Raw genomic sequence first — 57,215 nt, forward strand, 5'->3', positions numbered from 1 at the left:
TGATCATCAACGGCTCCTCCGAGGGAACCACGTCGATCAGGGTCAATGTGGATCCGGGCAGCCCCGGCGCGCTGACATACAACGGCATCAAGGTCGTGCAGGTTGATCAGGACGCCCAATCGAACGCGGTGTTCACCTTGCAGGGTGACTATGAGTTCCAGGGCGATCCGGCTGTTGTCGGCGGTGCATTCGCTTACCGACTGTATAAAAACGGTATCACCGATCCCACCGATGGCGACTGGTACTTACGTTCGACCATCGAAAACCCACAGGTGCCGCCGGGCGGCGGGCCGCAGATACAGCCCTCACGGCCGCTTTATCAGCCAGGCACGCCGATATACGAAAACTATGGGAATGCCCTGCTCGGCCTGAATTCCATGCCAACCCTGCAACAGCGCGCGGGCAATCGTTACTGGAATCGCAACCAACCGCCCCAGACCATTTTCTGCAAGGATCCCGAGCAGAACTACCGCTGTGTGGTGAGCAGCGAGCAGGAAAGCTACTATCAGCAGGACAAGGTCATCGTCGGCGACAATGGTGTTTGGGGTCGTATCGAGGCTTCGCACGGCTCCTTTGATCCGGGCGGCTCAACCACCGGCTCGAGCTATTCGCTGGGACAGTGGAAGATGCAGGCAGGCGTAGATGGCGCTGTGGCGGAGACCGAGCATGGCCTACTGGTCGGCAGCCTTGGCGGCCACCTCGGCACCGGGCATGCTTCTGTCGACTCCTTCTTTGGTTCCGGCAAGATCGATACATTTGGCATTGGCCTTGACGCGAGCCTGACCTGGTATGGTGAAAACGGTTTCTATGCCGACGCCCAAGGAAGCTTGAATTTCTACGACACCAAACTCAGCTCCGATTTGGCGGGTGAGCTCGTCGGCGGTGCCGGTGCGTTCGGCTATGCCGCATCTCTCGAACTGGGCAAGCGGTTCACGCTGAACCCGCACTGGACCGTAATACCGCAGGCCCAGTTGCTCTATTCCTCGGTAAAGATTGACCGGTTTGAGGATCGTTTCGGTGCTGTGGTGACACCTGATGACGCCGACAGCCTGCGCGGGCGCATCGGGCTGGCTCTGGAGTACCAGACCGAGTGGACCACAGAGGACGGTCAGGAGCGACAGGCAGCAATCTACGGCATTGCCAATCTTCATCGTGAGTTCCTCGACACACAGGCAACCACTGATGTCGTGGGGACGAAGTTCAGCAACGGCACAGCTGATCTCTGGGGTGAAGTGGGCGTCGGTGCTTCCGTCAAGGTTTCCCAAACGATGGATGTGTTCGGCGAAGCCCGCTACGGCGCTTCTTTGCACGGTGAGGGCTCGGACCAGAGTTTCGGTGGCAATCTCGGGCTGCGTGTTACCTGGTGAACCCTTTCCTGCTGCATGGTCGGAACGGACCAGGGCCCCGCATGGAGGCCCTGGTTTCTTGGCGCGGGTTCCTTGCCTTGTTCTGTGTGGCGACGCTCACTGCCTGCAATTCAGCCCGCATCGAGACCACGGTCCCCACAGAGACGGCGTATGCGGGGGAGCAATTTCCCGTTCGGCTGGTTGATCGAAGCAAGTTCGACAAGTCCTATTGGCCAAAGGACGTGGTCAATGAGACGGGTCTTCCTGCCGGGACGATCCTGATCGATACCGAAAGCAATTTTCTTTATCTGGTGAAATCCGACGCGGTCGCACGCCGCTACAGGATCGCGGTGGGTGCCGCAGGCAAGGCCTGGAAGGGCGAGGCAGTGGTGGCACGCAAAAGCAAATGGCCGGCCTGGCATCCCACGGATGACATGCATGCCGAAGCCCCCGGGCTCCCGCAGCGCATAGAGCCCGGCCCGCACAACCCTCTGGGTGCCAGAGCGCTCTATCTATACCGCGATGGCCGCGACACGCTCTATCGGATCCACGGAACCTCAGAGCCGTGGACGATCGGCACCAAGGCGTCTTCTGGCTGCATTCGTCTCTTCAATGAAGATGTGATCGAACTGTTCGATCAGGTGCCTGAAGGCACCAGGGTCATCGTTCACTAGAGCATGAATCCACACCCGTTCTCCACGGGACCAGTGTCTTTCCCTTCTCCCTCTGCTTCACTCTGACCCGCTGATGCTGGCTGTGAAGGCCGTGTCAGTCCAGCACGTCCGGAGATGCTACGCTTGAATCATGCTGCTGGTTGTCTGCCCGATGCTTCGCTAGAGTTATGATAACTCGAGTGACAAGCAGGGCATGAGTAAAGACGTATGAGCGCACGCGGAAATCGACTGGATGACGCCGCACGGGCAGGATGGCTCTATTACGTGGCAGGGAACACGCAGGATCAGATTGCCGCGGCACTGGGCGTTTCACGGCAGTCGGCGCAACGTCTGGTTTCTCTTGCTGTGTCGGAGGGGCTTGTTCGGGTGCGGATCGACCATCCGATTGCTGCTTGTATGGAATTGGCGCGCAGGTTGAAGGAGCGCTTCGCTCTTCAGTTCGCCGAAGTGGTGCCCAGTGACCCTGAATCGAATTCGACCACTGTGGGCGTGGCGGAGGCGACAGCGGCCCAGATTGAGCGTCATCTGCTTTCGCCGGAGCCGATTATTATGGCAATCGGTACAGGGCGAACGCTCAAGGCTGCGATCGAACAGCTGCCGCCGATGGAATGTCCTCAACACCGCATCGTTTCGCTGACAGGAAACATCGCGCCCGATGGTTCGGCGGCCTATTACAACGTCATCTTCACCATGGCGGATACCGTAAAGGCACGCAGTTTTCCCATGCCCCTGCCGGTTATCGTTTCATCCTCCGAGGAGCGAAATCTCCTTCACGAGCAGCCGATGATTCGTCCCGCGCTCGAATTGGCGAGAAGGGCGGATGTCACGTTTGTGGGTATCGGCGACATGACTGACAAGGCACCGGTGTTTGAAGACGGCTTCGTTTCCAGGCCGGAGCTGGAAGCTCTCCAAAAGGCTGGTGCTGTGGGGGAGATCGTGGGGTGGTCTTTCGGCACAGACGGTACCTTCATCGAGGGCGGTCTGAACGAGCGTGTTGCAAGCGCGCCATTGCCGTCGTCGGAAACCTCGCTCGTCATTGCAGCCGCGATGGGCGCGCGGAAACTTCCCGCCATCAAGGCTGCCGTCAGTCGCCACATCGTCAATGGGCTGATCACCGATGAGCGCACAGCGACAGCTCTGCTGGAGGCTGGCTGAGCCGGATTTTCGGGCGCGCACTTCTGTTTAGCCAAGACAGAAGGGCTTGACTTTGTGGTGAAGTGAGTATTTGCTCACTAACATAGCATTTGCTCAAATCTTTGGGAGGAGACCATGAGGGCGAAGCTTCTGGCCATGATGACGTGCTCGGCAATAACCATTGCTGTCGCGGCGCAGGCGGAAACACTGACAATCGCGACCGTGAACAATGGCGATATGATCCGTATGCAGAAGCTTGCGGGTGCGTTCACGGAAAAGCATCCCGATATCGAACTGGAATGGGTGACGCTGGAGGAGAATGTCCTGCGTCAGCGCGTCACGACTGACATTGCCACCAAAGGCGGCCAGTACGACATCATGACCATCGGCACTTACGAAGTGCCGATCTGGGCGGCGCAGAAATGGCTTGTGCCACTCGATTTCGGCCCGGAATACGACGTCGATGACCTATTGCCCGCCATCCGGGCAGGGCTCTCGATGGATGGAACGCTTTATGCGGCGCCATTCTACGGTGAGAGTTCCTTCGTCATGTATCGCAAGGACCTGTTCGAGGAAGCAGGGCTTGAGATGCCCGAGGCCCCCAGTTGGGATTTTATCGGCGAAGCCGCGCGCAAGATCACGGACAAGGACAATGAGGTTTACGGCATTTGTCTTCGTGGCAAGGCTGGCTGGGGCGAGAACATGGCCTTCCTTACCGCCATGGCAAACTCGTTCGGTGCGCGCTGGTTCGACATGGAATGGAAGCCGCAGTTCGATCAGCCGGAATGGAAGGAAGCCCTGCAGTTCTACATCGATCTCATGAACGATGCCGGACCGCCCGGAGCCTCCTCCAACGGCTTCAACGAGAATCTGGCGCTTTTCCAGACTGGAAAATGCGGCATGTGGATCGACGCCACGGTAGCGGCATCCTTTGTCAGCAACCCGGATGAAAGCCAGGTGGCCGACAAGGTGGGGTTTGCACTTGCGCCCGACAAGGGGCTTGGCAAACGCGGAAACTGGCTCTGGGCGTGGTCTCTGGCCGTTCCCGCAGGTTCGCAGAAAACTGATGCCGCAAAGACCTTCATCGCCTGGGCGACCAGCAAGGAATACAGTGAACTCGTCGCGGAGAAGGAAGGCTGGGCCAATGTGCCGCCCGGCACGCGGACCTCGCTCTATGAAAACCCCGCCTACCAGGAAGCTGCGCCTTTTGCGGACCTGACCATTAAATCCATTCAGGCAGCCGATCCGACCAGCCCAACGGTCGAGGAGGTGCCATATGTGGGAGTGCAGTTCGTCGCGATCCCCGAATTTCAGGGTATCGGGACGGCAGTCGGCCAGCAATTCTCGGCAGCGCTTGCCGGGCAATCCAGCGTTGATCAGGCGCTCTCCAACGCGCAGGCTCTGACCCAGCGCGAAATGCAAAAGGCGGGATATCCCAAATAAGCCCGCCAACCCCCGGGGTCGCGGCCGGCCCTCTCTCTCGGCTGCGATCCCGGTCTCGCCTATCGGTCAACATTCGGTTTGAAGAGGCAGGCTCATGGCCACGCTACAGACCCGCGCCAGCGCCCGGCTGATGATGACGCCCGCAGTCGTTCTGCTCCTTTTGTGGATGGCTGTGCCGCTGGCCATGACGCTCTACTTCTCGATGCTGCGCTACAACCTCTTGATGCCGGGCATGGAGGAGTGGGCGGGTTTTCTCAACTACCGGTTTTTCCTCACGGATCCCGCCTTCATCACAGGCCTGCTGAATACGCTGCTTCTGGTGGGGGGTGTGCTTCTCATCAGTGTCGGTGGTGGCATTCTGATGGCGCTTTTGCTCGACCAGCCGTTCTTCGGGCAGGGCATAGTGCGCCTGATGGTCATCGCCCCGTTCTTCGTCATGCCAACCGTGTCGGCACTCGTCTGGAAGAACATGCTGATGCATCCGGTGAACGGGCTGTTTGCCTGGATCGCGCGCACATTTGGCCTTCAGCCTGTCGACTGGTTCGGCGAGGCACCGCTCTTTTCGATTGTCATGATCGTGTCCTGGCAGTGGCTACCCTTCGCAACGCTCATCCTGCTGACGGCTCTCCAGTCGCTCGATACGGAACAGAAGGAAGCTGCGGAAATGGATGGCGCAGGGGCGCTCTCCCGCTTCATTTACATCGTGCTGCCCCACATGGCGCGGGCGATCACCGTGGTGGTGCTCATCGAGACCATTTTCCTGCTCTCCGTTTTCGCGGAAATCCTCGTGACCACCAATGGCGGGCCGGGCGTGCAAACAACCACGGTGACCTATCTGGTCTATGTGCAGGCGCTGTTGCAGTTCGACGTGGGTGGCGCCTCCGCCGGCGGCATCGTTGCCGTGGTGCTGGCGAACATCGTTGCCATTTTCCTCGTCCGCCTCATTGGCAAGAACCTGGAATAGGAGAGACCCGATGGCCCGCGCCGTTTCCACCCGCACCCGTCTCACCTTCACAGTCATAGGCTGGCTCGTTGGCTTCGTGATCTTCTTTCCAATCCTCTGGACGGTGTTGACCAGCTTCAAGTCCGAGGGTGCTGCGATCGCAACGCCCCCACAATTCCTGTTCTTCGAGTGGACAGCGGAGAACTATGTCGAGGTCAACAGTCGGTCCGACTACCTGAAGCATTTCATGAACTCGGTGGTGATCTCGCTTGGTTCGACCCTGCTTGGCCTCCTCATCGCCATCCCGGCAGCCTGGGCCATGGCCTTCGCTCCGACAAAGCGGACCAAGGACGTGCTCTTGTGGATGCTGTCCACAAAGATGCTGCCGGCAGTCGGTGTTCTGGTGCCGATCTACCTTCTGTTTCGCGATGCGGGGCTGCTCGATACGCGCATCGGTCTGGTGCTCGTCCTTACCATGGCGAACCTGCCGATCATCGTTTGGATGCTCTACACCTATTTCCGTGAGATCCCCGGAGACATCCTGGAAGCTGCCCGTATGGACGGCGCCTCGCTCGCCAAGGAAATCATCTATGTGCTGACGCCGATGGCGGTCCCGGGCATCGCCTCCACCTTGCTTCTCAACATCATTCTCGCCTGGAACGAGGCCTTCTGGACGCTCAACCTCACCGCAGCCAAGGCAGCGCCGCTCACGGCCTTCATCGCTTCCTATTCCAGCCCGGAGGGGCTGTTCTGGGCAAAGCTCTCCGCCGCATCGACACTCGCCATCGCCCCGATCCTCATCATGGGCTGGTTCTCGCAACGTCAGCTCGTGCGTGGCCTCACTTTCGGCGCCGTCAAATAAGGAACGACAATCATGGGGGAAATCCGTCTCGAAAAGGTGCACAAGGCCTTTGGTTCGACCGTCGTCATTCCTGAGATCGATCTGGAAATTGCCGACAATGAATTTGTCGTGTTCGTTGGCCCCTCCGGCTGCGGCAAGTCCACGTTGCTGCGCCTGATTGCGGGCCTCGAAGACACGACAAGCGGCCGGATCCTGATTGACGGTGAAGACATGACCGCCCGCTCTCCGGCAAAGCGCGGCCTGTCCATGGTCTTCCAGTCTTATGCGCTCTATCCGCATATGAGCGTTTACAAGAACATCGCCTTCCCGCTGAAAATGGCAGGAGCGGACAAGGCGGTGATCGACGAGAAGGTGCGCAATGCCGCGCGCATTCTCAACCTGACGGATTATCTCGACCGTCGTCCCGGGCAACTTTCCGGCGGTCAGCGCCAGCGTGTGGCAATCGGCCGGGCGATCGTGCGTGAGCCAAAGGCATTTCTCTTCGATGAGCCGTTGTCGAACCTCGATGCAGCACTGCGCGGCTCCATGCGGCTCGAGATCAGCGAGCTTCATCATCAGCTCAACACCACAATGATCTATGTCACCCATGATCAGGTGGAGGCCATGACGATGGCCGACAAGATTGTGGTGCTGAACGCGGGACGCATTGAACAGGTCGGCTCACCTCTGGAGCTTTATCGCAGTCCGCGAAACCTTTTTGTTGCGGGTTTCATCGGCTCGCCGCGGATGAATTTCGTCAAGGGGGTCGAGGCGGAGAAGATGGGAGCGGCGACAATCGGTGTGCGCCCCGAGCACCTCAAGCTTTCCACCGAAAGCGGCCATTGGAAGGGCAAGGTCGGCGTGGCTGAGCATCTCGGCTCCGATACGTTTCTCCATGTCGACATCGACGGGATCGGCCAGGTCACAGCGCGCGCCGACGGTGAGTTTGCATTGCGTCACGGTGAGACTGTCTATCTCACCCCATCCTCAGAGCGCCTGCATCGTTTCGACGGCGCCGGCAACGCCCTGAATTGATGGACCGGCACACAGGGTAAGCAGAATGAAGAAGGTGTTTTGAGATGTATCTGGAAAAACTCAGGCTCGATGGACGCGTCGCGGTGGTCACTGGTGCGGGGCAGGGTATCGGTGCCGCATGCGCCCGTGCGCTCGGCGAAGCCGGCGCCCATGTGGTTGTAGCGGACCTGAAAGCCGATCTGGGGGAAGCGAGCGTCGAAGCCTTGAAAAAGCTGGGCCATTCGGCAGAGAGCATCGTGCTGGACGTGACCAAGTCGGACCAGGTCAATGCCGCCGCAAATGCGATTGCGGAACGTCATGGGCGGATCGACATTCTCGTCAACAATGCAGGCGTGGCGCAGAGCGATGTGCCGGCTGAAGAAACCAGCGACGAACACTGGCGCTTTCATATGGACGTCAATCTCGACGGGCTGTTCTGGTGCTGCCGAGCTTTCGGTCGCAAGATGCTGGAACGCGGCAGCGGCTCCGTCGTCAATATAGGCTCCATGTCCGGCGTGATCGTCAACAAGCCTCAACCCCAGGCATTCTACAACGCGTCCAAGGCTGCGGTGCATCAGTTGACCAGGTCTCTGGCCGCCGAATGGGGGCGGCGTGGGGTCCGCGTCAATGCGGTCGCCCCAACCTATATCGAGACACCGCTCACGGCTTTCGGTATTCAGGAAAATCCTGAAATGTATGCCACCTGGCTCGAGATGACCCCCATGGGGCGTGTCGGGCAACCCGACGAGATCGCCTCTGTGGTTCAGTTCCTTGCTTCCGATGCGTCCAGCCTCATGACCGGCTCGATCGTCATGGCGGATGGCGGTTATTCCTGCTGGTGAAGGATGTGAGCCAGGTGACAACGAAGCACGATATTGCGCTTGTGATCTTCGATTGCGACGGCGTGCTCGTGGACAGTGAGCCGCTTTCCATGCGGGTGCTGTTGGAGGCGGTTGCGGAATATGGTGTGCATATCGATCCGGAGACAGCTTATGAACTGTTTCTTGGGCGCTCATTGACCACGATTAGATCGCTGCTCAGCGCCGATTTCGGCGTGGACCTCGATGAGGCCGCCCTTTCACGCATGCGTGAGAACCTCTACACAACCTTCCGGAACGAGTTGCAGGCGGTCAGCGGGATCCAGGAGGCGCTCGACGGTCTCGGCCGGCCATATTGTGTTGCGTCTTCCAGCCAGCCGGAGCGTATCCGTGTGTCGCTCGGGGTGACGGGGCTTCTTGATCGTTTCGAACGGAATGTGTTCAGCGCGACGATGGTGCCGAACGGCAAGCCGGCTCCCGATCTTTTTCTCTTTGCCGCCCGCTCGATGGGCATCGAGCCCGCCCGCTGCGTCGTTGTGGAAGACAGCCCAGCGGGGATCGAAGCTGCGCATCGGGCCGGTATGCGGGTCCTGTGTTTTGCAGGTGCATCCCACGCTGGGTCAAAAGCACACCGTGCCATCCTGAAACGCTTGGAACCGGACCTGATTTTTGACAGGATGCAGCTGCTTCCGGACCTTCTGGTCCGGTTGGAGGACATCCAGAGAGAGAATTGATGCGCAATTGTGTGGTGGCGGTTGACGTGGGCACAGGCAGCGCCCGCGCCGGTGTGCTTGATCGTGAAGGCCAGCTTTTAGGACGAGCCGAGACGCCGATCCGGATGAACCGGCCTGCAGCGGATTTCGCAGAGCAGGATTCGGAAAACATCTGGCAGGCGGTGTGTGCCTCGGTACGGACAGCGGTTGAGCGGGCAGGGGTGGCGCCTCAGGACGTTGTCGGTATCAGCTTCGATGCCACCTGTTCCTTGGTTGTGCGGGATCGTGATGGTGGTCAGGTAAGCGTTTCACCGGATGGAGAGCCGGGTTGGGACACGATCGTCTGGCTCGACCATCGTGCGCTTGCCGAAGCCGATGAATGTACGCAAACCGGTCACCGCGTACTGGATTACATCGGCGGCGTCATGTCGCCGGAGATGCAGACGCCAAAGCTGATGTGGCTAAAGCGCAATCTGCCGCAATGTTGGAACGCTGCCGGTCATTTTTTCGATCTGGCCGATTTCCTGACCTGGAAAGCATCGGGTTCGCTCGCGCGTTCGCAATGTACACTGACCTGCAAGTGGACCTATCTCGCACATAAGAAGTCCGGCTGGCAGAGCGATTTTTTCGAGATGGTCGGTATCCCGGACATGCTTGAACGGGGGCAATTGCCGGGGGAGGCGAGCCCCATCGGTCTGGATCTAGGACCACTGACCCCAGACGCGGCGGATGCGCTTGGTCTCACGGAACAGTGCAGGGTTGGAGCCGGGCTGATCGACGCCCATGGCGGAGCTCTCGGCGTGCTTGGCGGGTTCGCCGGTGACGCCGGCAGCATCGATCGGCATATGGCTTTGATCGCGGGGACCTCGAGCTGCGTCATGGCCTTTTCGCGTGAGGCTCGTCCCGTACCTGGGGTGTGGGGTCCCTATCTTGGTGCCGCATTGCCAGGATGCTGGCTCGCTGAAGGCGGCCAGTCCGTTTCAGGCGCATTGCTTGATCACATCATCCGCTGGCATGCTGCGGGCGGAGAACCGGATGCGCAGATGCACAAGCGCATCTGCGACCGTGTCAATGAATTGCGGGCCGTAGAAGGATACGATCTCGCTGCCCGGCTGCACGTTCTGCCTGATTTTCACGGAAACCGCTCGCCGCTGGCCGATCCCCATGCTGTCGGGGTCATATCGGGACTGACCCTGGATGCCTCTTTCGACAGTCTCTGCCGGCTCTATTGGCGAACCGCGGTGGCCATTGCGTTCGGCATTCGACACATTCTCGATGCGCTGAATGACAAGGGCTATGCAATTGACACGCTTCATGTAACCGGCGGTCATACGAAAAATCCGTTGTTGATGGAGCTGTATGCGGACGCTGCCGGTTGCACGGTTGAAGAGCCGGGCGCCGAGGATGCCATGCTTCTGGGGACCGGGATGGTGGCGGCTACGGCTGCGGGGCTCCACGACAGTCTGACAGATGCCTGTGTAAGCATGGCGCAGAAGGGCAGGGCGCGGAGACCGGACTCCATTGCCCGGGAACGTTTCGATCGTGACTATCGCGTCTTTCTGGAAATGCACCGTCAGCGCAGAGCGCTGGACGCCATCGCCGCGGGACGAACCGGCACCTGAGGCGCAATCTCCTGTCCCGCTTCTCTAGGGAAACACAATTCGGGAGAGAGGTTTGGATCGCTGAGGGCTGCGCTGGCCATCACGACCGACTGGCTTGTGATGTGCTCGCCACGGATCGCCAACCCCACGTCAAAACGCCTTGTCATATCCCCTGCGGGGGGATAGCATTTATCAATGTCCACGGAACCCCATCTTCACGAAACACACCCTCAAATCGTCAAGCGGCTCAAACGCGCCGAGGGGCATTTGCGCGGGGTCATCGAAATGATCGAGTCCGGCAGACCCTGCCTCGACATTGCCCAGCAGCTCCATGCGGTCGAACGGGCCATTGCGCAGGCCAAGAAGACGTTGATCCAGGATCATCTTGATCATTGTCTTGAAGATGTGGTCGGGCCGCTCGCGCGTGAGCGGCGACAGGCGCTCGATGAATTCAGGGAAATAGCGAAGTATTTGTGATGCTGGCGATCCTGAAGAATCGAACCTATCGCCATCTGTTCGGCGCGCAGGTGATCGCGTTGATCGGAACCGGGCTTGCGACCGTGGCTCTGGGGCTGCTTGCTTTCGATTTGGCTGGCGACAATGCAGGCGCGGTGTTGGGAACGGCGCTCGCCATCAAGATGATCGCTTATGTCGGCGTTGCGCCGCTTGCCTCCGCCTTCGCAGAAAGAGTGCCGCGCCGCGCAATGCTGGTGACACTCGATCTGGTGCGCGCCGGTGTCGCAATATTCCTGCCCTTCGTCACGGAAGTCTGGCAGGTTTACGTCCTGATCTTCATGCTGCAATCCGCCTCAGCGGGCTTTACGCCCACTTTTCAGGCTACGATTCCCGATATCCTGCCGGATGAGAGAGACTATACGCGGGCGCTTTCCCTTTCGCGTCTGGCCTACGATCTTGAAAGTGTCGTGAGTCCGATGCTGGCGGCCGCCCTGCTTTCCTTTGTCTCTTTTCACAACCTGTTTGCCGGAACCGTGATCGGGTTTCTCGCCTCGGCGGCGCTCGTGATGTCGGTGGCCTTGCCCAGCCCGAAACCGGCGAAGCCACGCGGCATCTATGATCGAACCACGCGCGGCATTCGCATCTACCTTGCAACGCCACGACTGCGCGGGCTGTTGGCGCTCAACCTGGCCGTCGCTTCGGCGGGGGCTCTGGTGATCGTCAACACGGTTGTCTATGTGCAAGGTGTCTTTGCCCTCGACAATCAGGCGACTGCGCTGGCGCTCGCGGCATTCGGTGGCGGGTCGATGGTGGCCGCGCTCAGTTTGCCCAAATTGCTGGAAACCGCATCGGACCGCACGGTGATGCTGGCCGGGGCCTCTCTTCTGGTGGCCGGTACGCTGGCTGCGGCGGCGCTGCCCGGGTTTGGATGGTTGCTGGCTTTATGGTTCGTGCTTGGTGTTGGATATTCAACGGCGCAGACGCCGTCGGGCAGACTGCTCAGACGCTCGGCCAATCCGGAGGACCGCCCGGCACTCTTCGCCGCGCAGTTTGCCCTCTCTCATGCTTGTTGGCTGATCGCCTATCCGCTTGCCGGTTGGGCGGGCGCGGCTCTCGGCCTGCCCGCCACGTCGATCATCCTCTCAGCGCTGGCCGCGGTCGCCATAGGGGCCGTCCTCGCCATCTGGCCGGCCGACGATCCGGAGATTGTCGAACACAGCCATGACGACCTTCCGGAGGACCACCCTCATCTTGCTGAAGGTGGACATGGGCGCCGTCACGCCCATGTCTATGTCATTGACGACATCCATGTCGCATGGCCGCGTGAGCGTTGATCAGAAAGAGATGATGCTCACTCGGCTGCGTCGCGTTTGGGCAGTACCCAGCCCGGGCGGGGGAAATGACATGTATACCCGTTCGGGTACCGCTCCAGGTAATCCTGGTGCTCCGGTTCGGCTTCCCAGAAATCGCCTGCGGGTTCCACTTCGGTCACGACCTTGCCCGGCCAGAGACCTGAGGCGTTGACGTCGGCAATCGTGTCCTCGGCGATGCGTTTTTGTTCATCCGTCACATAGTAGATTGCCGAACGATACGACATGCCGACATCGTTGCCCTGCCGGTTCACCGTCGTCGGGTCGTGGATCTGGAAGAAAAACTCCAGCAGGCGCCGATAGCTCATCTTTTCCGGGTCGAAGATGATCTCGATGCCTTCTGCGTGGGTGCCGTGATTGCGATAGGTCGCATTCGGCACATCGCCCCCGGTGTAGCCCACACGCGTGCTGATCACGCCGGGCAGTTTGCGGATGAGATCCTGCATGCCCCAGAAGCAGCCTCCGGCCAGTACGGCACGTTCCGTCATTTCACGTCCTCCACCTGGTCGAGATAGGCACCATAACCTTCCGCTTCCATCGCGTCGCGATGGATGAAGCGAAGGGCGGCCGAGTTGATGCAATAGCGCAGGCCGCCGCGATCCACAGGCCCATCTTCGAAGACATGGCCGAGGTGGCTGTCGCCATGGGCCGAGCGTACCTCCGTGCGGATCATGCCATGGGTCGTGTCGCGCAACTCGTTGACATGAGCAGGCACGATCGGCTTTGTGAAACTGGGCCAGCCACAGCCGGATTCATATTTGTCGCTGCTTGCGAAAAGCGGTTCGCCGGAAACGATATCGACATAGATTCCGGGTTCCTTGTTGTGAAGATATTCGCCCGTGCCCGGACGTTCCGTTCCGCTTTGCTGCGTCACGTAGTACTGCTCGGGGGTGAGGCGGGCCAAGGCTTCTTCAGTCTTCTTGTAACTCATTCGCAGCTCCGGCTTCCTGATTGTTCGTCTCCATCAAGATCGGGCATTGGTGAAGTGCCCCATGCCCGCAGAGCCTGATGTAGGTATCGCGCCTGTGTAATCCCAATCATATTCGTGTGATCCTCAGGGGCAAACGACAATGTGGCTGAGGCTTTGCAGGAAACGTCGAAAAGGCTCGTGAATTTTCCTGCTTGACCTTCCATTGACTGGAAGGTTTAGAAGCGCAATCCTGAACAATAGTCATTCAGGGTGAAAACGATGAATACCCTTTCCGCCGGCGCCTCTCCGGTCACTGTAAAACGGTTCCGCATCGAGGGGCTGAGCTGTGCTTCCTGTGTCAGGCGCGCCGAAAACGCTATGGCAGAGGTCGATGGCGTGACGAGCGCCTCGGTCAATCTGGCCACCGAGACCGCCGAGGTTTCACTTCAGCCCGGGGTTGATTTTTCCAGCATCGTCAATGCGGTGGAGCGTGCCGGTTACGGCGTTCCGGCCAGCCATCTCGATATCGGCATTGAGGGCATGACCTGTGCATCCTGCGTGCGGCGCGTGGAGCAGGCCATTGCCGCTGTGCCCGGAGTGTCAAAAGTCGCGGTGAACCTTGCCACCGAAAGCGCGTCCATCGATCTCATGAGTGATGAAGCGCGCAGCGGGGTGGAAGAGGCGATCCGCAAATCCGGCTACTCGCCGGTTCTGCGCTCCGAGGGCGCTGCCGCGAGCGATGCGCATGAGAAGGCAAAGGCCACGGAGCTGCGCTCGCTCAAGCGCGATTTCACGCTGGCGGCAATCTTCACCCTGCCAATCTTCATTCTCGAGATGGGCAGCCATTTCATCCCGGGCATGCATGCCTGGCTCATGGGCATCGCCGACCGCAGCACGCTCTACATCGTTTACTTCGTTCTGGCGACCATCGTGCAGTTCGGGCCGGGCCTTCGCTTTTATCGCAAGGGATTTCCGGCGCTGATGCGCTTTGCGCCGGACATGAACTCGCTCGTCATGCTCGGTTCCACCGCAGCCTGGGCCTATTCGGTCGTGGCTACCTTTGCGCCCGGCGTTCTCCCGTCCGGCACGGTCAACGTCTATTTCGAGGCATCCGCCGTCATCGTTACGCTCATCCTGCTTGGGCGACTTCTGGAAGCGCGTGCCAAGGGCCGCACGGGCGAAGCCATCAAGCGGCTGATGGGCCTGCGCGCCAAAAGCGCCCGGGTTGAAAGGGATGGCAATTTTGTCGAGGTGCCGCTTGAAGAGGTGGTTGTCGGCGACCGGCTTCAGGTGCGTCCCGGCGACAAGGTGCCGGTCGACGGTCTGGTCGAAAGCGGTTCTTCCTATGTGGATGAAGCGATGATATCCGGCGAGCCCGTCCCGGTCTCCAAGTCCGAAGGTGACGACGTCATTGGCGGCACGATCAACAAGACCGGCAGCTTCGTCTACCGCGCCACCAAGGTCGGCTCCGACACGGTTCTGGCGCAGATCATCCGCATGGTCGAAAACGCGCAAGGCGCCAAACTGCCCATCCAGGCGGTCGTTGACCGGGTCACGGCCTGGTTCGTTCCCGCCGTCATGATCGTTGCAGCGCTCACATTCATCATCTGGCTCCTGTTTGGCCCCAATCCCGCATTGGCATTCGCACTGGTCAATGCGGTGGCGGTTCTCATCATCGCCTGCCCCTGCGCGATGGGGCTTGCAACGCCCACCTCCATCATGGTCGGCACCGGTCGTGCCGCACAGCTCGGTGTTCTCTTCCGCAATGGTGAGGCACTTCAGAGCCTGCGCAACACAAGCGTTGTCGCGTTCGACAAAACAGGCACGCTGACACTCGGTCGCCCCGCGCTCACCGATTTCATCGTGCAGGACGGTTTCGATCGTGCGGAGGTTCTCTCGCTTGTTGCTTCTGCGGAAGCCATGTCTGAACATCCGGTAGCAGACGCCGTTGTGGAGGCTGCGCAAACAGCCAATCTGGCCCTCAGGATGGTCGTCGAGTTTGATGCGGTTCCGGGCTTTGGCATCGCTGCCACTGTAGGTGGTCACAGGCTTCATGTCGGCGCCGATCGCTACATGCATAAGCAGGGCATCGAGATCGGCAAGGCTTCCACAGCGGCAGAAACGCTCGCCTCCGATGCCAAGACACCGCTTTACGCGGCGGTGGATGGTCGGCTCGCGGCTGTCATCGCGGTCGCCGACCCGATCAAGGAATCGACGCCGCGCGCCATTGCCGCTCTTCACGCGTTGGGGCTGGAAGTGGCCATGATTACCGGCGACAACCGGCACACGGCGCAGGCTATTGCCGCAAAGCTGGGCATCGACCGGGTCGAGGCGGAAGTGCTGCCAGAGGGTAAGGTCGAGGCGCTCAAGCGTCTGCGCAGGCAGGCAGGCCCGGTCTCTTTCGTTGGTGACGGCATCAACGATGCTCCCGCTCTTGCAGAAGCCGATGTCGGCATCGCCATCGGCACCGGCACGGATGTCGCCATTGAGAGCGCTGACGTGGTTCTCATGGCGGGCGATGTGACTGGCGTTGCCAATGCCATCGGGCTTTCACAGGCAACCATGAAGAACATCAGACAGAACCTGTTCTGGGCCTTCGCCTACAATGTCAGTCTCATTCCCGTTGCGGCGGGTGTTCTGTATCCGGCTACGGGCACGCTCCTTTCGCCCATGCTTGCCGCCGGCGCCATGGCTCTTTCCAGCGTCTTCGTGCTGGGCAATGCGCTGAGACTCAAGCGCTTTCAGGCTCCTCTTCCTGCCCGGATCACCGGGCAGGGGGCTGTGACGGCAGCCAATGCGAGGGCGGCAGAGGCTTCTGCCTGATCGCACTTTCTGGGGAAACCAAAAAACAGAGTCGACAGATTGGTTCGAGCAAGGCATATTGATTAAACGTTTAATCTGCTTCTGAACCGGGCTTTGATGGCTTCTCGCGCCAATCTGTCCGATATTGCCAAGGCGCTTGGCGTATCGGTTGCGACCGTTTCAAACGCGATGTCCGGAAAGGGCCGCGTGTCGCAGGAACTCGGCCGGACGATCCGCGAAAAGGCAAAGGAGCTGGGCTATGTGCCGAGCCTCGCAGGCCGGGCGCTCAGCACCGGACGCAGCCATGTGCTTGGCCTTGTTCTGGCCGACATTGCTCACCCGCTCTTTCCTCAATTCGCGCAGGCGATCGAGCACGCGGCGTCCGAGGCGGGCTACGGCGTTCTTATCGGCGACAGTCGGGGTGATGTCGAGGCTCAGTCCCGCGCCATCAACCGGCTGATTGAGCGGGGCGCCGACGGCATTGTTGTGGTTCCCCGCCATGGTACGCGCATTGGCGATATTGGCCGTCCGGTTGCGGTGATCGATTCCCCCACCACGCCGGGCAACACCGTTGCCGCCGATCACTGGAATGGCGGTCGGGAGATTGGCCGGCATTTGCTTGACCTTGGCCATCGATCGGTCGCGATCATAGGTCTCCATTCGGATTCCAATGTGCAAAACGACCGCATTGGCGGCATTCGCGAGGCTTTTGCCGGCAGGGGCGAGACACGTCTGATCTGGATAGGCGAAATGGAGCGTCGCCATGGGGCCGGTTGTTCGCTCGGTCTCGTGCGGCTGGTGGAGGAGGGTGTTACGGCTTTCGCCGCGGTGTCGGATCTTCACGCCCTTCGCGCCATCACCGAACTGCAGCAGGGCGGTATCTCCATCCCGGGCGATGTCAGCGTAACCGGTTTCGATGATCTTGTCTGGGCCGGCGTTATAGCGCCGAGCCTCACGACAATGCGAATGGATATGGAACGTATTGCCGAAATCGCCATTGCCGACCTCATTTCCCAGATCGAACAGGATGGTGCCGGGGCGGTTCCGCACGGACTGAAGGCATCTCAAGGACAGAACTGCATTCCAATGGAACTCATCATTCGTCAGTCGAGCGGGCCGAAGTTGGGGCTCCCCGCTTCTGACGAGAGGACGCCGGGCCTTCGCGGCTCGGCGTCACCCACCGTCGACCAAGTCTAGAAGAAGCACCACCAGAGAAGGAAACAATTAGATATGTTCAAGAAACTCCTGGCTTCAGGCGTCGCGCTGGCCGCACTCAGCGGTGCGGCGCAGGCGGCTGATAAAAAGCTCGTCATCTCCGTCTATGGCTTCGCCCAGGACGCTTTCAAAGAGATCGTCTATGATCCGTTCGAGGCCCAGTGCGGCTGCGAACTGGTGGTGGAGACCGGCAATTCCGTGGAGCGCCTCGCAAAGCTGGAAGCACGCAAGGACGATCCGGAAATCGACATGGCTGTTATGTCCACCCATGATGCGCTTTCAGCTGCGCGCAAGGGCATCACCCAGTCCATCGATGTCAGCCGCCTTTCGAACTATGACAAGCTCTACGACATCGCCAAGGATCCGGTGGGCGACAACATGGGTGTCGGCTACACCTTCTATGCCACGTCGATCGCCTACCGTGCCGACGAGGTGACGATCGAAAGCTGGGCCGATCTGTTCCAGGACAAGCTGAAGGGCCGCGTTGCATTTCCGAATGTGAGCACCAATCAGGGCCCGCCCGCGCTCTACATGGTCGGCAAGGCCATCGGCGATGATGCGGCAGACCTGAAGGCCGCCATCGCCGAAGTCGCCAAGAACAAGGACGACATCGTCACATTCTACGAGCGTTCCTCGCAGGTCGCACAGCTCATGCAGCAGGAAGAAATCCTGGCTGCACCCATTGGCCGGTTCGCCTGGGGCGCATACTCCAAGATGGGCTTCGACATGGCCTGGGCCACGCCGAAGGAAGGTCAGACCGGCGGCATGAATGTCATGATCCTGACCAAGGGCGCCAAGAACGAGGATCTCGCCTATGAGTTCATGGATTTCTGGCTTTCCACCGAGATCCAGACGAAGCTTGCCGAGGCGCTGGTGGACAGCCCCGCCAATTCCGAGGTGAAGGTCTCCGACGAGATCGCCGAAAACCTCACCTATGGCGCCGAGACCGTTGAGAGCCTCCAGCTTCTCGACCCGGCCGTCATCCTCGACAACCGCGAGACCTGGCTCTCGGAGTGGAATGCTCAGATCGGCCAGTAAGCCGTTAAGCTGATGCGCTGGTCCGGGGGCGGGCGGAGGGCCTGCCCCCGAACCCAACACAAGGTTCCAACACATGTTTCAGAATCGGATGGAAGGACTGGCGCTGGCGTTGCCCGCGGCGGTCTTCGCGGCGATCGTTTTTCTCGTTCCCGTGGGCATCCTGCTTTCCGAGGGCTTTCGCGCCGAGGGAAGCTGGACGCTGGCGTCCTATGCCGGCTTCTTTGAAAGCGAGCTCAACCGCACCGTCTTCTGGCGCACGCTGAAGCTCGGCGCGATCGTGACCGCCGTGTCGGCGGTCATCGGCTATGCCACGGCCTATTCCATCGTCACGCTGCCGCCCACCGCGCGCGGCCGCATGATCGGCCTCGTCGTCATGCCGCTGATGATTTCGCCCGTCGCCCGCACCTATGCCTGGATCGTCATTCTGGGCCGCACCGGCTTCGTCAACGAGACCATTGTCTGGCTCGGTCTTTCCGACACGCCCATCCGGTTCCTGTTCACCGAAACGGCCGTTTTCATCGGTCTTCTGCAGCTCTTCCTGCCGCTCATGATCCTGTCGCTGATCAGCGCGCTGGAAAACATGCCCAAGGATGCCGTGCCCGCCGCGCGCGTTCTGGGCGCAAACTGGTTGCAGGTCTTCGTCAAGGTCATCCTTCCGCTCACCAAGGAAGGGCTCGTCATCGGCGGCACGCTGGTCTTCACCGGATCGCTCACGGCCTACATCACCCCCGCCATTCTCGGCGGCTCCAAGGTCTTGATGCTGGAAACGCTGCTCTATCAGCGCGTCACCGTTGCCAACGATTTCGCCTCTGCAAGCATCATCGCCATGATCCTCATGGTCATGAGCTTCTCCGCCAACCTGCTTCTGAAACGCCTGGCCACCGCGAGGAACAAGCGATGACCTCCCGCCTTCTGTCCTACGTCACGCTGACGCTCGTCCTCATCTTCCTGCTTGGGCCGTTCGTCATCATCGTCGCGGCGGCCCTTTCGGGCGGCGAAACGCTCGCCTTCCCGCCGCAGGGCCTGTCGCTCAAATGGGTGATGAAAGTGTTCGAGGTGGAGAGCTTTAGGGCAAGCTTTGCGCTTTCCATGTTCCTCGCCATTTTCGGCACGCTCGCCGCTCTCGTGCTCGGCGTGCCGGTGGCCTATGCCGCCTCGCGCTATCGTCTGCCGTTCGGCGAGACCATCCGCACCATCGTCTCCGCCCCGATCATCGTGCCGGGCATCATCGTTGGTCTGGCGCTTCTGCGCTATCTGGTGATCCCGCTTGATGTGAGCGTCGGTCTGGCTCTGTTCATCGCCCACACGGCGCTGATCCTGCCCTATGCGGTGCGCGTGGTTTCGGCCTCGCTCGACAATCTGCGCAGCGACATCGAGGAGGCTGCGGTCATCCTCGGCTCTTCGCGGGTCGCCACCTTCTTCCGGATCGTGCTGCCCAACATTCAGAGCGGCATTCTGGCGGCCTTCATTCTGGGCTTCGTCACCAGCTTCAATCAGGTGCCGGTGTCGCTCTTCCTTTCAGGACCGGGCGTGCGCACGCTGCCCATCGACATGATCTGGTACATGGAAATCACCTATGATCCGTCGGTGGCCGCTCTCGCCGCGCTGCTCGCCTTCCTTTCCATTTCCATCGTTTTCCTCGCGGAACGTTTCCTGGGGTTCTCCCGCTATGTCTGATGAAACCTATCTCGATCTGAGCGATCTCACGCTCGCCTATGGCAAGACCGTCGCGGTCGAAAGCCTCAACCTCTCCATCCGCAAGGGCGAGCTGATTGCGCTGCTCGGCCCCTCCGGTTGCGGCAAGACCACCACCATGCGCGCCATCACCGGCCTTCTGCGTCCGGCGTCCGGCAAGATCACGCTGGATGGCGCGGACATCACCTATGTGCCGGCCAACAAACGTCATGTCGGTCTGGTGTTCCAGTCCTATGCGCTGTTCCCGCACCTGACCGTGTTCGAGAACGTCGCCTTCGGCCTGCGCCTGAAGAAGCTCCCCACGGTGGAGATCAACCAGCGGGTCGAGGCCGGCCTCGCCATGGTCGGGCTCGGAAAATTCCACAGCCGCAAGCCGGCGGAACTCTCCGGCGGTCAGCAGCAGCGCGTGGCGCTTGCCCGTTCGCTGGTCATGGAGCCCAAGGTTCTGCTGCTCGACGAGCCGCTGTCCAACCTCGATGCGCGCCTGCGTCTGGAAATGCGCACCGAGTTGCAGCGCGTCCAGCGCGAGAGCGGCGTCACCATGGTCTTCGTCACGCATGACCAGAACGAGGCGCTGGCGCTGGCCGACCGCATTGTCGTCATGAAGGAAGGCGCAATCGAACAGGTCGGTTCGCCCGAGGATGTCTACAACCGTCCTCGTTCGCGCTTCGTTGCCGATTTCGTCGGCTTTGAAAACATCTTTGCCGTCAAGGACGGGAAGATCGTCACGGACAATGGCGCAGTGGATCTCGCCGGTGCGTCTGCCGTCAATGCGCCGGGGCTTGCCTGGCGTCCGCATATGGTGACCCTCGGGGAGGGGCGTTTTGAAGGCGAGGTGCTCGGCGCTGCCTTTGCCGGCGGTTCGCGCGAATATCTCCTGAAGAGCCCGCTCGGCCCCATCAAGGCCGAGATGGATGCATCCGCCCCCGCTTTCGAGCCGGGCAGCACAGTTGCCTTCGACCTGCCGCCGGAGCGCGCCGCCGTTCTCGAACGCATGTAGAAAGGGAGCGTCCGCCTTGGTCTGGATCGACACGGATATGGGCTTCGACGACATTCTGGCGGTGATGATGGTCGCCGCCTCGTCGAAGCCGATCGCCGGCGTCTCGCTGGTGTTCGGCAATGCGCCGATGGACGCGGTGCGCGCCAATGCCGCCGGAGCCGTATCGCTGCTTGGCTGGCGCTTCCCGATCCACACCGGCGCGGAACGGGCGATCCTGGGCGGGGTGGAAACACCCGCCCATGTTCTCGGGCCCACCGGCATTCCCACCCGTGGGCGCAGCCTTCCTCAAGCCGAGGCGTTACCGCGCACCGATGCGCTTGCGGCCCTGACCGCGTGGCTTGAAGGGCTCGATGCGCCGGGCGAAATCCTGGCGCTTGGGCCGCTTACCAACATCGCGATCCTGTCGCTCGCCCGCCCGGATCTGCTTTCAAAGATCGACAGCGTGACCTGGATGGGCGGCGGCGCGACGCGCGGCAACCACACGGCGTCCGCCGAGTTCAACGCCTTCGCCGATCCGGAGGCCGTTGCCATCGTTTTCGCAAGCGGCATTTCGCTTCGTGTTGCCGATCTCGATCTCTGCCGTCAGGTGCTCGTCGGCCCTGAAGATGTGGATGTCGTGCGCGCCGTTGGCACGCAAAAGGCAGAAATTCTCGCCGATCTTCTTGGCGCCTATGTCGACATTGCGCTCAACAGCGGACGGAGCGCCATGGCCCTTTACGATCCCACCGCCGCCGCCGCCTTTGTCGCGCCCGACGCCTTCGTCTTCGAAGACGCGGAGGTGACGATGGAGCTTGCCGGCGCGCACACGCGTGGCCGCACCATTGTCGACCAGCGCCCGCATGTGAAACCCAACGCCCTGTGGGGCATGCGCGCCGATGCCGCCCGCGTTCGCGCGCTGGCGCTCGACGCCCTCGTGGAGGCAGCCCGCTTATGACCGCCGAACCCCGCGATCTGAACGATCCTACCCTGCGCGACCGCGCCGTTGCCGCAGCACGCGGCGATGCGCCGTTTGATCTTCTCATTCGCGGCGGCACGTTGCTCGATGCAGTGACGGGCGAACTGCGTCCCGCCGATATCGGCATTGTTGGCGCGCTCATCGCCAGCGTCCACGAGCGAGGCGCGCGCGACGACGCAGCCGAGATCATCGAAGCGGAAGGCCTCACCATCACGCCCGGCCTGATCGACATGCACATGCATGTGGAAAGCTCCATGATCACGCCTGCGGCCTATGCGCAAGCCGTGCTGCCGCGCGGCGTCACCACCGTTCAGTGGGACCCGCACGAATTCGCCAATGTGCATGGGCTCGATGGCGTCAGCTGGGCGCTGGAGGCGGCAGCCGATCTGCCGCTACGCATGATCGTGCTCGCGCCGTCCTGCGTTCCCGCAGCCCCCGGTCTCGAAATGTCCGGTGCGGATTTTGGCGGGGCCGAGCTAGCCGACATGCTGGCGCGTCCCGGCATTGGCGGCGTAGCCGAGGTCATGAACATGCGCGGCGTCATCGACCGCACCGCGCCCATGCGCGATGTGGTGCAGGCCGGCCTTGAAAGTGGCAAACCCGTCTTCGGCCATGCCCGCAGCCTTGCTGGCGCAGACCTCAACGCGTTCATGGCCGCCGGTGTTAGTTCCGATCACGAACTCGTCTCCGGCAACGATCTGATGGCCAAAATGCGCGCCGGCCTCGCCATAGAGATGCGCGGCTCGCACGACCACCTCCTGCCGGAATTTGTCGAGGCGCTGAACGCGCTCGGGCATCTGCCTTCCACGGTCACGCTCTGCACCGACGACGTTTTCCCGGATTCACTTCTCAACGAAGGCGGGCTTGACGATGTGGTGCGCCGTTTGGTGCGCTACGGCATGCAGGCCCCCTGGGCCATTCAGGCGGCAACGCTCAATGCCGCGCACCGGCTCGCGCGCCCCGATCTCGGCCTTGTCGCCGCCGGTCGCCGCGCCGACATCGCGCTGTTTGACGATCTGGAGAATTTCCGCGCCGCCGCCGTCATCGCCAATGGCGTTGTGGTCGCGCGCGATGGCGCTTTGACGGCCCCGGTGAAGGCGCATTCCACCGCGCCGCTCACAGGCTCCATCAAATGCCCCATTTTCACGCCCGATGATTTTCGCCTCCGGGCTGAGGGAGAGCGTGTGCGCGTCGCCACCATTCACCGCCCCCGCTTCACCGAGTGGGGCGAGGCGGAAGCGTCGGTGCGCGGCGGCTTCGTCGTGCCGCCCGAAGGCGCGACGCTCATCAGCGTCATTCACCGTCATGGCCGCGCGGCGGCCATTCCGCGCGTGGGCTATCTCACCGGCTGGGGTTCCTGGCGCGGCGCATTCTGCACCACGGTTTCCCACGACAGCCACAACGTCACGGTCTTCGGCGGCAATGAAGAGGATGTGGCGGCAGCGGCCAACTGGGTGATCGAGGCTGGCGGCGGCATGGCCGTTGCGCAGGGCGGTCGCATCGTCGCCTCTCTGGCGCTGCCCCTGTCGGGCCTCGTTTCCGATGAACCGCTGGCCGATGTGGCGGCGGGCTTCACGGCCCTGCGCTCCGCCATGGACGACATTGTCGCCTGGGAGCCGCCCTATCTGGTGTTCAAGGCCTGTTTCGGCGCGACGCTCGCCTGCAATGCCGGCCCGCACCAGACCGATCTCGGCATTGCCGACAATGCCCGCCCCGCTGTTCTGGAAACGCCAATTCTTGAGGTGCTGGGATAGGTTTCAGAAGCCGGCGCTCGCCCCTCATCCTCACCTTCTCCCCGTGAACGGGGAGAAGGGGGCATAGACGCAGTATTTAAAATACTGAGCGAGAGAAAATCCGCGCTTTCCTTCTCCCCGCAGGCGGGGAGAAGGTGCCGGCAGGCGAATGAGGGGCCGGCGCCCAAGTCAACCAATCAGGCCGCGAGTTCCTGCTCCACCAGCGTCGTCCAGAATTTTACGCCGGTGCCGATCGCCCCGTCATTGAAGTCATAAGCCGTGTTGTGGTGCAGCGCGCCATCCACCGCCGGGCCATTGCCGAGCCACACATAGGCCCCCGGCACGTCCTGGGAGAAGAACGCGAAGTCGTCGCCCGCCGTCGAAGGCGGAAAGTCGGTGCGCACCTTGTCTCCGCAAACGGCCTGTGCCGCCGCCAGCGCACGCGCCGTCGCATCCGCATCGTTCACCACGGGGGGGATGCGGCGGATGAAGCGGTATTCCGCTTTGATGCCAAACATCGCAGCCACGCCATTCGCCAGCCGGCCGATCTCTTCTTCCAACTGGTCGCGCACACGCGGCGTATAGGCGCGGGCGGTTCCTGCTATGTCGATGAAATCGGGGATCACGTTGAGCGCCTTGGGGTCGCCCGCCTGCACCGAGCAGGCGCTCACCACGGCCGGCTGCAATGGGTCCACCACACGGCCGACAATCGTCTGCAGGCTCGCAAGAAAATGCCCGCCCGCCGTCACCGGGTCCTTGCCCAGATGCGGTTTTGCGCCATGGGTGCCGACGCCGCGAAAACGCACCTGCCAGCTGTCGGAAGAGGCAAGCTGCGGTCCGGCCACCACGGCCATCTCGTCGGTGTCGAGGCCGGGCATGTTGTGCAGGCCATAGACCGCATCGCAGGGGAAAAGCTCGAACAGCCCGTCTTCCACCATGCGTTTTGCGCCGCCCCGGCCTTCTTCCGCCGGCTGGAAGATGAAGTGCACCGTGCCGGAGAAATTGCGTGTCCGCGCCAGTTCGCGCGCCGCGCCCAGAAGCAGCGTCGTGTGTCCGTCATGTCCGCAGGCGTGCATCTTGCCGGGCACGGTGGATTTGTAGGGCCGGTCGGCGGTTTCGGGCATGGCGAGCGCGTCCATGTCGGCGCGCAGGCCGATGGTGCGCGGGCCATTGCCCACCGTCAGCGTGCCCACCACGCCGGTGCCGCCAAGGCCGCGATGCACCTTCATGCCGGTCTCTGTCAGATGTTCGGCGACGATCTGGCTGGTGCGCTCTTCCTCGAAGCCCAGTTCGGGATGTGCGTGCAGGTCGCGTCGCAATGCGACGAGAAAATCGAGCTCCGCACGAACATCCTCGTTAACAGCCATCAATACGCCCTTTCCATTTATGCGTCTGCCCGGATAAAAGATGCCTTCCGCAGCAAGGCGGCCGGCGTGGAGATCGTTGCTCTGTCCGGAAACAGAAATCCAAGGTGAAAACAGCTCATTCTTAACGCGGGGCCCTTCGGCAGACAATGACGCATTCCGATTTCCAGATCGATCCCCAGGCATTCTGGCAGGAGCTCGAACCGGCAGGAACCTTTGAGCGCGCCCCGCGCGGCGGCCATAAGGGTTTCTTCCCCGCGGAGCTGCCCGATGGGCGTCAGCTCGGCCTCCCGATCCGCGTTCTTTCGGGCGGCGAGCGGGCGCTTGCCTCGCTCATCGTCAACCAGGCAAGCTTCACCGTTTCCGACGCGCTGGCAAAGGCGCTGGCCGAAAAGGCGTCTGCCTTCAGGCCGGATGTCGTTATCGGCCTGCCCACTCTCGGCCTGACGCTTGCCTCTCAGGTCGCCCGTGCGCTCGGTCACAGCCGCTATGTGCCGCTCAGCACGTCGCGCAAGTTCTGGTATGAGGAAGAGCGTTCGGTTCCGCTGCGCTCCGTCACCAGCCCCGATCAGCAGAAACGCCTTTACGTGGACCCCCGCATGCTGCCGCTCATCGAGGGTCGCCGCGTGCTCCTGGTGGATGATGTCATCAGCACCGGCAGCTCCATTCTGGCCGGTCTGAAGCTCCTCAAGCTTTGCGACATCGAGCCCGTCGCCATCGGTGCGGCCATGCTCCAGACCACGCGCTGGCGCGACGCGCTTTCTGCCGAGGTCGAAGGCATTGCAGACCGTGTGGTCGGTGTGTTTGAAACACCCGCACTTGTGCCAACCCCTGAGGGCGGCTGGTTGCCGGAAGTCTGACTGCCTCTTGCCATCACCGGTTTCCCGCGCCATCATGTTGCGATGCAGCATAACCGGTTCAGCACATGAGAGACACGGGAGCAGAAGCGAGCGCGCAGGCAATGGCGCCCGCCAGATTGCAAAACGGTCTCGGCCAGCTCCTTGGCTCCATATACCCACAGCATGATCGAGCCTTGCTTGCCGAACAGGCGCTGGCGGCTTTTTTCGGTCAGGATGGCAGGCCGCGCAGGCGTGGCCGGGTGCCAGCAAATTCTTTATGGAGCGAAAAGGACAACTACGTCATCACCTATGGCAACACGCTGGTGGATGGCGAACACAAGCCCCTCGATCTGTTGCACGATTTTTCCGAGCGCTATCTGGCGGGCGTCTTCACAGGCATTCACATCCTGCCCTTCTTTCCGTTCACTTCGGATGATGGGTTCGCCGTTACCGACTATCGCGAGGTGAACAGCCAGTTGGGCGACTGGGCCGATATTTCGCGCATTGCGGGCCATTTCCGTCTCATGTCCGATCTGGTGATGAACCATTGCTCCAGCCAGAGCCGCATGTTCTCGGATTTCCTGCAGGGCCACGAACCGTGGGACCGGTTCTTCAAGGTGGCGAACCCTGAAGATGATCTGAGTGCGGTGGTGCGACCCCGTACGCATCCACTCCTGCGCGCCTTTGAGACCGACCACGGCATCAAACATGTCTGGTGCACATTCAGCCACGATCAGGTGGATTTCGATTTTTCCAATCCGCGTGTCCTATTCGAGTTTCTCGACATCATCCGCGAGCATATCGAGCGTGGCGTACGCACCATTCGCCTCGATGCGGTGGCCTTCCTCTGGAAGGAGATCGGCACACGCTGCATCCATTTGCGCCAGACGCATGAGATCATCCGCCTTATCCGGCTCTTGTGCGATTACCGCGTAGAGCCGATCGTTCTCATCACCGAGACCAATGTTCCGAATGTCGAGAACCTCAGCTATTTCGGCAACCGCAACGAAGCGCACATGATCTACAATTTCGCGTTGCCGCCGCTTCTTCTCCATGCGTTGTTGGGCGGCACGTCAAAATATCTCAACGCCTGGCAGATGGCGATGCCGCCGGCGCAGCTCGGCTGTGCCTATTTCAATTTTTCCGCCTCGCATGATGGCATTGGCCTGCGACCCGCCGAAGGTCTCATTCCTGAAGAAGAGATCCTGCAGGTCATCGACACGGTGCAGGGATTTGGCGGCCGGGTTTCCTATTATGCTCGCCCGGATGGCGACAGGCCCTATGAACTGAATGTGGCCCTGTTTGACGCCTTTGCCGGAACCCATGAAGGGACCGACGACCTGCAGGTGGAGCGCTTTCTTTGCAGCCAGGCCATTGTCATGGGGTTGGAGGGCATTCCCGCATTTTACATCCACTCCCTGCTCGCAACGCGCAACGATTATGACGGTGTTGAAAAGCTGGGCTACAATCGCGCCATCAACCGGAAGCGACTGGACTACGCGATGCTGCGCAAGGAGCTTGATGATCCAAACACGCTCTCCGCCCGTGTGCTTTCGCGGCTGAAGGAGATGGTGCGCGTGCGCTCGGCGCAACCTGCCTTCCATCCCAACGCCACGCAATTCACGCTTCAGCTCGGCGAGGCCTTTTTCGGTTTCTGGCGTCAAAGCCTTGATCGGGCGCAAAGCATCTTTGCCGTTTCCAATCTCACGGCAGAGCCGCGCTCCATTCCCTCCATGGCCCTCAATCTGATCGAGGGTGATGCATGGTGCGATCTCCTGTCGGGTGAGCCGGTGGCGCAGCTTTCCGGTGAGATAGCCTTTGCTCCGTATCAGACTCGCTGGATCTCCAACCGGCAAACGGTTTCATGATCATCAGGCCGCGCCTCGTCGTGTTCAGCGACCTGGATGGTACGCTGCTGGATCACGAGACCTATGATTTCACGCCCGCTCTGCCCGCGATAAAGGCGTTGCGCGCGCGCTATGGCGCACTCATCCTTGCTTCCAGCAAAACGGCTGCCGAAATCGCGCCGCTGCGTCGCGCTCTGGATTTTTCCCACTGTCCGGCCATTGTGGAAAATGGGGCTGGCATTCTTGCTTCCGAGCGGGGCAGTCAACATGAGAGCGGTGGCCGCTACGAGGAGCTCATCGGCCATCTCGATGCTCTGCCTGCAGAGCTGCGGCGATGCTATTCCGGCTTTTCGGACTGGGATGAGCAGGAGGTGGCCGCGCGCACGGGCTTGAGCCTGGAGGGCGCGCAACTGGCCAAGCAGCGCGAATATTCCGAACCGGGCATCTGGAGCGGAACGGAAGAGGCGTTTGCCGCGTTCTGTCAGGCACTGAGCAGGAAGGGCATTCACATCCAGAAGGGCGGTCGGTTCGTCACGCTGTCGTTTGGTGGCACAAAGGGGCAAAGGGTCAGGGAGCTTCTGGCTCGGCTTGAAGACAAGCGCGTGCCAGCGATCAGCATCGCACTTGGTGATGCGCCGAATGACAGGGGCATGTTGGAAAGCGTCGACATCGCGATTGAAATTCCCAACCCTGCCCATGCGGGGGTCGGCAAGATTGCCCGTGGTGGAAGCCAGGTGCTGAGAAGAGCGCGTCTTGCGGGGCCGGCAGGCTGGAACGAAGAGATGCTCGCAGTGCTGGAAGAGATCGAATAGCGGGGAGGAACATCATGTCGGATTTCCAGCAGAGCGGCAGCGTCGCCACGCTGCACAATCTCGGCACCATTGCACCCGAAGAGATGGAGCGACAGCTCAACCTCTTCGCCGGCCGCCGCAAGATCACGCTCATCCTACCGTCGCTGTTTTCAGAGCTTGAAGCCCCGGCGCTTGGCAAGATCGTCGATGAGCTTTGCCAGGTGGATTACATCAATCACATCGTCATAGGTCTGGACCGGGCAGACGAAGAGCAATTTCGCTTCGCCCGGGATTATTTCTCCCGTTTGCCGCAAAAGCACTCGATCCTGTGGAACGACGGCCCGCGCCTCAAAGCTGTTCAGGAGCGCCTCGCCTCTCTTGGGCTCGCGCCGGAAGAGCCCGGCAAGGGGCGCAATGTCTGGTATTGCATGGGCTACACGATTGCCTGCCAGGATAGCGACGTGGTCGCCCTGCATGATTGCGACATCACCACCTATTCGCGCGAAATGCTCATGCGGCTTGTCTACCCGCTGGCAAATCCCTCCTTTCCCTATCAGTTCTGCAAGGGATATTATCCCCGTATCGCCGATGGGAAACTGAATGGTCGGGTTAGCCGGCTGTTGATAGCGCCGCTTTTGCAGGCGTTGCAGCGCACCTTCGGCCACAGCGATTATGTCGAATATCTGCAGGCTTTCCGCTATCCGCTGGCGGGCGAGTTCGCCATGCGCACGTCCATCCTCCCGGACATCCGCATTCCCTCCGACTGGGGGCTGGAGATCGGCGTTCTTTCAGAAGTCTGGCGCAATCTCGGTCGTCACTCGGTCTGCCAGGTGGATATCTGCGACCGCTACGACCACAAGCACCAGCCGCTGTCGGCAGAAGATGCCGCACGCGGGCTTTCGCGCATGTCGATTGACATTTCCAAGGCGATTTTCCGCAAACTCGCGACCGACGGCATGGTGTTCAGTCAGGAGCATTTCCGCACGCTCAAGGCCACATATTACCGGCTCGCTCTCGATCTTATCGAGCGTTATTACAACGACGCCATCATGAACGGCCTGCATGTGGATCGCCACAAGGAAGAGAAGGCTGTGGAACTCTTTGCCGCGAATATCGTGGAGGCGGGGCACACCTTTCTGGAGCACCCGATGGAAACCCCTTTCATCGCCAATTGGAGCCGTGTGCAGTCGGCTGATCCGGATGTTTTGAGGCTCCTGCGCGAAAGCGTCATTGCCGACAATGCGGGTAGCCCGTCATGACTTCGCTTGCCGGGGATTACAAAGCGTCATCAGATTTGTAGTCGAGCCGTATTGTGGCGGCATTCGTGGCGTAGCGCGCACTTGAACAAGCGTGCGCACTCTGATTCCCTGATGCGGACGCGCGGGCGGAGCGATTCGTTTTCGCCGCCTGCCCCCAGGAAGGACCAAGGCCCAATGACGGACGAAAAGAAGCCCGAAATCTCTGAAATGCGCCCCAAGATCACCATCGTTGGTGTCGGTGGCGGTGGCGGCAACGCCGTCAACAACATGATCGCGCAAAACTTGCAGGGCGTGGACTTCATCGCCGCCAATACCGATGCGCAGGCACTCACCATGTCGAAGGCCGAGCGCCTCATTCAGCTTGGCGCGAACTCGACCGAGGGGCTCGGTGCCGGTTCGCTGCCGGAGATCGGCCAGGCCGCCGCGGAAGAGACCATCGACGAGATCATGGATCACCTTTCGGGCACGCATATGTGCTTCGTTACGGCCGGTATGGGTGGAGGCACGGGCACGGGTGCTGCTCCCATCATTGCCGCTGCTGCGCGCAATGCCGGGATCCTGACGGTTGCGGTCGTCACCAAGCCCTTCACCTTCGAGGGCAACCGCCGCATGGCCATTGCCGAGCGTGGCATTGAGCTTCTGCGGCAGGCGGCCGATACGGTTATTGTTATTCCAAACCAGAATCTTTTCCGCATCGCCGACGCGAAGACCACCTTTGCCGAAGCGTTCGAACTGGCCGACAAGGTTCTTTACTCGGGCGTTCGCTGCATCACCGATCTGATCGTCAAGGAAGGCCTGATCAATCTCGACTTCGCCGATGTGCGTTCGGTCATGCGCGACATGGGCCGCGCCATGATGGGCACGGGCGAGGCGACGGGCGATGCCCGCGCGATGAAGGCGGCCGAAGCCGCTATCGCCAACCCGCTTCTGGACGAAGCCAACATGAAGGGCGCACGCGGCGTGCTGGTCTCCATTTCCGGTGGCCGCGACATGACGCTGTTCGAGGTGGATGAAGCTGCCACCCGCATCCGCGAGGAAGTCGGCGACGATGCCGAGATCATCGTCGGCGCTATTTTCGACGACAAGCTGGAGGGTGTCTTCCGGGTCTCTGTCGTCGCGGCTGGGCTGGCAAGCGAGACGGATGCGCAGGCTGGAGAGAGCGGTCACGCCGAGGCACTGCGCGCCTAGATGACGCGACGATTTTCCGGGCGGCTACGTGCCGCCCGAATTTCGGAATTTGACCGGTTTTCCGTCATTCCAGAGCGAATTTCAGAATTTCAAACCGGAATTTCCCAAATTTATAAAGGTGCCCTGAAACACGGGTTGCCAACGTCCATCACCATGTTTCGTTAATCCGCGGCTGGTATCCGGAAGGTGCGGTGTTTGCCGCTCGGATCAGGAAACGGGGGCCGCTGGATGGCGAGCAGAACAGCATGGTTGAAGCGCGGGCTGGCAGCGGTCGGTCTTCTGGTGCTGGCCTGCGGACCGCTCGAGGCAGCGACATTCGCACCTGAGCGTGGGCTCAATCTTGACCTATGGGATACCTGGCCGAACGAGGCAGAGTGGTCGCGGGATGGCGTACTCCTGCCATATCCCGAATGGCGGCGGAAACTGAATACGAGCGACCTCACGCGCCTCAAGGAGACGGGGTTCGATTTTCTGCGCATGCCGGTCGACCCCATTCCATTTCTCTCTCCGAAGGCAAGGCATCTGCGTGAGCGGCTTTTGATTTCGGTGCTGGAAGCTGTCAGATCCATCAATGCGGCCGGGCTGAAGGTGATTGTCGATCTTCATCCGATTCCGCGCGGTGCCGACCGGTTCGCCGGTGTTGAAGAGCTGCTGCGCGATGATGCGCTGTTCGAGCGTTATCTGGAACTGGTGCGCGATATGGGCCGTACGCTTGCCGGCGAAGATCCAGAGCAGGTCGCATTCGAATTGATGAACGAGCCGGTGACCGGCTGCGAGGGGGCAGAGGGTGCCGCCTGGGACGAGCAACTTGGACGGCTTTTTGCAGCCGCGCGTTCTTCTGCGCCGCGCACCACACTTGTTTTATCAGGTGCGTGTTGGGGTTCGGCCGAAGGACTTTCGGCACTCAACCCGAACACCATTCCCGACAACAATATTCTCTGGGCGTTTCACTCCTATGACCCCTTTATCCTGACCACGCAGGGCGCGCTTTGGGCGGGTGATTTCATTCGCTATGTCACCGGCATTCCCTATCCGCCCCATGAACACAGGGCCGAACTGGAGCAGGCGGTGAAGAAAGCGCGGGAACGCATCCGCAACAACGCGCCCATGATGCGCCGCTCCGGAATGTTGGACTATCTCGATGAACAGATTGCAGGCGTCGATACGCCCGAGGAACTGGATGCGCAGATGGATGCACCGTTCAAGACCGTGGCGGACTGGGCGGCGCGCTATGGGGTCAATCCGGAGAACATTCTGCTTGGTGAGTTCGGTATGATCCGGCAGGAATACCAGAATCCTGATGTGATTCCCGGCGCGTGGCGAGCGGCCTACATCCGCGACATGATAGACAAGGCCGAGGAGCATGGCTTTGCCTGGTCTATCTGGGGTTATGGAGGAGCTTTCGGCATAGTCGAGGAATTTGGCGGAAACCCCGCTGAGGACGATGTGCTGCGCATGATCCGCTCACTCGAGAAATGAGCTCAGGATCTGAGTGAGGCTTCCAATGACGAAAATCGCTTTTGTGGGTACAGGCTTCGTCGCCGACTACTACATGACCACTCTGGAAAATCACCCGGGCCTGCAATTGGCGGGTGTGTGGGACCGTGACGATGAGCGCCTCGCCCAATTCTGCGCTTTCCATAAAGTGCGCGCCTATAACAACATTGAGGCCCTTCTGGACGACCCGGATGTGAGGATCGTTGTCAATCTGACCAACCCTGAGAGCCATTATGCGGTCAACAGGGCGTGTCTTGAAGCCGGCAAGCACGTCTATTGCGAGAAGCCGCTGGCCATGCATTTTGACGAGGCAGAAGCGCTGGCAGGACTGGCCGAGAGCCGAAAGCTCACCCTTTGCTGTGCGCCGGCCAACGCCTTGAGCAAGGCGCATGGTGCCTTTGCGGAGCTGTTGTCGGAAGGCCGGATCGGCCAGCCACGCCTTGTCTATGCCGAGATGGAGGATGGTCCCGTTTTTCGGGCGGACTGGCAAAACTGGCGCAGCCGTTCCGGCGCGCATTGGCCCGGTGCGGAAGAATTCAAGATCGGTTGTACACTGGAACATGCAGGCTATGCCCTGAGCTGGCTGGCCGCTCTCTTCGGTCCGGCCACGCATCTGTCGGCCTCTTCCGCGCTTTGTTTTCCTGACAAGGGCGTTGCCGATAGCGAAACGCTTGCACCGGACTTCTCCGTTGGGCTCATCACTTTCCAGAGTGGGGTGAGGGCACGGTTGACCTGCGGGCTCGCGGCACCTCGGGATCGTTCGCTGACCGTGCTCGGAGACAGTGGCAGCCTGATCCTGCGTGACCTGTGGGACGACAATTCCCCCATTCATTTGTCTTCGCCGGGAAATGAGAGATCGTTTCTTGAACGCGCTCTCAACTTCATCGAGCACAGGTTCGGGCGCACCCTCCCGGTTCGGGTGCTTCCGGGACGGCGTGTATCCAGCCAACCGGCAGGAAAAAAGCGGACGCTGCCATCGTACCCTTCGCAGATAGACTTCATGGGCGGCATCGCTGAACAGGCTGCCGCGCTGGAAGAGGGACGAACCCCGTTTTTCTCCGGGAAAGTGGCATTGCACCTCACGGAGCTTGTCCTTGCGCTCAATGCCGGGGAAAATGACTACACGCCGAAGACCGGTTTCGATTTCAGCCCGCGCTGGAGCGGATCCTGAGAGATCAGGGCCGCCGGTTTTCTTCCCTTAAAACGGTTTCGATGATCTCCAGCGTGCGGGCGCTGTCGAGCGGGTGCATGACGGGGTGGTATGTCTTGCGCGCACGGATGGCACTGGATGCCGCTTCGATCTCGAATTGAAGACCATGACCACTATAGGGAAAACTGTGTTTGCGAATGCCGGGCAGAGGCAGCCTCGATACGAGTTTGCGGATCGCACGAGCCGAGGCAGAACGTCCCGGGATCGTGGCGAGGCGCGCCGCAAACCCGGCTGAGCATTGCAAAACGTCCCGCGCAGCGATGAAGGGTGCAGGCAGCACCAGCACTCCCCTGCTTCCCTCGACGATGAAGCAGTTGTCGCCCTCATGATCGAACGCGCAGGAGAGAGTGCCGACGACGTCATTTTTGAAACGCAGTGTGAGAGATGCCGCGCGATCCACACCGGTCGGGGCCGCCTGCCATTCCCCGCTGATTTCGACAGGGTCTCCCATCAGAAAGCGGGCAAGCGACACGCCGTAAACGCCCAGATCGAGCATTGCTCCACCGCCCCGCTCTTTCGAATAAAAGCGGCTTTCAGGGTCATAGGGATGGTGAAAGGCCAGCATGCCTCGCAGGCTTGAAACCTCGCCGATGGCGCCATTCTCGATCAGCGTTTTTGCTTTCGTGATGGCAGGCAGAAAGCGTGTCCACATGGCCTCCATCAGGAAAACGCCTCGCTCCGCAGCAAGCGCAGCCAGACGCGTGGCCTCCGCGCTCGTCGCAACAAGCGGTTTTTCCACCAGAACCCCTTTGTCACTCTCGATCGCTGCGCTTGCCGCCGCGAAATGCGTGTCGTTGGGTGTCGCCACATAGACGGCTTCCACCTTGTCGTCCGCCAGAAGGTCCGCATAGGTGTCGTAGGCGGAAACCTGGCTTCCGTGGCGAGCCGCAAAAGCGCCGGCCTTGTCTGCATGTCGTGAAGAAACCGCTGAAAGCACGGCACCGCGGCAAAGGCCGAGATCGCTGGCAAATTGCTGGGCCATCGTTCCCGTGCCGACAATACCCCAGCGAACGGGCTCCACGGATTTTTCGGACATTGTCACAGGCTCGCAGTTTACGGGTGGAGCAGGGGATTTCAGGTTAGAAGCATCAGGTTAACGCCCCTATAAGCCGAGCTCACAGCCGGGCGCGCGTGCTGTGGGGCGTTGCGAGCAACAGGCTTGTTTCGCTGTTCACGATGCCGGGGATGAGCCGGATCCGCCGTAGCACCGCATCGAGATCGGTGAGAGTGGATGCCCCAAGTTCCAGGACGATATCCCAGCGGCCATTGGTGGTGTGGATCGCCGAGACCTCCGGAAATCCTTCCAGCGCATGGATTACCCGGTCAGTGGATCGCCCTTCAATTTCCACCATGGTGATGCCGCGCACCGGGGCCTCTACCGTGTCGGCACGCAGGATGACCGTGTAGCCGACAATGTGCCCCGCCTTTTCCAACCGCTGCATGCGCGCACGCACCGTGGCACGTGAAGTGCCCAGATCCATGGCCAGATCGGAAATGCTGCGTCGCGCATCATGACGCAGCAAGATGATCAAACGTTCGTCCAGCTCGTCCATGATGTCTCAAAACGTTCTCCAGATTGATCAAAATGATAAGCCAATATGCATTTTTTGACAAATTGGCTTGTTCGTTCTGCCGGCAATCCGAGCTCCTATAGTGCTGATTTCCGACAGGGCGGTATTGGTATGCATTGCAAGATATTGGGGGTACCGGTCCAGGACGGCGCGGGGCGCATGGGCTGCGAGATGGGCCCGAGCGCATTGCGCACGGCAGGAATGGCTGCTGCCCTTCGCGAGCTTGGCCATCAGGTCACCGATCTGGGAACGGTGGTCCCAAAGCCACAAGAAATACGCGCACACGGCAACCCGGCCCTCAAGGCTCTGCCGGAGATCGTCGCGTGGACGGCTGCGATCAGCGAAGCAGCCTATGAAGCATCTGCCGATGGCATGCCGATCTTTCTCGGCGGCGATCACAGCATGGCGGCAGGGACGCTCTCCGGTGTCGCGCGCCGCGCGGAAGAGTCCGGCAGGCCACTTTTCGTGCTGTGGCTCGACGCGCATCCCGATTTCCACACACTTGAAACCACCACAAGCGGCAATCTGCACGGTGTTCCGCTGGCCTATGCGAGCGGGCAGCAGGGCTTTGAAGGCTATTTTCCGCGGCTTCACACGGCGATTGACCCGAGCCGCATCTGCGCGATGGGACTGCGCAGCGTGGACCCTGCCGAGCGTGCGGCCCTCCATCAGGCTGGCGTGACTGTCCATGACATGCGGGCGATCGACGAACATGGCCTTGCGCCGCTGCTGCGCAGCTTCCTGGAGCGGGTGGCGGCCGATGGCGGGTGGCTTCACGTCAGCCTCGATGTCGATTTTCTCGATCCGGCCATCGCGCCGGCCGTGGGCACCACCGTGCCTGGCGGCGCCACGTTTCGAGAGGCGCATCTGGCGATGGAGATGCTGCATGACAGCGGCCTTGTCACCAGCCTCGATCTCGTGGAGCTCAATCCCTTTCTCGATGAGCGCGGCCGCACGGCCACCCTGCTCGTCGACCTCACGGCCAGTCTGCTTGGCCGGCGCATCATGGACCGGCCCACAAGGAGCCATTGAAAATGAAATACACACCCGCAAGCGACAGTTTGAACCTCGTTCCTTTCGTCAGTGTGCACCACATGATGGAACTGGTTCTGGAGATCGGGGTCGAGCGCTTCCTGGCCGAATTGACCGATTACATCGAAGAGGATTTCCGGCGTTGGGAGGATTTCGACAAGACACCGCGTGTGGCCTCCCACAGCCGTGAGGGGGTTATCGAGCTGATGCCGACGAGCGACGGCAAACATTATGGCTTCAAATATGTGAACGGTCATCCCAAGAACACGCGTGAGGGCCGGCAGACGGTGACGGCGTTCGGCGTTTATGCCGATGTGGGCAATGGCTATCCGTTGTTGATTACCGAGATGACCATCCTGACCGCGTTACGCACCGCGGCCACCTCCGCGCTGGCGGCGAAATATCTGGCGCCGGAAGGGTCGCGTACCATGGCGCTGATCGGCAATGGCGCGCAGTCCGAGTTCCAGGCGATGGCCTTCAGGGCCGCCCTCGGTGTCGACCGCCTTCGGCTCTACGACATCGATGGTGATGCAACAGAAAAATGTCTGCGCAATCTGCAAGGGTTGGGTTTCGAAATGGTCCCGTGCAGCACACCCGAAGAGGCGGTCGAAGGGGCTGACATCATCACCACGGCCACGGCCGACAAGCAGTATGCCACCATTCTGACCGACAACATGGTTGGCGCCGGCGTGCACATCAACGCCGTGGGCGGCGACTGCCCCGGCAAGACCGAGCTGCATCGCGACATTCTCACCCGTTCCGACATCTTCGTGGAGTATCCGCCGCAGACCCGCATCGAGGGTGAAATCCAGCAGCTTGCGGAGGATCACCCGGTGGAAGAACTGTGGCGGGTGATCGCCGGTAAGGTGAAAGGGCGTCGCGAGCCGCGCCAGATCACGCTCTTTGATTCCGTCGGTTTCGCGACCGAGGATTTTTCCGCACTGCGCTATGTCTATGACCGCGTGCGCGAGACCAATCACTTCATCGAGCTCGACCTTCTGGCCGATCCCGATGAGCCGCGCGATCTTTTCGGCATGCTTCTGCGCTTCCCCGGTTCGTCGCTTCTGGCGGCGAAGAAGGCTGGCTGATCAGGGTGTCGCCACATCTTCCACCGTCTGCGGGGGCAGGTGCAGATAGTGCGCCACCTTGCGTTTTGAGGCGATGTCGCGCCACACAAGGCCCACCTGCCGTTCGCTGAGACCCGTGGCGCAGGCGACCTTCTTGGCCGGAACGTCGTGGTCGAGGCCATAAAGGCACAGGTCCATCTCGCGATAGGGCAGGGCGAAATAGAACTCTTCCTGGGATTGGGCGAGTGAATAAGTGTCGGTTGTCGGCATGCGCCGGCGGATCTCGGCAGGCACGCCCAGATGTTTTGCGAGCTGGTAGACCTGTGACTTGTAAAGATGGGCGATGGGCTTCACATCGGCGGCGCCATCGCCATTTTTCACGAAGAAACCCTGGTCGTATTCCAGCCGGTTCGGGGTGCCGATTACCGCATAGTTCAGCCGGTCGGCATGATAGTATTCCAGCTGCTTGCGGGTTCGCTGCTTCATGTTGGTGGCAGCGACAATGCCGAGATATACTTCGGGTGGAAGCCGGTGTTTTTCGACCGTGCCGTCGGGCCTCCGCACAACAAGATATGAAATATTGTAGGCCTTGGTGGTGAGCGCATTGGCAATGGCGATCTTCATCGACCAGCCCGGCCCGAACTCCGGCACCACTTGGCGGATGAAGGCGTTGCGCCGTTCATAGCAGCCCATGGCTTCCAGCGTTGGGCCGATATCTTCAACGGCGCTTTGCAGCCTGAAAGTGCTGGCCACTTCCTGTCCCAACCGGAGGCTTTCCGGATCCGAGTCATATTCCGGCATGAACAGGCAAAAGACGCGTTCCGGCCCCAACGCCCGGGCGGCAAGGGCTGCGCAGACGCTGGAATCGATGCCGCCCGACAGGCCGAGCACTAAACCGCGTTTGCGCAGGTTCGTTCGGAGCTGTGTACGCAAAGCCGTGATGATGCGGTCGGTTTCGGCAACGACGTCGATTTTCAGAGTGTCTGTGGAGAAGCAGATGTTCATGTGATTCTCATGGCCTCCATGGCGGCAAGGCGGCGGCTGATCTTTCCATTCGCCGTCTTTGGCAACTCCGCCTGAAAAATGAATGATTTCGGCACCATCACGTCCGGTAATCGCTGCTTGCAGAAGCGGGCAAGCTCCTGCTTGGTAAAATCGGGGGAAGCAGGCACCACGAGGGCGTCCAGCCGGTGGCCGGAGACCGGGTCGGGCGTGGTGAAGGCGATGGCCTCGCGAACGCCGGGGCAGGCCGAAAGCACGGCATCCACCTGCCTCGGCGATACTTTCTCCCCACGGATCTTAACCACTTCGTCTTTGCGGCCGATGAAATAGAGGAACCCTTCCGGGTCGCTTTTGAACAGATCGCCCGTGTAAAGAAACTTGCCTTTGCCGTCCGGGCCAGCGCGCAGCGCGCGGGCGGTTGCGTTTGGATCGTTCCAATAGCCTTGCATGACATGAGGCCCGCGGATGATCAGTTCGCCGGGAATGTTTGGCGCGGCCTCATTTCCGTTTTCATCCACGACAAGGGCCTCTGTGCGCGGGAGAGCCTTGCCAACGGATGTGGGACGTCGGTCGAGCTGCTCCGGGTCGAGAAACGTTGCTCTCGCGCATTCCGTGAGCCCGTACATGGAGTAAAGGCGCGCAGCGGGGAAGAGAGCGCGGAGTGCTTCGATATGGGCGGGCGGCAGATGCGCCGCAGCATTGGTCATGTAGCGCAGTGCCGGCAGACGCTCGGGACCCACTCCCTTGAGCACGGCAAGCATAGCCGCCATGGTGGGCACCAGAGGAAAACCGGTGACACCCTCGACACACGCCTTTTCGAGGATTGCATGAGGATAGGCGAAGCTCTTTTCCAGAACGAGCGTCGCGCCACTGCGTATCGCGACGAGGAGCTGATAGAGCCCGTAGGTGAAAGACAGTGGCAGCGCCGATAGCACCACATCGTGATCGCCGTTGCCCAGGTAGCCGGCGATGATTTCTGATGCCGCGTCGACATTGCGGTGGCTCATCATGACGCCTTTGGGCATGCCGGATGAGCCGGAGGTGTAGATCAGAAAGGCGAGGTCGTGGTCATTCTCCTGACCGACGGGTAATGGCGCTTCCAATTCGAGGCAAGTCTCGAACGCAACGGCGTCGTGCGGAACCAAAGCGCCCGACCGCGCTATGATTGAGAGGGGTTTGTGGCCCGCTGCCACAGTCGCCTCATCACAGTACTTGACGTGCCTGGCTTCGCATACCAGGACCTTGGGCAGGCAGTGACTTAAAACGTGGGCGAGGCCCTGCGCCCTCACTCCGGGATTAACAGGAACAACAACTGCGCCTGCCTTTAAACCCGCGAAGATGGCGACGGCCATCTCGGAGAGATTGTCCATGAAAAGGACGATCCGGTCGCCTGGTTCTACCGCATGAAGGCTTAAGGCACCCGCCATGCGCTCGGACAGATGATCGAGATCGGCGAAACTTAACCGCTCAGACCCTGCTACAAGAGCCGTGGCAGAAGGGGCAATGGCTGCCCGGGCCCGCAGGAAAGCCTCGACGCGCATTGGAGTGCCTCCCGACCTAGGTACTCGCGGCGGCTTTCGCCTTGCTCTTCCCGGCGACAAATGCGGTCAGGCGGGCAATCGTGTCAAAGTTCTCGGGCACGATTTCCGGATCCGCCACCTCAACCGAGAAATGCTCTTCCAGAAAAGACACCATCTCCAGAATGCCGGTGGAATCAACAATATCGTTCTCGATGAGAGACGCATCGTCGCCGGGAATCTCGCTCTCATCGCCAAACAGAAAGTTTTCGACGATGAATGCGCGAATATCGGCGTTGATCTGCTGTGGCATGGTGCTTCCTTTCACGGTCAGACAGGAACCGCCAGGGTCTCGTCCGTTCTGCGAAACTGCCTGGCGAAATGCTGGGACCAAAGCTGCGTTGAGAGGATGCCGACAAAAGCGGCGTTGTCACGAAAACCGGTGAAATTACTTAGCCGGCTTTTTTTAAACAATCTGGTCGATTTTTCAACGTCGAAGACGCCGGTTTCTTCCAGGGCTGTTTTTTCGAATGCGGCTTTGACGTAATCGGGTGCCTTCGCCGTGAAGGCATTGGCTTCCGGCGCGCGGTAGGGCTGCTTCGGCCGCTCGGCGATCCGTTCGGGTATCGTGCCGCGCATGGCCTCCCGGAGAAGATGTTTTTCCCGAAGTCCCCGGAGCTTGATGTCGGCCGGAACGCGTGCAGCGTGTTCCACCAGCCGGTGGTCGAGAAAGGGGAAACGCGTCTCGATGCCATTCGCCATGGCCATGCGATCGCCCTGGCTGGAAAGAATATAGCCAGGCAGAAGAAAACGGGTCTCCAGATACTGTGCCTGGTGCAATGGGTGCCATTCGCGAAACGCCTCTGGCAGCGTGGATGCAAGCTCATCGGCGGCGCTGTAGTCGCCCAGCTTTTTCTTTATGGCTTCCGAGAAAAAAAGCTTCGTGCCCGCGGTGCTCCGCAAGCGTGGCCGGTGGGAATAGAGCGGATCATCAAGGCAATCCGTGGTGATGCCGAAATAGGCCGCCAGATAGTCCGGCGTCTGGCGTTTCAGATTGGCGAGATAAGGGTAGATGCGGCGAAACAGATGCGGGCGCAGCTGCGAGCCGGACTGCCGCGCACAAAAACGGCGGATGCGCGCTTCCTTGAAAATGTCATATCCGGCAAAGATCTCGTCGGCACCTTCGCCGGAAAGGACCGCTTTGATCCCCTTTGATCGCACAAGAGAGGAGAGCCGGTAGAGGGGGGCGGGGCCGGTTCTCAGGATCGGCAGTTCGGCGTGCCGGATGACTTGCGGAAAGACCGAGGCGATCTCATCAGTGTTGCAGTCCACCGTATGGTGAGCGGTTCCCAGGACATCCGCCATCTCGTTTTGAAAACCGCTTTCATCGAAAGCGGGGTCGGAAAACGTTACGGCGAAGCTTGATAGACCGGCCGGTGCCATGCGTTTGGCGAGGGCAGCTATGAGGGATGAATCAAGTCCCCCTGAAAGATAGGTCCCGACTTGCACGTCGGCGCGCAGACGTATGCGTGTGGCGTCTTCCAACAGCGCGCGTGTTTCTTCTCTCATCCGATCTTCGGAACGATCGTGATGGATATCGGAGAAATCCAGGTCCCAGTAGCGCTGAATCCGCGCTGCACCGTTATCCACGATCATCCGGTGCGCGGGGGGCAGTTCGCAAATTCCCTCGAATGCCGTGCGTGGCGGAATGGGGGCCCAAAGCGTAAAAATCTGGTCGAGTGCCAGAGGGTCGAGGTGCGCTTCGATACCGGGCACGGCCAAGAGTGCCTTGATTTCAGAGGCGAAGTAGAAGCACCCGCGATGCCATGTGTAAAACAGGGGGCGCACACCGAAGCGATCGCGTGCTAGAAAAAGCCGCTCGTTCTGGGTGTCGTGGATTGCAAAAGCGAAATCGCCGTTCAGCTTTTCTACGCAAGCTGGCCCGAGGTCGCTGTAAAGGTGGAGAACCACCTCGGTGTCGCTTTTGGTGCGAAAATGGTGCCCGCGACTTTCCAGATCCTGTCGCAGTTCGAGGTAGTTGAAGATTTCGCCATTGTAGGTGATGTGCAGTCGTCCGTCGGCGCTCGCCATGGGCTGCTGACCATCGGCCAGACCGATGATCGCGAGACGGCAATGGGCCATGCCGGCACGGTCAGCAATGTGAATGCCAGCTTCATCGGGGCCGCGGTGAGCAATGGCAGCAGACATGGCCGTCAGGAGCATCCTGGCTTCCCGAGGAGGAAGGCCCGCGCCGCAATATCCTGCGATTCCGCACATCGATGTCTTTACCCCCGAGGACTCAACTGCCCAGTCTCCAATTCCTGGATGTGCTTCAGTCGAAGCGATCCCCGAGGAGCCGGGTCCAGGATTCTCCCGCAAAGCCGTTGAGAAAAGCTTGTCCAGTGACAAACGGCTCGAGAAGCGTCCTGTCCTTTGCATGAACAATACTGGAGGAAGCATGAACAAACGCAAAGCGGCGGCCGAGCATGGCGTTTACGAGTGCAGGTTGACCGCGACCGCGCAGAGCGACCAGACCGCGTTTGGTGGCGTCGTCCAGCAGCGTGTCGAGCACGGAGCCTTCGTGTCCCGGCAATGACAGGACCTGAATGACACGACCGATGCCGCCTTTGTTTCCGTAATACACAAAGAACCCGACGGTTTTGCCGCCGCGGGAGAGCACCTTGCGACGCACCATCGTGCCGTAATTGGCTTTGCGTTGTGCTTCAACGACCATCCGTTCCAGCTCGCTTTGCGACCATTCGGGATGAAGGGCGAAAGTGGTAGCGAATGTCCGGATCAGCGACACAGTCTCCGCGGTGTCGGTGTCTTCGCTTACCAGAGCAGTTTGCGCAAATTCGCCATCGGCCACATGCGTCCATTGTGGTGGAGAGCCTCTGCGGCGCAACAGGGCGTCAAAAGGGCGGGCCAATGGACGCGTAAGGGCGGCCGGAGCGAAAGCGTTCGCCGCTATGGCGGCCATGAAGCCGGCCGGGCGAAGAATGCGCAGCCATTCCAAGCTATATTCGGTCAGGATCGTTCCGCGCAGCCGGCGCCACATCGCGGTCGAGACATCATTGGCGGTTTCCGTGAGAGAAAGGTCCTGTGGGCCCGACTGGAAGGCCCGAAGGAGGCGTGCGCCGGCATAGGGGTCGTCTTCGTGTCGGTCGACCATGAAGCTTCCGCCTATAGCGCTTCTGAGTGTCTTTCCCCGATAGGTGAACCGCATGGGAAGCACGCCCATGAAGCCGTTGACCTTTCCATCCTCACGGAGATGGACCAATGAATGGATTCCGTCGGCCCGGCATGGGGGATCGAGAAACAGTTCTCGAAGATAGTCGCGCATGCCCTGTGGAGCGGGGTCACGCCTCTTGCGCAATATGCGCTGAAGCATCTCAGACACCGCAGGAATGTCGTCCTGTTCCAATGGGCGAATATCACTCATGGAAAAAACACGACAATTCGCGCCTCGGTTGAACATTGTGTACTCGGGACACAGTCTGTGACCTAAAGTTGTTTACGAAGTCTTTTGCCTCAAAAAGTTTTGTGCAAGGCGGAACACCGACCGTGTATCATCACAAGCAAGGCAGCCAGAAGACTGCAAACGGGAACACGAACAACAACACCGGGCTTAATGAATCTTCGTCATATAGAGGTTTTTCACGCCATCCGACTTGCCGGCTCCATTAATGCGGCAGCAGAGCGCCTCAACGTGTCGCAGCCGGCATTGAGCCGCACACTAAAACACGCAGAATCTCTCCTTGGCTTCAAATTGTTCGATCGGGTGAAGCAGCGCCTTGTGCCGACCCGTGAGGCGGAGCTGCTCTTCTCGGAAGCCGTGGATGTGCACGGTGCTCTGGAACGGTTTCGCACGCTCGCGCGCAACCTGGGCCGCAATCCGGACGATGTTCTGCGCGTTGGTTTTCTTCCCAGTCTGGGCGTGGGGCTTGCTCCGAGGGTCGTTTCGCATCTTCCCAAGCATTGGGAGGGGTTCAAGGTCGAGCTCTTCACCCATCATTATGATGTCTTGGTCAGACGCCTGCGCGCGCTCGATCTCGACCTTGCCGTGGCTTTCAATATCATGGAGACGCCAGGCATCAATTCCATCCCGGTGGGCACGATGAGCCTCACCTATCTTGAGACTGACGATCCTGCAGTTCCCGCAGCGGCGACACCCGTCTCATTGGGGGAAATCGACATGCAGACCTTTGTGGGGCTGGAGAAGGAATCGCCTGTCGGCACCTTTCTAAAGTCTGCATTCGATGCGGAAGGTGTTCCCTACGAACCGCGCATATCTGTCCATACCTATTCCGTAGCTGCAGCTTGTGTGAGTGAAGGCGTCGGCTGTGCCATTGTGGACGAGTTCTCCGCGCGTTTCACGAGAGGTGTGCGGCTGCGGCCGCTCAAGCCGGACCTGAAATTCACGATTACCGCCCTGACGTCGGAAAATCGTGCTGTGTCCAATGCTGAGGAAATGTTCATCAAGATCCTGAAACTGGCCTGTCAGGAACTTCATCGGGAGACCTGAACAGGTGAGGCGGCTCAGGTCTCTCCGCGCGCCACGAAGTGACCGCCGCGAGCGCCGGTCACTTCACCATTGGCAAGCACCGCCACTCCGTTGACAAAGACATGCTCTATACCGGCTGAAGCGCGGTCAGGCGTGTCATAATCTGCCAGATCGAGGACGGTGTCGGCATTGAAGGCGACGAGATCGGCGTAAAACCCCTCCTGCAGCCTCCCACGACGGGCGAAGCCAAAAATCTGGGCGGGCAGAGACGTCATTTTGCGAATCGCTTCTTCAAGCGGCAACACGCCATCCTCGCGTACATATCGGCCAAGAACACGCGGAAATGTCCCCCAGAGGCGCGGGTGAGCTTGCGGGCCGGGAATGCCGTCAGAGCCGATCATTGTGCGCGGGTGCTGCATGATGCGGTTGATATCTTCAGGCGACATCTGGAAATAGATGCCGCGCGCAGGGGCGAGCCTACGGGCAGCCTCCTCCTGATCGCAGCCCATCTTCTCGGCGACTTTGGAGAGCTCCATCCCATTGCATTCGGGATGGCTCCCTGAATCGATAACCAAAATGCGTTCTGCATGGCGGGTCAACTCGGGCAGAAGCACCGTGGAACTGGCTTCGTAAGGATAGACATCCATCGCGATATCTTGCTGTTGCAGTGCCTTGTCGATCATTGCCAGTGTCTTGACTGACCGGCCATAATTCTGGCGACCGATGCATTTGTGATGTGAAATGACGACCGGAACGCCGGCGGCTTGGCCAATGGCAAGGGTTTCTCCGACGGCCTCCTCGACCCCGTCGCGCTCGTCCCGCATATGCGTGACATAAAGCGCTCCTGGGAACGCCGCGAGGGTTCGGGAGAGGGCTACCACCTCCTCGGTGGGCGCGTGCCGTGCAACGGGATAGGCAAGGCCCGTGCTCAAACCCAGAACGCCCGCCTCCAGCGCCTCTTCCAGAAGTACACGCATGATGGCGATCTGGCCTTCTGAGGCGGGTTTTCCGGTATCTTCGAGCGTCATGGCGCGAAGCGTGCCATGACCGGCAAGAGCGGCAACGTTGACTGCGACATTGGCTGCGTCGACCGCACTGCGATAAGCGGCGAAGGAACCAAAACGGTAGTCTTCCGCTGTGCCGAGAAGGCCAAGCGGCGGCACCAGTTCGGCAGGCTTTTCATAGGGCGCGAGGCTGATGCCGCAGTTGCCGACGATCACACTGGTCACGCCTTGTGTGATCTTGGGTTCCATCGCGCTGTCGTTCAGCACTGCAAGATCGTCATGCGTGTGAACGTCGATAAACCCGGGGGCAAGGCTGAGACCGTCAAGGTCAATGGTTTGGCTGCCACTCCAGCCGGAAACGTCACCGACCGCGGCGATGCGGCCATTGCAGAGTGCCACACCGCCGCGGGTCGGTGGCCCCCCCAGGCCATCGAACAGCAAGGCGTTTTTCAAAAGCGTGTCGCATGTGGTTTGCGTCATCGGGAACTCCTTGCCGATTGTTGTTGCTTAGGCAGCCGAGAGGTCGGGCTGCCGGTTTGTGGTCGAGAGGCTCTTTTCGAGAGCTGTACCCATTGCGAGCAATTGTTCCTCGCCAAAGGCGCGTCCCATGAGCTGCACGGAAAGGGGCAGACCATCTGTGGTGAAACCCGCTGGAAGGGCGAGACCACAAGCTCCCACGTAGTTCGCGGGCCGGCCATAGGCTGCGAGTGGTACCGTGGCCTCGTCCACCTCCGCTAACGGGATCGCGGGGAAGGGGAGCGACGGCGTGAGCAGAGCGTCGAACGGCTTCATGAATTCGGCATAGACCGCTTTCATGCGCCGGTGATCAGCAAGGGTCTCGATGTAATCATTGGCGCTGATGGCTGCGCCGGCAAGTACACGCTGCCGGACATAGGGCCCGATGGGGACGCTTTCGTCATGGATGTACTCACGGTGAACCGCGTAGGATTCCGCCGCGATGATGCGCCCGTTGCGTTCGGTCATATCGTTGAAGGAAAAGGGCAGATCGGCGGGGACGAGCTTGACGCCTAGCCCTGCCAGCGCTTCCTTTGCACGGTCATAGGCGGCCTGGCTTTCGGCATCGAGCGCAAGCGGAAAATCCTCCTCGCGCATGACGGCAACCTGCATGCCCTGGGCGCGCATTTCCTTCCATGCGCCGGAGATGAGCGGTGGTGCGAGGCGGGTGGCCGGGTCCTCAGATTCGGTTCCGGAAAGTGCTTCAAACAATAGAGCCGCATCCTCGACGGTGCGCGTCATCGGACCGATGGAATCGAGCGTGGCTGAGAGCGGGAAACACCCCTTGAGGCTGATGCGCCCAAAGGTCGGTTTCAGGCCAACAAGCCCGTTGAGGGCGGCGGGGATGCGCACGGACCCGCCCGTATCGCTGCCAAGGGCGGCGGGCGCGAGACCGGCCGCCACCGCCACACCGGAGCCGCTGGAGGAACCGCCGGGAATACGGTGTGTCTTCATGTCCCACGGGTTGCGTGGCGTGCCGCAAAGCGGATTGGTACCCCAGCCGCCGAAGGCGAACTCCACCATGGCTGTGCGCCCGATGGGGATCATGCCGGCGGCGAGCAGCCTGCGCATGACGATGGCGTCGGCGGTGGAGCGTCGGTCCTTCCAGGCCTTGCTGCCCACCGTGCAGATTTCATCCTGCCAGTCGATGAGGTCTTTCACGGCGATGGGGAGCCCGTGAAGAGGGCCGTAGACCACACCAGACGCGCGCAGCCTGTCCAGCCCCTCCGCCATGGATAGCGCCCGATCGGCATCCACATGCACGAAGGCGCCGAGGGCCTTGTCGTGCCGGGCTATGCGCTCCAGAAAATGCCGGGTGATCGTGGTGGAGGTGAGCGAGCCTTCGCTCAACGCTTTTGAAAGGTCTGCAAGGGACGCGAATGACGGATCCATGATGTTCTTTTCTTGGAAAATGCGCCCGACCTCGAGGGAGACGTTTCGAAAGCCGGGCGCCAAGTGGCTAGAGCATCGGTGTGAAAACTGGAATCCGGTTTTCCGGCATTCCGATGCTCCATAGTTAATCCAGATCGTCCTTTGTGTGTCCGGACGGACGCAGGGCGATCTAGTCGCGTTGATCCCAACCAGGGATCGGGTAGATGGGCTCGGCAACGGCGACTTCTTTAGGCCACACGGTCACGAGCCCCTTGCCCGGCTGCAACTGCACCACCGGGAAAGGCATTTTGAGCTGCTTGCCGGTTTCGTCGATCGCGTAGGGACCGGCGAGAACCGTCAGATTGTCGCTGAGTTCCATGGCCGCCTTCTTGAGGTCGGCAGCGTTCAGGCTTTCCGCGTTCTCGATGATTTCTCCAGCGATGACGCCGGCGCCATAAGCGAGAACGGTCTGGAAGTCGGGCTCATAGGAAACGTCCGGGAAGAGCTTTTCGTATGCGGCGAGGAAACCCTCACGATCAAGCCCTGCATCCACTTCCCAGTTGATGGTGGGGTGGAAGTTGGTGTGGCTGTAGATGTACTGCGCATCGTCGCCGATCTCGATGAACTGCGGCGTCGAGGCATAGACCATGAACGAGAACGGAAAGTTCACATTCATCTGGCGCATCTGCCGCACCATCGAGATGAGATCGCCCTCATAGCTGGTCGGGAAGAACACGTCTGCTCCGGCGGCGCGTGCCTTCTGCAGAAGCAGGCTGAAATCCTTCGTGCCCTTCGGATAATCCTCCTTCAGGACCACTTCCATGCCGAGCTTCTCGGCGATGGCTTCGGCACCGTCGGCAAGGCCGGCGGGAAAGGGCTCATCCACATTCACAATGGCAACCTTCTTGCCGCCCAGCGCTGCGGCGGCCTCAAGGCCGGCCGACGGCATGCGCGAAACTGGCATCTGGGTTGCCGAGACGATGTTCTTGAAGCCCTGATTATAGAGTGCATCGGAAGCGGCGGACCAGATGACCATGAACTTGTCGAGCCGCTCGGTCACGGTGGCGGCGGCAGCCGTCAGGGTGGAGCCGAAAGGCGCCATCAGAAGGTCGACGTCCTCATTGGCGATCAGGTCTTCATAAACGCGGGCAACCATCTGTTTGTCGGAGCGATCGTCGCGCTTCACGAGTTCGATGAGGCGCTTCTCGCCATTCACTTCCAGGCCGCCATTGGCGTTGACTTCATCGACCCAGATTTCCACGCCACGCACGCCCGATTGCGATGCGAGGGCGAAGTTTCCGGACGACGAAACCGTCATGCCGATCTTGATCTTTTCCTGCGCCTGGCCGGCCACCGGCAGTGCAAGGCCTGCAAGCAGCGTGCCGGCCATGAAGGTACGTTTGGTTATGGTCCACATGGGCATTCCCCTTTTGTTGCTATTGGAAAGACGACGCCTCACACGTCGATCTTGTAGTTCATCCACTCGGCGACCATCTCCTTGAGTTGTCCGTCGGTGGCAAAATCCTCCCGGCTCCCCTCCGCCTTGTTGCGGCCAAGCTCCAGGATGTAGAGCTTGTCCGAAATGGTTGCGCATTGCCGCACGTTCTGATCGACGAGGATGATGGTTGCCCCCTGGTCTGCGAGATCGCGGGTGAGCGCGTAGATGTCCTTGGAAATCTTCGGGGCGATCATGGCCGTGGGCTCATCGAGCAGGATCACCTTCGGCTCGGTGACGAGCGCACGCGCGATTTCCAGAAAGCGCTGCTGGCCACCGCTCATGGAACCGGCCAGGCTGGAGCGCTTTTCCTTGAGGATCGGGAACCGCTCGAAAATGCCGTCGATGGCGCGGTCGATGCGGGCCTTGTCCTTGCGGAAGGGCCAGCAGCCCAGTAGCAGGTTGTCGTAGACCGACAGACCGGCAAAGGCGCTGCGGTTCTGCGGCACGAAGGACACGCCCTCAAGCGCGCGCTGGAACGCCTTGAGATTGGTGATGTCGCGGCCGCCCATGCTGATCGTGCCGGATCTGGTGGAGAGAAGGCCGAAAATCGTCTTCAGAACGGTCGACTTGCCGGCCCCGTTCGGCCCGATAATGCCGGTGACCTTGCCGGGCTTGGCCCGCAGCGCCACGTCCTTGAGAACCGTGATGTCTCCGTTATAGGCGACGGAGATGTTCTCCATGCTCAGTTCAACGCCATGCATGGTCAGGCTCCCAGATAGGCTTCGATGACGTCCGGGTTCTTCTGGATCGCTTCGGCATTGCCCTCAGCGAGGACATGGCCTTCGTGCATGACCAGAATGTTGTCAGACAGTTCGTAGACGGATGTGAGATCGTGGCTGACGAGCAGCACCGAGCAGCCCACCTCCTGCGGCATTTCGCGGATGATGTTGATGAGGAGTAGCGCGAGGCTCGGATTTACGCCGGCGAAGGGTTCGTCCAGCAGCACCAGCTTCGGATTGGCCACCATGATGCGGGCGAGTTCCAGAAGCTTCTGCTGGCCGCCGGAAAGCTCTTCCGCATAATTGTGACGCAGCCGGTAGAGCTCCACTTTCTTGAGCCAGTAGGCGCTGACCTCGGCGATCTCGGCGTTGCTCATCCCTTTGTTGAGGAGCGCGACCGAGAGGTTTTCCAGGAGCGACATTTGCGGGAAGATCCGTGGCACCTGAAAGGTGCGGCCAACGCCCTCGGAAAAGACCGCATGAGGGGCTTTGCCGATGAGGCTCACACCGTCCAGCGTGATCTTTCCGGATGTGGCGTCGTAAAGACCGTTGATGCAGTTGAGCATCGTTGTCTTGCCGGAGCCGTTCATGCCCAGAACGCCGAGAATTGAGCGGTCGGGGAGGGTGAGGCTGATGCCGTCGAGCGCTGTGACGCCACCGAATTTCTTTACGAGGTTTTCGACTTTCAGCATGACATCACCGCGAGTTCTGCACGCCGAACAGGCCGGCGGGGCGAATGAGAATGACGGCGATCAGGAGCACGAAGCCGAGGAGCATCGCCACGGTTCCGCTGAAGAACACCATGGCCGTCTGCTCGGCGAGGCCAAACAGGATGCCGCCGGCGACTGCGCCGATCGGATGGCCGAGGCCGCCCAGAACGATCACGATGAAGCCGATCAGGGTGTAGTCCTGGCCGATGAAGGGGGAGAAGGAGGGGAAGATCATCGACACGAGGATGCCGGTGATGCCCGCCAGACCAAGGCCGAGACCGAAGGTCAGGGCCGAAAGGTGGTTGAGATCGACCCCGACGATCTGGATCGCGTCACGGTTCATGATGATGGCGCGCAGCGCCTTGCCGGGCAGCGTGCGGTAGAGGAAGAATGCCAGCGCTCCGGTGACCACGACCGCAACCGCAAGGCCAAGCAGCTTGGTGGTCGGCAGGATGATGTTGCCGAACATCAGGAAGGGCGGGTCGAGCGTGAAGTTGAGCGAGCGTGCATCCGCCTCGAAGGCGAGCAGCATCAGCGCGCCCAGCACGAGCGACAGGCCGAACATGACCAGAAGCGACGCGTGTTCGGGATCGTTGGAGCGCGCAAGTCGCTTCACCAGCACGAAGTAGAGCCCATAGCCCATCAAACCGAAGACGATGAAGATCAGCGGCAGCGCAAGCAGGGGGGACAGGCCAAGCCAGGCCTGGGCAAAATAGGCGCCATAGGCCCCCAGCACGATGAATTCGCCATGAGCGAAGTTGACGACGCGCAGGACGCCGAAGATCACGTTGAGGCTGACGCCGATCAGCGCGTAGATCAGCCCGACGACGATGCCGTTGACCAGGCCTTGAAGCAGAAGTTCGTTCATCTTTGTTTCAATCCTGTGGGTCTTACGGAATGAAGCGCCGGAAGCGCGAGAAGCGCTGGGCGAAGGCCCCGACAATGCCCCGCGGCAGGAGCAGCATCAGTGCTATGATGACCACGCCGAGAATGAGCAGGTTGAGGGTCGGGAAATGCCGCCAGATCAGCTGGTCGATACCATAGAGAGCCGAAGCGCCGATGATCGGGCCGACAAGGAAGCCAAGTCCACCGGCCATGGCGTAAACGATGCTCTTGGCAGTGACGAGAAGATTGAAGGAGGAATCGAGGTCGATAGCGTTGGTGTACCAGGCTTCCACGCCGCCCACGAGTGCCGGGAACATGGTGGCCATGATCCAGGCTTTCAGCCGGGTGGCCACCACGTTGACGCCAACCACCTCGGCCGCCTCGCTGTCATCACGGATGGCGCGAAGCGCCGTACCGAGACGCGACATGGATAGCCATGTGCCTGCCGCAAGCGCGCCCAACAACACGATGAACATGGCGTAGTAGGCTGCCACCGGATTGTTTGCCGCGGAGAGAATGAGACCGAGGCTGCCGCCTGTAATCTCACTTGGCATGAGTGAGATCGCAAGCTTCATCGCCATCGCCAGTGCAAGGCTGACAATGCCGAAATAGACACCCTTGAGCCGGAGTGTTGGCGCGACCAGGAGACCGATGACAATGCCGGCAACGGCAGCACCTGCAAGGGCCACGGGTATGGGCAGGCCGAACGTCTTGTAGAGAACGCCGGTGGCGTAAGCGCCAACGCCATAGAACGCCACATAACCAAAAGGCATATACCCAGCCATGCCTGCGACGAAGTTGAACGACGTCGCCATGGTCAGCCACAGCATCATATAAAACAGAAATGACAGATTGCTGGCGAAGAGTGGAGCCGGCAAAAAGATGGCAACAATCACTGCCACCACGATGCCCCATATCAAGAATTTGATATGATTTGATTTTTCAGTACTTCCTTGGGGCGCGGACAACGATACATCTGTACCCTCCCGCGTCTCCTGAGCTTGATCTGTCACTGTGGGACCTCAATAGGGAACGCTTTCCACGACCCTATAGCGCAAGAAAAGCGCTGTCCTATCGCAATTTCAGACTCAATTATAACGAAATGACATAACTGATTTTGACGGCGCGAGAACGCACCGTATCCGGGTGTTGGATACGGCGCTTTGATCTGATGCCCGGCGAAGGCCGGACAAGGGTTTCTTGTAAGCTCCGGTGCTTAGGCCGACAGTGCGTCCCTGGGCAGTTCGGCGAGCGCCTTGTCGAGGCCGGTCTTGAAACGGGCGAGCAGGTCGTCGACTTCACCCTCTGAAATGATTAGGGGCGGGCAGAACGCCATCGCATCGACCATGGCGCGGCTGATGAGGCCGGCCTCCTGAAGATGCGCGTTGACCAGTGCGCCAAGCGCGCCGGGCGTTTCGAGCGCCGTCTTGTTCTCCTTGTCTGTGACGAGCTCGACGGCGGCGATGAGACCGACACCGCGCACTTCGCCGACCAGCGGATGATCGGCAAGGGCAGAAAGCCCGTTGCGCAGGCGTTCGCCCATGCGTGCGGCATTGCCCACCAGATCGCGCTCCTCGATGATCTTGAGGTTTTCAAGCGCAACGGCTGCGACAACCGGATGGCCGCTGGCCGTGTAGCCATGGCCGAGCGTGCCGATGCGGTTGCTTTCTTCCATGATCGGCTCGAACACCCGGTCGTTGATCATCAGGGCCGAAGCCGGCAGGTAGGACGACGAAAGCTGCTTGGACATGACCATGATGTCCGGCTTGATGTCGTAGGTGGTGGAGCCGAACATGGTGCCCGTGCGGCCGAAGCCGCAGATCACCTCGTCGGCGACCAGCAGGATGTCGTACTTGTTCAGGACAGCCTGCACCTTTTCCCAGTAGGTGGCCGGCGGAACGACCACGCCGCCGGCGCCCTGCACCGGCTCGCCGAAGAAGGCGGCAATGGTTTCGGGGCCTTCAGCCAGGATCGTCTCTTCCAGTTCCTTGGCGAGGCGGGTTGCGAATTCTTCCTCGCTCTCGCCAGGCTTTGCCTCACGCCAGTGGTGCGGTGCGGTCATGCGCAGTACGTTCGGCACGATCAGGTCGAAGGATTTGTGGTTTGCCGGCAGGCTGGTGAGGCATGCGCCGGCGATGGTGACGCCGTGATAGGCACGGTTGCGGACGATGATCTTTTTCTTTTCCGGCTTTCCGAGCGCGTTGGAGCGATACCAGATCAGCTTCAACGCCGTGTCGATGGCTTCCGAGCCGGAATTGGTGAAGAACGCCTTGCTCATCGGCACCGGGGCCATGCCGATCAGCTTTTCGGAAAGCTCGATTACCGGCCCGTGGGATTTGTGCGTGAAGGTGTGGTAGTAGGGCAGCTTCTCCATCTGCTCGGTCGCGGCCTTCACAAGGCGCTTTTCATTGAAGCCGACACCGACGCTCCACAGGCCGGCCATCGCCTCGATATACTGCTTGCCATTGTTGTCGTAGACATTGACACCTTCGCCGCGATCGATGATCAGCGGTCCGGCCTCAAGATGTTTTTTCGCATTCGTGTAAGGATGCAGGTGATAGGCGATATCGCGCGCTTCTGGGGAATTGGGCTTGTCGGTCATCGGCTTGTCCTGCGTGTGAATGCGGTTATCGTTGTTGGATGATCCGGTTTCCGGATCTCTTCCCATGTCCTCTAGCGGTAGCACTCATTTTTCGACGAGGCAATTATGTGTTCAATATTTTGAGCGTCATTTAAAAGCCCGAGCTCCAAATTCGAAGAATTTCCGATGTTTTTGCGTTGTATATTGATTTCAAGGGCAATATCTTGAACGATATATCGCGCTGCGCAAAACATGAACAGGTTGGCGCAAGACGAAACGAGCGAAGGACATATGGACGATTTCGACATCGGATCGCGCCTCAGGGCCATGCGCACCGCAGGCAATCTTTCGCAACGCCAGCTTGCCGAACAGGCCGGTGTTCCTCATGCACAGATTTCCAACATCGAGAAGAACAAGATCAGCCCCTCCATTTCGACCCTGCGCAAGGTGCTTGGAGGGATGGGCGTCAGCATGGCGGATTTCTTCGAGCCCGAGCGGGAGGACAATCCCGGTCCTTTTTTTGGCAGGGACGATCTGATCGACCTCACGTCGCGGGTGGCGATCAATGCAAAAGCGCCCGAGAGCGGGCTTCTCGTCCTGCGGCAGATCGGCGATGCGCGGCTGCACAATCTCCAGATCCTGCACGAGGTCTATGAGCCTGGGGCGGACACGGGCGAGACCATGCTCCAGCATGCCTCGAGCGAGGGCGGCTATGTGGTGGAGGGGGAGCTGGCGCTGACCGTGGGGGATGAAATGCGCATTCTGAAGGCCGGCGAGGCCTATCTGTTCGACAGCCGCCAGCCGCACCGTTTCCAGAATCTCTCCGACAGGCGCACAATCGTCGTTTCCGCCTGCACGCCGCCTTATCTTTGATGGTCCGTCTTCAACAGGCTGGACCAACGCAACGCAATCATGGCCCTGTTCGCGCAAGGCGCTGCTTCTAAACTTCGCGCATGACGTTTTCGGGGAACCTGATCCGCCCGGAAATGGTTGGCTCGTAAAACGAGGGTTTCCGATGGCCGGTCTTTTGATCTCGAGACGCAATCTTCTTCTTGGCGCGGGCGGTGTGCTGGCGACTTCCGGCCTGCCGCTGCACATGGCATGGGCAGAGGAAGCACCACGCGGCGGACGGCTGGTGGTGGCGGCTGATTCCGAGCCGCGCACGCTGAACCCGGCAATCGTCGCGTCGAACGGTGTGTTTTTCATCGCCAGCAAGGTGATTGAGCCGCTGGCTGAAGCCATGATGGATGGCGAGGGCGGGCTTGCGCCACGCCTTGCCACAAGCTGGGAAGGCTCCGAAGACGGGCTTTCCATCACCTTCAAACTGCGCGAGGGCGTGACCTGGCACGATGGCGCGCCGTTCACCTCTGCGGATGTGGCCTTCTCCGCGATGGAGGTCTGGAAACCGCTGCAAAATCTCGGCCGCGTGGTGTTCGCCAATCTCGACACGGTGGAAACGCCCGACGCGCATACCGCCAACTTCCGCTTTTCCGCACCCACGCCGATCCAGCTCATTCGCAATGCGCTGCCGGTGGTGACGAGCGTTCTGCCAAAGCATCTCTATGAGGGCACGGACATTGCCGCCAACCCGGCCAACAAGGCGCCGGTGGGAACGGGGCCGTTCAAATTCGCCGAGCACAGGCCCGGCGAATATTACCGCCTTACCCGCAATGACGCCTATTGGGGCGAGGGGCTGCCGAAGCTGGACGAGATCATCTTCCGCGTTCTGCCCGACCGGGCGGCGGCGGCTTCCGCGCTGGAGGCAGGCGAAATCCAGCTTGCCGCCTTTTCGCAGGTGCCGCTGGTGGATCTGGAGCGCATTGCCAATGTGCCGGGGCTGAAAGTGATGACGGAAGGCTATGAGGCGCTGACCTATCAGCTTGTGGTGGAGATCAACCACCGCAACGAGATCCTCGCCGACCGGAAGGTGCGGCAGGCCCTGTCGCACGCCATCGACCGGGATTTCGTGGTCGATACGGTGTTTCTTGGCTATGCGCAGGCGGCCACCGGCCCGGTGCCGCAGAACGCGCCGCAATTCTACAATCCCGATGTGAAGCCGTATTCCTTCGACATCGAGCGGGCGAACAGGCTGCTTGACGATGCGGGCTATCCGCGCGGCGAGGATGGCAAGCGCTTTTCGCTGCGGCTCCTGCCCGCGCCCTTCTTCAGCGAAACGCGCCAGTTCGGCGATTATCTGCGGCAGGCGCTCGGCAAGGTGGGCATCGATGTGACGCTGGTAAACAACGACACGCCGGCGCATCTGAAGGCGGTCTACACGGATCATGATTTCGACATTTCTGTCGGCTCCCCGGTGTTTCGCGGCGATCCGGCCATCTCGACCACGATCCTCGTGCAGTCGGGCATTCCCGACGGCGTGCCGTTTTCCAATCAGGGCGGCTATGCCAATGCCGAACTCGACACGATCATCGATCAGGCTGCAGAGACCATCGACACGGAAGCGCGCACGGCGCTTTACAACGACTTCCAGCGCATCGTGGTGGAAGATCTGCCGTTGATAAACGTTGCCGAATGGGGCTTTACCACGGTTGCCCGTGACACGGTTCTCAATGTAGGCAACAATCCGCGCTGGCCGGTCTCCAACTGGGCGGATACGGCACTCGCTTCCTGAGAACGCAAGGAACACGCACTGGCATGCACCGGGCCCTGACTTTGACGCGGCGGCGTATCGTCAGCAGCATTCCGGTGCTGCTCATCGTCATTATTGGCACGTTTCTGCTTCTGGAAGCCGCACCGGGCGATGCGGTGGATGCCTATCTCTTGTCATTGGGCGGGGGCGATGCGGGCCTCGTGGCGGAGCTTCGCCAGAGCTACGGGCTCGACCAGTCGCTTGTGAAACGGTTGATACTTTATGTGGGCGCGCTGCTGCGGTTCGATCTTGGCTGGTCAGTGGCCTTCGACCGGCCGGTTCTCGACCTGATCGCGGAGCGACTGCCCAACACGCTGTGGCTCATGGGAGCGGCGACGGCGCTTGCCTTCTCGCTTGGCTCGCTTCTGGGCATTGTTGCCGGCGCGCGGCCGGGCAGCCTGACGGACCGGGCGCTTTCAATTGGGTCGCTGGCGCTCTACGCGGTTCCGAGCTTCTGGCTCGGCCTTGTTCTGGTTCTGGTGTTCGCGGTCGCTCTGCGCTGGTTTCCCACGGCGGGCATCGAAACCATCGCCTCCGGCAAGACGGGGCTGGCGCGCGTGGCCGACATTGCCTGGCATCTGGTGCTGCCGGTTTCCGCGCTCGGCTTCATTTACCTGGCACTTTTCCTGCGCATGATGCGAACCGGCATGGCGGAAGCCTGGCGGCAGGATTTTGTGCTTTTTGCGCGCGCCAGGGGGCTGGCGCGGCGGCGCATCGTGCTGCGCCACGTGGCGCGCAATGCGCTTCTGCCACTGGTCACCATGCTCGGCTTGCAGGCGGCGGCCATGCTGGGCGGCAGTGTGGTGGTGGAAAGCGTGTTCGCCATTCCGGGGTTCGGGCGGCTTGCGCATGAAGCGGTTTCAGGTCGCGATGCGCCGCTTCTGACCGGCATCAT

The 57,215-nt window shown here is 60.6% G+C and carries 51 protein-coding genes (2 of these 51 cut by a window edge); 33 read left to right on the plus strand and 18 right to left on the minus strand.

Features of this window, described 5'->3' with window-relative positions; translation table 11 throughout:
* From H7H48_RS06885 to H7H48_RS06940, 12 genes are all read left to right on the plus strand, one after another.
* Window positions 1-1,367, plus strand: the 3' end of a protein-coding gene (locus tag H7H48_RS06885) for an autotransporter outer membrane beta-barrel domain-containing protein (protein WP_229448223.1). 4,453 nt of this gene lie to the left of the window's left edge; the window shows 1,367 of its 5,820 coding nt (coding positions 4,454-5,820); its start codon lies beyond the left edge, outside the window; its stop codon occupies window positions 1,365-1,367.
* A 41-nt stretch (window positions 1,368-1,408) separates the two neighbouring features.
* Window positions 1,409-2,020: a L,D-transpeptidase gene (locus H7H48_RS06890; RefSeq protein WP_229448225.1), complete on the plus strand. Its 612-nt coding sequence runs from the start codon at window positions 1,409-1,411 to the stop codon at window positions 2,018-2,020.
* Between the two features lie 207 nt (window positions 2,021-2,227).
* Window positions 2,228-3,175 (plus strand): sugar-binding transcriptional regulator, encoded by a 948-nt coding sequence (locus H7H48_RS06895; protein WP_229448227.1) that lies wholly within the window; start codon window positions 2,228-2,230, stop codon window positions 3,173-3,175.
* 114 nt (window positions 3,176-3,289) lie between these two features.
* Window positions 3,290-4,597: a sugar ABC transporter substrate-binding protein gene (locus H7H48_RS06900; RefSeq protein WP_229448228.1), complete on the plus strand. Its 1,308-nt coding sequence runs from the start codon at window positions 3,290-3,292 to the stop codon at window positions 4,595-4,597.
* A gap of 94 nt (window positions 4,598-4,691) precedes the next feature.
* Entirely contained in the window at window positions 4,692-5,561 is an 870-nt protein-coding gene (locus H7H48_RS06905; protein WP_229448230.1) for a carbohydrate ABC transporter permease, read from the plus strand.
* A gap of 10 nt (window positions 5,562-5,571) precedes the next feature.
* Entirely contained in the window at window positions 5,572-6,402 is an 831-nt protein-coding gene (locus H7H48_RS06910) for a carbohydrate ABC transporter permease (protein ID WP_229448232.1), read from the plus strand.
* Between the two features lie 12 nt (window positions 6,403-6,414).
* Window positions 6,415-7,416 carry an ABC transporter ATP-binding protein gene (locus tag H7H48_RS06915; protein ID WP_229448234.1) on the plus strand — a complete coding sequence of 334 codons (1,002 nt, stop codon included), beginning with the start codon at window positions 6,415-6,417 and terminating at the stop codon, window positions 7,414-7,416.
* Between the two features lie 44 nt (window positions 7,417-7,460).
* Window positions 7,461-8,237: an SDR family NAD(P)-dependent oxidoreductase gene (locus H7H48_RS06920; protein WP_229448235.1), complete on the plus strand. Its 777-nt coding sequence runs from the start codon at window positions 7,461-7,463 to the stop codon at window positions 8,235-8,237.
* Between the two features lie 14 nt (window positions 8,238-8,251).
* Window positions 8,252-8,947, plus strand: a complete 696-nt coding sequence (locus H7H48_RS06925; RefSeq protein ID WP_229448237.1) for an HAD family hydrolase — start codon at window positions 8,252-8,254, stop codon at window positions 8,945-8,947.
* Window positions 8,947-10,548, plus strand: coding sequence for an FGGY-family carbohydrate kinase (locus H7H48_RS06930; protein WP_229448242.1), 1,602 nt, complete (start codon window positions 8,947-8,949; stop codon window positions 10,546-10,548). The genes H7H48_RS06925 and H7H48_RS06930 overlap by 1 nt, the downstream gene beginning before the upstream one ends.
* Window positions 10,549-10,722: 174 nt before the next feature.
* A complete protein-coding gene (locus H7H48_RS06935) occupies window positions 10,723-11,004 on the plus strand; it encodes a metal-sensing transcriptional repressor (RefSeq protein WP_229448243.1) in 282 nt (93 codons plus the stop codon).
* Window positions 11,004-12,317 carry an MFS transporter gene (locus H7H48_RS06940; RefSeq protein ID WP_229448245.1) on the plus strand — a complete coding sequence of 438 codons (1,314 nt, stop codon included), beginning with the start codon at window positions 11,004-11,006 and terminating at the stop codon, window positions 12,315-12,317. The genes H7H48_RS06935 and H7H48_RS06940 overlap by 1 nt, the downstream gene beginning before the upstream one ends.
* Before the next feature lie 17 nt (window positions 12,318-12,334).
* On the opposite strand, the gene msrA is transcribed toward H7H48_RS06940, so the two are convergent.
* Together msrA and msrB are read right to left on the minus strand one after the other, a co-directional pair.
* Window positions 12,335-12,841, minus strand: a complete 507-nt coding sequence (gene msrA, locus H7H48_RS06945) for a peptide-methionine (S)-S-oxide reductase MsrA (RefSeq protein WP_229448247.1) — start codon at window positions 12,839-12,841, stop codon at window positions 12,335-12,337.
* The gene (msrB, locus tag H7H48_RS06950; protein ID WP_229448250.1) at window positions 12,838-13,284 is read right to left on the minus strand and encodes a peptide-methionine (R)-S-oxide reductase MsrB; all 447 of its coding nucleotides are present in this window, start codon (window positions 13,282-13,284) and stop codon (window positions 12,838-12,840) included. The genes msrA and msrB overlap by 4 nt, the downstream gene beginning before the upstream one ends.
* A 258-nt stretch (window positions 13,285-13,542) precedes the next feature.
* On the opposite strand from msrB, the gene H7H48_RS06955 reads away from it, so the two are divergent.
* From H7H48_RS06955 to H7H48_RS06990, 8 genes are all read left to right on the plus strand, one after another.
* Window positions 13,543-16,086: a heavy metal translocating P-type ATPase gene (locus H7H48_RS06955; RefSeq protein ID WP_229448251.1), complete on the plus strand. Its 2,544-nt coding sequence runs from the start codon at window positions 13,543-13,545 to the stop codon at window positions 16,084-16,086.
* Window positions 16,087-16,182: 96 nt separating this feature from the next.
* Window positions 16,183-17,262 carry a LacI family DNA-binding transcriptional regulator gene (locus H7H48_RS06960; RefSeq protein WP_229448252.1) on the plus strand — a complete coding sequence of 360 codons (1,080 nt, stop codon included), beginning with the start codon at window positions 16,183-16,185 and terminating at the stop codon, window positions 17,260-17,262.
* A gap of 33 nt (window positions 17,263-17,295) precedes the next feature.
* Window positions 17,296-18,318, plus strand: a complete 1,023-nt coding sequence (locus H7H48_RS06965; RefSeq protein ID WP_229448253.1) for a polyamine ABC transporter substrate-binding protein — start codon at window positions 17,296-17,298, stop codon at window positions 18,316-18,318.
* Between the two features lie 73 nt (window positions 18,319-18,391).
* A complete protein-coding gene (locus H7H48_RS06970) occupies window positions 18,392-19,219 on the plus strand; it encodes an ABC transporter permease (protein WP_090328023.1) in 828 nt (275 codons plus the stop codon).
* Window positions 19,216-19,995, plus strand: a complete 780-nt coding sequence (locus tag H7H48_RS06975; protein ID WP_007008938.1) for an ABC transporter permease — start codon at window positions 19,216-19,218, stop codon at window positions 19,993-19,995. The genes H7H48_RS06970 and H7H48_RS06975 overlap by 4 nt, the downstream gene beginning before the upstream one ends.
* A complete protein-coding gene (locus H7H48_RS06980) occupies window positions 19,988-21,013 on the plus strand; it encodes an ABC transporter ATP-binding protein (protein ID WP_229448258.1) in 1,026 nt (341 codons plus the stop codon). The genes H7H48_RS06975 and H7H48_RS06980 overlap by 8 nt, the downstream gene beginning before the upstream one ends.
* Before the next feature lie 16 nt (window positions 21,014-21,029).
* The gene (locus H7H48_RS06985) at window positions 21,030-21,947 is read left to right on the plus strand and encodes a nucleoside hydrolase (protein ID WP_255663413.1); all 918 of its coding nucleotides are present in this window, start codon (window positions 21,030-21,032) and stop codon (window positions 21,945-21,947) included.
* On the plus strand, window positions 21,944-23,722 hold the full coding sequence (locus H7H48_RS06990; RefSeq protein ID WP_229448259.1) for an adenine deaminase: 1,779 nt from the start codon (window positions 21,944-21,946) through the stop codon (window positions 23,720-23,722). Before H7H48_RS06985 ends, H7H48_RS06990 begins: the two co-directional genes overlap by 4 nt.
* 176 nt (window positions 23,723-23,898) lie before the next feature.
* Here H7H48_RS06990 and H7H48_RS06995 read toward each other — a convergent pair whose 3' ends face one another.
* The gene (locus H7H48_RS06995; RefSeq protein WP_229448260.1) at window positions 23,899-25,068 is read right to left on the minus strand and encodes a M20 aminoacylase family protein; all 1,170 of its coding nucleotides are present in this window, start codon (window positions 25,066-25,068) and stop codon (window positions 23,899-23,901) included.
* Between the two features lie 146 nt (window positions 25,069-25,214).
* On the opposite strand from H7H48_RS06995, the gene H7H48_RS07000 reads away from it, so the two are divergent.
* The 7 genes from H7H48_RS07000 to H7H48_RS07030 all read left to right on the plus strand — a co-directional run bounded on the left by H7H48_RS07000 (window position 25,215) and on the right by H7H48_RS07030 (window position 33,657).
* A complete protein-coding gene (locus tag H7H48_RS07000; RefSeq protein ID WP_229448262.1) occupies window positions 25,215-25,925 on the plus strand; it encodes a phosphoribosyltransferase in 711 nt (236 codons plus the stop codon).
* Window positions 25,926-25,990: 65 nt separating this feature from the next.
* Window positions 25,991-27,772 (plus strand): sugar phosphorylase, encoded by a 1,782-nt coding sequence (locus tag H7H48_RS07005; RefSeq protein WP_229448263.1) that lies wholly within the window; start codon window positions 25,991-25,993, stop codon window positions 27,770-27,772.
* On the plus strand, window positions 27,769-28,563 hold the full coding sequence (locus H7H48_RS07010) for a mannosyl-3-phosphoglycerate phosphatase (protein ID WP_229448264.1): 795 nt from the start codon (window positions 27,769-27,771) through the stop codon (window positions 28,561-28,563). Before H7H48_RS07005 ends, H7H48_RS07010 begins: the two co-directional genes overlap by 4 nt.
* Window positions 28,564-28,577: 14 nt before the next feature.
* Window positions 28,578-29,801, plus strand: a complete 1,224-nt coding sequence (locus H7H48_RS07015; protein WP_223006286.1) for a glycosyl transferase — start codon at window positions 28,578-28,580, stop codon at window positions 29,799-29,801.
* A gap of 174 nt (window positions 29,802-29,975) precedes the next feature.
* The gene (gene ftsZ / locus H7H48_RS07020; RefSeq protein ID WP_229448266.1) at window positions 29,976-30,989 is read left to right on the plus strand and encodes a cell division protein FtsZ; all 1,014 of its coding nucleotides are present in this window, start codon (window positions 29,976-29,978) and stop codon (window positions 30,987-30,989) included.
* A gap of 228 nt (window positions 30,990-31,217) precedes the next feature.
* Window positions 31,218-32,468: a glycoside hydrolase family 5 protein gene (locus H7H48_RS07025; RefSeq protein WP_229448267.1), complete on the plus strand. Its 1,251-nt coding sequence runs from the start codon at window positions 31,218-31,220 to the stop codon at window positions 32,466-32,468.
* Between the two features lie 25 nt (window positions 32,469-32,493).
* Window positions 32,494-33,657, plus strand: a complete 1,164-nt coding sequence (locus tag H7H48_RS07030) for a Gfo/Idh/MocA family protein (protein ID WP_229448269.1) — start codon at window positions 32,494-32,496, stop codon at window positions 33,655-33,657.
* A gap of 4 nt (window positions 33,658-33,661) precedes the next feature.
* Here H7H48_RS07030 and H7H48_RS07035 read toward each other — a convergent pair whose 3' ends face one another.
* Window positions 33,662-34,732: a Gfo/Idh/MocA family protein gene (locus tag H7H48_RS07035; RefSeq protein WP_229448270.1), complete on the minus strand. Its 1,071-nt coding sequence runs from the start codon at window positions 34,730-34,732 to the stop codon at window positions 33,662-33,664.
* A gap of 79 nt (window positions 34,733-34,811) precedes the next feature.
* A complete protein-coding gene (locus H7H48_RS07040) occupies window positions 34,812-35,249 on the minus strand; it encodes an Lrp/AsnC family transcriptional regulator (RefSeq protein ID WP_229448271.1) in 438 nt (145 codons plus the stop codon).
* A 129-nt stretch (window positions 35,250-35,378) separates the two neighbouring features.
* Between H7H48_RS07040 and rocF the strand changes: the two genes are divergently transcribed.
* Complete coding sequence (gene rocF / locus H7H48_RS07045) at window positions 35,379-36,299, plus strand: arginase (RefSeq protein ID WP_229448272.1); 921 nt, start codon at window positions 35,379-35,381, stop codon at window positions 36,297-36,299.
* Window positions 36,300-36,301: 2 nt separating this feature from the next.
* Entirely contained in the window at window positions 36,302-37,387 is a 1,086-nt protein-coding gene (locus H7H48_RS07050; RefSeq protein WP_229448273.1) for an ornithine cyclodeaminase, read from the plus strand.
* Here H7H48_RS07050 and nadE read toward each other — a convergent pair whose 3' ends face one another.
* Genes nadE through H7H48_RS07075 form a run of 5 tightly spaced genes read right to left on the minus strand, consistent with a single transcriptional unit; the run spans window position 37,388 to window position 43,327 of the window.
* Entirely contained in the window at window positions 37,388-38,371 is a 984-nt protein-coding gene (gene nadE / locus H7H48_RS07055; protein WP_229448275.1) for an NAD(+) synthase, read from the minus strand. It abuts the gene before it with no gap.
* Window positions 38,368-39,909, minus strand: coding sequence for a class I adenylate-forming enzyme family protein (locus H7H48_RS07060; RefSeq protein WP_229448276.1), 1,542 nt, complete (start codon window positions 39,907-39,909; stop codon window positions 38,368-38,370). Before H7H48_RS07060 ends, nadE begins: the two co-directional genes overlap by 4 nt.
* 16 nt (window positions 39,910-39,925) lie before the next feature.
* Window positions 39,926-40,198, minus strand: coding sequence for an acyl carrier protein (locus H7H48_RS07065; RefSeq protein ID WP_229448278.1), 273 nt, complete (start codon window positions 40,196-40,198; stop codon window positions 39,926-39,928).
* A gap of 17 nt (window positions 40,199-40,215) precedes the next feature.
* A complete protein-coding gene (gene asnB / locus H7H48_RS07070; RefSeq protein ID WP_229448280.1) occupies window positions 40,216-42,162 on the minus strand; it encodes an asparagine synthase (glutamine-hydrolyzing) in 1,947 nt (648 codons plus the stop codon).
* 55 nt (window positions 42,163-42,217) lie between these two features.
* Window positions 42,218-43,327, minus strand: coding sequence for a hypothetical protein (locus H7H48_RS07075; protein WP_229448284.1), 1,110 nt, complete (start codon window positions 43,325-43,327; stop codon window positions 42,218-42,220).
* 189 nt (window positions 43,328-43,516) lie between these two features.
* On the opposite strand from H7H48_RS07075, the gene H7H48_RS07080 reads away from it, so the two are divergent.
* Complete coding sequence (locus H7H48_RS07080; protein WP_229448286.1) at window positions 43,517-44,410, plus strand: LysR family transcriptional regulator; 894 nt, start codon at window positions 43,517-43,519, stop codon at window positions 44,408-44,410.
* 14 nt (window positions 44,411-44,424) lie between these two features.
* Here H7H48_RS07080 and H7H48_RS07085 read toward each other — a convergent pair whose 3' ends face one another.
* From H7H48_RS07085 to H7H48_RS07120, 8 genes are all read right to left on the minus strand, one after another.
* On the minus strand, window positions 44,425-45,873 hold the full coding sequence (locus tag H7H48_RS07085; RefSeq protein ID WP_229448292.1) for an amidohydrolase family protein: 1,449 nt from the start codon (window positions 45,871-45,873) through the stop codon (window positions 44,425-44,427).
* 27 nt (window positions 45,874-45,900) lie between these two features.
* Window positions 45,901-47,301, minus strand: coding sequence for an amidase (locus tag H7H48_RS07090; RefSeq protein WP_229448294.1), 1,401 nt, complete (start codon window positions 47,299-47,301; stop codon window positions 45,901-45,903).
* A gap of 169 nt (window positions 47,302-47,470) precedes the next feature.
* The gene (locus tag H7H48_RS07095; protein ID WP_229448295.1) at window positions 47,471-48,697 is read right to left on the minus strand and encodes an amino acid ABC transporter substrate-binding protein; all 1,227 of its coding nucleotides are present in this window, start codon (window positions 48,695-48,697) and stop codon (window positions 47,471-47,473) included.
* A gap of 38 nt (window positions 48,698-48,735) precedes the next feature.
* Window positions 48,736-49,479, minus strand: coding sequence for an ABC transporter ATP-binding protein (locus H7H48_RS07100; RefSeq protein WP_229448296.1), 744 nt, complete (start codon window positions 49,477-49,479; stop codon window positions 48,736-48,738).
* Window positions 49,480-49,481: 2 nt separating this feature from the next.
* Complete coding sequence (locus tag H7H48_RS07105) at window positions 49,482-50,189, minus strand: ABC transporter ATP-binding protein (RefSeq protein WP_229448297.1); 708 nt, start codon at window positions 50,187-50,189, stop codon at window positions 49,482-49,484.
* 4 nt (window positions 50,190-50,193) lie between these two features.
* Window positions 50,194-51,075: a branched-chain amino acid ABC transporter permease gene (locus H7H48_RS07110; RefSeq protein WP_229448298.1), complete on the minus strand. Its 882-nt coding sequence runs from the start codon at window positions 51,073-51,075 to the stop codon at window positions 50,194-50,196.
* 22 nt (window positions 51,076-51,097) lie between these two features.
* Complete coding sequence (locus H7H48_RS07115) at window positions 51,098-51,994, minus strand: branched-chain amino acid ABC transporter permease (RefSeq protein ID WP_229448299.1); 897 nt, start codon at window positions 51,992-51,994, stop codon at window positions 51,098-51,100.
* 314 nt (window positions 51,995-52,308) lie between these two features.
* Window positions 52,309-53,694: an aspartate aminotransferase family protein gene (locus H7H48_RS07120; protein WP_229448300.1), complete on the minus strand. Its 1,386-nt coding sequence runs from the start codon at window positions 53,692-53,694 to the stop codon at window positions 52,309-52,311.
* Window positions 53,695-53,964: 270 nt separating this feature from the next.
* Between H7H48_RS07120 and H7H48_RS07125 the strand changes: the two genes are divergently transcribed.
* The 3 genes from H7H48_RS07125 to H7H48_RS07135 form a co-directional block, all read left to right on the plus strand.
* Window positions 53,965-54,546 carry a cupin domain-containing protein gene (locus tag H7H48_RS07125; RefSeq protein WP_229448301.1) on the plus strand — a complete coding sequence of 194 codons (582 nt, stop codon included), beginning with the start codon at window positions 53,965-53,967 and terminating at the stop codon, window positions 54,544-54,546.
* A 142-nt stretch (window positions 54,547-54,688) separates the two neighbouring features.
* Entirely contained in the window at window positions 54,689-56,302 is a 1,614-nt protein-coding gene (locus H7H48_RS07130) for an ABC transporter substrate-binding protein (RefSeq protein ID WP_229448302.1), read from the plus strand.
* 23 nt (window positions 56,303-56,325) lie between these two features.
* Window positions 56,326-57,215: the 5' portion of an ABC transporter permease gene (locus H7H48_RS07135; RefSeq protein WP_229448303.1), read on the plus strand. It continues 100 nt past the right edge of the window; 890 of the gene's 990 nt are visible here — the first part of the coding sequence; its start codon is at window positions 56,326-56,328; its stop codon lies off the right edge, out of view.

Origin of the sequence: Nitratireductor sp. B36, from assembly GCF_020833685.1 — a bacterium.
Taxonomy (GTDB): Bacteria; Pseudomonadota; Alphaproteobacteria; order Rhizobiales; family Rhizobiaceae; genus Nitratireductor.

What these genes read in the sequence shown, in the direction of transcription:
- H7H48_RS06890 (WP_229448225.1), top strand. Translation starts at nt 1,409, where the DNA reads ATGGAGGCCCTGGTTTCTTGGCGCGGGTTCCTTGCCTTGTTCTGTGTG.
- H7H48_RS06895 (WP_229448227.1), top strand. Translation starts at nt 2,228, where the DNA reads ATGAGCGCACGCGGAAATCGACTGGATGACGCCGCACGGGCAGGATGG.
- H7H48_RS06900 (WP_229448228.1), top strand. Translation starts at nt 3,290, where the DNA reads ATGAGGGCGAAGCTTCTGGCCATGATGACGTGCTCGGCAATAACCATT.
- H7H48_RS06905 (WP_229448230.1), top strand. Translation starts at nt 4,692, where the DNA reads ATGGCCACGCTACAGACCCGCGCCAGCGCCCGGCTGATGATGACGCCC.
- H7H48_RS06910 (WP_229448232.1), top strand. Translation starts at nt 5,572, where the DNA reads ATGGCCCGCGCCGTTTCCACCCGCACCCGTCTCACCTTCACAGTCATA.
- H7H48_RS06915 (WP_229448234.1), top strand. Translation starts at nt 6,415, where the DNA reads ATGGGGGAAATCCGTCTCGAAAAGGTGCACAAGGCCTTTGGTTCGACC.
- H7H48_RS06920 (WP_229448235.1), top strand. Translation starts at nt 7,461, where the DNA reads ATGTATCTGGAAAAACTCAGGCTCGATGGACGCGTCGCGGTGGTCACT.
- H7H48_RS06930 (WP_229448242.1), top strand. Translation starts at nt 8,947, where the DNA reads ATGCGCAATTGTGTGGTGGCGGTTGACGTGGGCACAGGCAGCGCCCGC.
- H7H48_RS06935 (WP_229448243.1), top strand. Translation starts at nt 10,723, where the DNA reads ATGTCCACGGAACCCCATCTTCACGAAACACACCCTCAAATCGTCAAG.
- H7H48_RS06940 (WP_229448245.1), top strand. Translation starts at nt 11,004, where the DNA reads ATGCTGGCGATCCTGAAGAATCGAACCTATCGCCATCTGTTCGGCGCG.
- msrA (WP_229448247.1), bottom strand. Translation starts at nt 12,841, where the DNA reads ATGACGGAACGTGCCGTACTGGCCGGAGGCTGCTTCTGGGGCATGCAG.
- msrB (WP_229448250.1), bottom strand. Translation starts at nt 13,284, where the DNA reads ATGAGTTACAAGAAGACTGAAGAAGCCTTGGCCCGCCTCACCCCCGAG.
- H7H48_RS06955 (WP_229448251.1), top strand. Translation starts at nt 13,543, where the DNA reads ATGAATACCCTTTCCGCCGGCGCCTCTCCGGTCACTGTAAAACGGTTC.
- H7H48_RS06960 (WP_229448252.1), top strand. Translation starts at nt 16,183, where the DNA reads ATGGCTTCTCGCGCCAATCTGTCCGATATTGCCAAGGCGCTTGGCGTA.
- H7H48_RS06965 (WP_229448253.1), top strand. Translation starts at nt 17,296, where the DNA reads ATGTTCAAGAAACTCCTGGCTTCAGGCGTCGCGCTGGCCGCACTCAGC.
- H7H48_RS06970 (WP_090328023.1), top strand. Translation starts at nt 18,392, where the DNA reads ATGTTTCAGAATCGGATGGAAGGACTGGCGCTGGCGTTGCCCGCGGCG.
- H7H48_RS06975 (WP_007008938.1), top strand. Translation starts at nt 19,216, where the DNA reads ATGACCTCCCGCCTTCTGTCCTACGTCACGCTGACGCTCGTCCTCATC.
- H7H48_RS06980 (WP_229448258.1), top strand. Translation starts at nt 19,988, where the DNA reads ATGTCTGATGAAACCTATCTCGATCTGAGCGATCTCACGCTCGCCTAT.
- H7H48_RS06990 (WP_229448259.1), top strand. Translation starts at nt 21,944, where the DNA reads ATGACCGCCGAACCCCGCGATCTGAACGATCCTACCCTGCGCGACCGC.
- H7H48_RS06995 (WP_229448260.1), bottom strand. Translation starts at nt 25,068, where the DNA reads ATGGCTGTTAACGAGGATGTTCGTGCGGAGCTCGATTTTCTCGTCGCA.
- H7H48_RS07000 (WP_229448262.1), top strand. Translation starts at nt 25,215, where the DNA reads ATGACGCATTCCGATTTCCAGATCGATCCCCAGGCATTCTGGCAGGAG.
- H7H48_RS07005 (WP_229448263.1), top strand. Translation starts at nt 25,991, where the DNA reads ATGAGAGACACGGGAGCAGAAGCGAGCGCGCAGGCAATGGCGCCCGCC.
- H7H48_RS07010 (WP_229448264.1), top strand. Translation starts at nt 27,769, where the DNA reads ATGATCATCAGGCCGCGCCTCGTCGTGTTCAGCGACCTGGATGGTACG.
- H7H48_RS07015 (WP_223006286.1), top strand. Translation starts at nt 28,578, where the DNA reads ATGTCGGATTTCCAGCAGAGCGGCAGCGTCGCCACGCTGCACAATCTC.
- ftsZ (WP_229448266.1), top strand. Translation starts at nt 29,976, where the DNA reads ATGACGGACGAAAAGAAGCCCGAAATCTCTGAAATGCGCCCCAAGATC.
- H7H48_RS07025 (WP_229448267.1), top strand. Translation starts at nt 31,218, where the DNA reads ATGGCGAGCAGAACAGCATGGTTGAAGCGCGGGCTGGCAGCGGTCGGT.
- H7H48_RS07030 (WP_229448269.1), top strand. Translation starts at nt 32,494, where the DNA reads ATGACGAAAATCGCTTTTGTGGGTACAGGCTTCGTCGCCGACTACTAC.
- H7H48_RS07035 (WP_229448270.1), bottom strand. Translation starts at nt 34,732, where the DNA reads ATGTCCGAAAAATCCGTGGAGCCCGTTCGCTGGGGTATTGTCGGCACG.
- H7H48_RS07040 (WP_229448271.1), bottom strand. Translation starts at nt 35,249, where the DNA reads ATGGACGAGCTGGACGAACGTTTGATCATCTTGCTGCGTCATGATGCG.
- rocF (WP_229448272.1), top strand. Translation starts at nt 35,379, where the DNA reads ATGCATTGCAAGATATTGGGGGTACCGGTCCAGGACGGCGCGGGGCGC.
- H7H48_RS07050 (WP_229448273.1), top strand. Translation starts at nt 36,302, where the DNA reads ATGAAATACACACCCGCAAGCGACAGTTTGAACCTCGTTCCTTTCGTC.
- nadE (WP_229448275.1), bottom strand. Translation starts at nt 38,371, where the DNA reads ATGAACATCTGCTTCTCCACAGACACTCTGAAAATCGACGTCGTTGCC.
- H7H48_RS07060 (WP_229448276.1), bottom strand. Translation starts at nt 39,909, where the DNA reads ATGCGCGTCGAGGCTTTCCTGCGGGCCCGGGCAGCCATTGCCCCTTCT.
- H7H48_RS07065 (WP_229448278.1), bottom strand. Translation starts at nt 40,198, where the DNA reads ATGCCACAGCAGATCAACGCCGATATTCGCGCATTCATCGTCGAAAAC.
- asnB (WP_229448280.1), bottom strand. Translation starts at nt 42,162, where the DNA reads ATGTGCGGAATCGCAGGATATTGCGGCGCGGGCCTTCCTCCTCGGGAA.
- H7H48_RS07075 (WP_229448284.1), bottom strand. Translation starts at nt 43,327, where the DNA reads ATGAGTGATATTCGCCCATTGGAACAGGACGACATTCCTGCGGTGTCT.
- H7H48_RS07080 (WP_229448286.1), top strand. Translation starts at nt 43,517, where the DNA reads ATGAATCTTCGTCATATAGAGGTTTTTCACGCCATCCGACTTGCCGGC.
- H7H48_RS07085 (WP_229448292.1), bottom strand. Translation starts at nt 45,873, where the DNA reads ATGACGCAAACCACATGCGACACGCTTTTGAAAAACGCCTTGCTGTTC.
- H7H48_RS07090 (WP_229448294.1), bottom strand. Translation starts at nt 47,301, where the DNA reads ATGGATCCGTCATTCGCGTCCCTTGCAGACCTTTCAAAAGCGTTGAGC.
- H7H48_RS07095 (WP_229448295.1), bottom strand. Translation starts at nt 48,697, where the DNA reads ATGTGGACCATAACCAAACGTACCTTCATGGCCGGCACGCTGCTTGCA.
- H7H48_RS07100 (WP_229448296.1), bottom strand. Translation starts at nt 49,479, where the DNA reads ATGCATGGCGTTGAACTGAGCATGGAGAACATCTCCGTCGCCTATAAC.
- H7H48_RS07105 (WP_229448297.1), bottom strand. Translation starts at nt 50,189, where the DNA reads ATGCTGAAAGTCGAAAACCTCGTAAAGAAATTCGGTGGCGTCACAGCG.
- H7H48_RS07110 (WP_229448298.1), bottom strand. Translation starts at nt 51,075, where the DNA reads ATGAACGAACTTCTGCTTCAAGGCCTGGTCAACGGCATCGTCGTCGGG.
- H7H48_RS07120 (WP_229448300.1), bottom strand. Translation starts at nt 53,694, where the DNA reads ATGACCGACAAGCCCAATTCCCCAGAAGCGCGCGATATCGCCTATCAC.
- H7H48_RS07125 (WP_229448301.1), top strand. Translation starts at nt 53,965, where the DNA reads ATGGACGATTTCGACATCGGATCGCGCCTCAGGGCCATGCGCACCGCA.
- H7H48_RS07130 (WP_229448302.1), top strand. Translation starts at nt 54,689, where the DNA reads ATGGCCGGTCTTTTGATCTCGAGACGCAATCTTCTTCTTGGCGCGGGC.